Origin of the sequence: Streptomyces sp. NPDC093085, assembly GCF_040683935.1 — a bacterium.
In the GTDB taxonomy this organism is placed as follows: domain Bacteria; phylum Actinomycetota; class Actinomycetes; order Streptomycetales; family Streptomycetaceae; genus Streptomyces.
The window spans coordinates 173,015-230,171 of the sequence record NZ_JBFBFB010000012.1; the positions used below are offsets into that span (position 1 = coordinate 173,015).

Below are 57,157 nucleotides of genomic sequence, written 5' to 3' on the forward strand. Positions count from 1 at the left end.
GTGCGCAACGGCGAGGTCAAGCGGATCGGCAACCTCAGCCAGGGCTGGGCCACGGCCTCCGTCGAGGTGATGGTGCACCCCTCGGAGGACCTGGAGCGGGTCCGTACGGTGATCAACCAGGCCTCCGAGAAGTTCGCCAAGGACGACCCGTGGAACGAGCGGCTCTGGGGCCCGGTGGAGGTGCTGGGCCTGGACTCGGTGCTGCTGGACTCGGTGACCGTACGGATCTCCGCGAAGACCATGCCCGGCCAGTCGGTCGGGGTGGAGCGGGAGCTGCGCTGGCGTATCAAGCTCGCCTTCGACGAGGCGGGCATCCGGATCGTCGGCGGGGTGCCGCCGGTCGCCGCTGAGACGGCCGGGCCCGATCCGGAGGCGGGGGTGGCGGCCCCTTCGGCGCTGGCGAGCCCCACCTCCCCGCAGTCGCTGGCGACGGCACCGATCCCGCCGGGCCCGAGCCTGGCCAAGTAGGGCCGCGGGCCGGGGCCGGGCCTGGTCACGTAAGTCCGCGGGAAATCCCGGCACCCGCGCCTGCGGACAACGGGCCGCCGGCCGGGCAGACTCTGGACCATGAAGCTCGCAGTCGTGGGTGGTGGCTCGACCTACACACCCGAACTCGTCGACGGATTCGCCCGCTTGCGCGACACCCTGCCGGTGACGGAACTCGTCCTGGTGGACCCCGCGGCCGACCGGCTGGAGGTGGTCGGCGCCCTGGCCCGGCGGATCTTCGCCCGGCAGGGGCATCCCGGAAGGATCACCACCACCTCGGACGTGGACGCCGGGGTGGACGGCGCCGACGCCGTGCTGCTGCAACTGCGCGTCGGCGGGCAGGCGGCGCGGCTGAAGGACGAGACCTGGCCGCTGGAGTGCGGCTGTGTCGGGCAGGAGACCACCGGCGCCGGGGGGCTCGCCAAGGCGCTCCGTACGGTGCCGGTGGTGCTGGACATCGCCGAGCGGGTACGGCGGGCCAATCCGCGGGCCTGGATCATCGACTTCACCAACCCGGTCGGGATCGTCACCCGGTCGCTGCTGCGGGCCGGGCACCGGGCCGTGGGGCTCTGCAATGTGGCGATCGGCTTCCAGCGCAGGTTCGCGGCGCTGCTGGGTGCGGCGCCCTCGGAGATCCATCTCGACCATGTCGGGCTCAACCATCTGACCTGGGAGCGGGGGGTACGGATCGGCGGCCCGGACGGTACGGATGTCCTGCCGAAGCTGCTGGCGGACCACGGTGACGCGCTCGCGGAGCAACTGCGGCTGCCGCGCGCGCTGCTGGACCGGCTCGGGGTGGTGCCCTCGTACTATCTGCGCTACTTCTACGCGCACGACGCGGTCGTGGCCGAGCTGGGCACGAAGCCCTCGCGGGCCGCCGAGGTGGCCGCGATGGAGGAGCGGCTGCTCGCGCTGTACGCCGATCCGGCGCTGGACGAGAAGCCCGCGCTGCTGGCGCGGCGCGGCGGCGCGTTCTATTCGGAGGCGGCGGTGGACCTGGCGGCCTCGCTGCTGCGCGGCGGCGGCAGCCCGGTCCAGGTGGTCAATGTCCGCAACGACGGGACGCTGCCCTTCCTGCCGGACGACGCGGTGATCGAGACCCCGGCGCGGGTGGGCCGGGAGGGCGCGGTGCCGCTCGCGGCGGAACCGCTGGATCCGCTCTTCGCCGGGCTGGTCGCGCAGGTGACGGCGTACGAGGACCTCGCCCTGGACGCCGCGGTGCGCGGCGGCCGGGACCGGGTCTTCCGGGCGCTGCTGGCGCATCCGCTGATCGGCCAGTACGAGGCGGCCGAGGGGCTGACGGACCGGCTGCTCGCGCACAACCGGGACCACCTGGCGTGGGCGTGACCGGGGACATGCGTACGGAGGTACGGGGCGGGGCGGCGGCGCTGCTCGCCGTGGACGCCGGGAACACGAAGACCGACGTGGCGGTGGTCGGCGCCGACGGTACGGTGCTGGGCGCGTCCCGTGGGGGCGGCTTCCGGCCGCCCGCCGTGGGCGTCGGGGCGGCGGTCGACGTCCTGGAGCGGGCGGTGGCGGAGGCCGCCTGGGCGGCGGGGCTGCCCTGGCCGCCCGGGGAGCCCGGCCGGCGCGGGGAACCCGGGGCCCCGGGGCCCGTGGGGCATGTGTCGGCGTGTCTGGCCAACGCCGATCTGCCGGTCGAGGAGCGGGAGCTGGCCGAGGCGATCGGGGCGCGCGGGTGGGCCCGTACCACCGAGGTGCGCAACGACACCTTCGCGGTGCTGCGGGCCGGGCTGCCGGCCGGGGCGGAGCCGCGCGGGGTGGCGGTGGTGTGCGGCGCCGGCATCAACTGCGCGGGGCTCGCGCCGGGCGGCAGGAGCGCGCGCTTTCCCGCGCTGGGGCGGATCTCCGGTGACTGGGGCGGCGGTTCGGGGCTCGCGGAGGAGGCGCTGTGGTACGCGGCGCGGGCCGAGGACGGCCGGGGCGAGCCGACGGAGCTGGCGCGCACGGTGCCGGGCCACTTCGGTCTCGCCACGGTGTACGAGCTGATCGAGGCGGTGCACCGGGGGCGGATCCCGGCGGCGCGGCGCCACGAGTTGTCGCCGGTGCTCTTCGCGACGGCGGCGGCGGGCGACGCGGTGGCGGGGGCGCTGGTCGACCGGCTGGCCGAGGAGGTCGTGACGCTGGCGGCGGTGGCGCTGGGGCGGCTGGGGCTGCTGGGTGAGGAGGTGCCGGTGGTGCTGGGCGGCAGCGTACTGGCGGCCCGGCACCCGCGGTTGGACGCGCGGATCGCCGAGCTGCTGGCGGCGCGGGCGCCCCGGGCGGTGGTACGGGTGGTGACGGCGCCGCCGGTGCTGGGGGCGGCGCTGCTGGGGCTCGACCGGCTGGGCGCGGCACCGGACGCGTATACGAGGCTGGCGGGGCAGTACGGGGCCCCGGGCCGGGCGGATGTCCCGCCGCAGGTATGACGGGGCGCCGAGCGGGTACGGCGGGGGTGGGGATGCAGAGGATATCGGGGACATCTCAGGGTTATCAGGGGGATCAAGTGGGTTAGCTCGGGGGCGAGTCACTCGAACGCGTACGAACCACCGTGAAGGGGAACCGGCCACCGGGCTCCGGGCGTATTCATGGTGGGGAGGTCGGATCCCGGCCGGGCGCGGAGTCCACCGGACTTCATCATCAAGATCCCGGACAAGATCCAGTCAGCTCTTGCGCAGTTGTCGGTACCTGCGGCCATACTGCTCGCCGAGAGCTGTCCCCCGGCCCGCGGGGTGCGGGCCGCCGTCGTCCATGACCGAGGGGGAGGTCACGTGACATATCCGCCGAATGTGCGCACCGCGCCACCGTCGGCTCCGGAGAGCGCGCCGGCGCGGCCGCCCGCGCCGCCGGGTGCGGGGCCGGGGCCCGCGATGCCGCCCGCGCGCCGTGCCGCGTGGTGGGAGACGACGGACCGGCTGCGGGCCGCGGCGACGACCGAGCCGGGCCGGCTGAGGATCATCGGCGCGGCGCTGGCGCTGCTGGTGGTGGCGTTCGGCGCGGTCACGGCCTGGGAGGTCAGCGACCGGCACGGGGCGGCCGACGACGTGGTGAGCCGCAGTCAGCCGCTGAGCGCGGACGCGGCGGACATCTACCGCTCGCTGGCCGACGCCGACGCGGCCACGACGAGCGGCTTCCTCGCGGGCGGCCAGGAGCCGGCCAAGGTGCGGAAGCGGTACGAGGAAGACATAAAGGAGGCGTCGGAGCTGCTGATCAAGGCGGCGACGCACACGGCCGTCGACAGCGAGTCGGGCCGGCAGATACAGACGATCAACGAGGGGCTGCCCCGCTACACCGGCCTGGTCGAGCAGGCCAGGGCCAACAACCGGCAGGGGCTGCCGCTGGGCGGCGCCTATCTGCGGTACGCGAACGAGCAGATGACCCGGGAACTGCTGCCCGCCGCCGAGAAGTTGTACGCGGCGGAGACGGACCGGCTGGCGCGGGACAACGACGACGCGCGGCTCTGGCCGTATCTCTCGCTGGCGGTCGGGGTGGTGGCGCTGGGCGTGCTCGGGTGGGCACAGCGGCGCAACTACCGCCGTACCAACCGCGTCTTCAACCAGGGGCTGCTCGCGGCCACCGCGGGGGCGACGGTCCTGCTGCTCTGGCTCGCCGCCGGCCAGACCGTCGCGCGTACGGAGCTGAACAACGCCCAGACCCAGGGGCAGCGGTCGCTGAAGGTGCTCAACGACGCGCGGATCAGCTCGCTCAAGGCACGTGCGAACGAGAACCTGACCCTGGTGGCGCGCGGCGCTGTGCTCACGGCGGACGGCAAGAACGACAAGTACGAGACGGATTACGCGACGGGCATGAAGGAGCTGACCACCGCGCTCGGCGAGGCGAAGAAGCTCGCCGACAACAGCGCGGGCGGCAGACCGGTGAACGAGGCGCTGTCGGCGGTCTCCCAGTGGCGCGAGCGGCACGCGTCGGTCAGGGAGGCCGACCAGGCGGGTGATTACGGGGCGGCGGTGGAGCGGGCCATCGGTGCCAAGGGGTCGACGGGGGACTCCTTCGACCAGGTGGACCGGGCTCTGAGCGGCGCGCTGGCGCAGGAGCAGAAGGAGTTCGACGCGGCGGCCTCGGCCGGCCGGAACGCGCTGACCGGGCTGGCGGCCGGGGCGGCGGTCCTGGCGCTGGTGGCGGCGGCGGGCGCGATCCTCGGCATAGGCCGCAGGCTTTCGGAGTACCGGTGAGAGGGGGAGAGATGGAGTCCAGGGACAGGCTCGGCGTGTTCCGGGCGGCGGTCGGCCGCCGGCCGCTCGGCCGGTTCTTCGGCCGGCTGCGGGGCTGGGGCGGCGTCTCGGCGATGGCGGGTGCCTGTGTGCTGACGGCCTCGCTCACCCTGCTTCCGCTCTCCCACTCGGTCTCCCGGGCCCCGCAGGAGGCCGCGCAGCGCACGGCCACGGCGGTGCCCGCGGCGGCCGACGAGTGCCGGGAGCCGGAGCGCAGCGTGCGTGCCTCCGGCGCGGACGGCCCGTCGATCGAGAAGATCAAGGCCCGCGCCAACCGGAAGCTGGTCGTGGGGGTGGACCAGAACAGCTACCGGTGGGGGTATCTCAACCCGGACACCAAGGAGCCCCAGGGCTTCGACATCGACCTCGCCCGCGCCATAGCCAAGGACATCCTCGGGAGCGAGGACGATGTCATCTTCCGCGCCATCCCCACCAATCAGCGGATCCAGGCGCTGGAGAACGGCACGGTCGACCTGGTCGTCAGGACGATGACGATCACCTGTGACCGGGCCGAGCAGGTGGCGTTCTCGACGGCGTACTTCCAGACGGGCCAGCAGGTGCTCGCCCCGAAGGGGTCGACGATCACCGGGTTCAACCGGTCGCTCGCCGGCAAGCGGGTCTGCACGGCGGACGGTTCGACGGCGTACAAGGCGCTGGAGAAGAACTCGTTCGGGGCGATATTCAAGGACGAGCACGACGGAACCGACGAGGACGAGAACCAGCTCACGGTGGACAACCAGCTCGACTGCCTGGTCAGGCTCCAGCTCGGCCAGGCGGACGCGGTGGTGACGGACAACGCGCTGGCGGCCGGTCAGGCGGCCCAGGACCCGGCGGTGGAGCTGGTCGGCGAGCCGCTCGACCGGGAGTACTACGGGGTGGCGGCCAAGCTCGGCAACGACGACCTGGTGGCCCGGGTGAACAAGGTGCTGGACGGGTATCGCGCCGGTGGGGCGAACAGCCCCTGGATGCGCTCGTACGACATCTGGCTGAAGTCGGTGCTGCCGGGGATAACGGCGCCGCCCGAGGCCAAGTACCGGGACGGCTGAGGCGGCCGGGGCGAGGGCCGGCGCCGCGGGGGCGAAGGACGTACGGATCACGGCGGGTCACAGCGGAGCGGAGAGGTGATCGATGAGCGGTACGGGCTCCTTTCCCGACGCGGTGGAGGGGACACCGGGACCGGTGCTGGACCGGGACGAGGTGGACCGTGCCCTGGCGCGCCTCGAAGCGGAGCACGAGGCGATCGAGACCTCGCTGCTCGCCCTCCAGGACCACGCGGGGCGCCGGCTGCTCGAAGGCGCCGAGCTGACCGGGGTCACCAAGGACCGGTGGGCCACCGCCGAGGAGTCGATCACGCTGCTCTGGTCGTACTTCGACGCGTACACCGCCGCGCTCACCGGCGCCCGTGAGGCGCGCGCCCGGCGGCGCTGGCCGAACCGGGAGGACCTGCTGGAGCTGACGGAGACGCTGCGCGGCCGGGGGGTCACCGTCGCGGGGCCCGGCCGCGCGCTGCCCGGGTTCACCGGGCCCGCCCGGCTCTCCGAGCACTTCACGCTCGCCGAACTGGTGACGCGGATGAACGAGTTGTACGCGGGGTCGCTGGACATGGTGGTGGCCGCCGACGCCGTCTGGTCGGCGCTGCCCGCCCGGATCGACCTGCTCTCCGCCGAGTTGCGGCGCACCCGTTCGCTGGCGCACTCGGTGGGCGTACGGCCCGGGGAGCACCCGGCCGGGGACGACCTGGAGTCGATCACCCATGAGCTGACCGCGCTGCGCGCCCAGGTGATCTCCGATCCGCTCTCCTTCTGGCGCCCGGCGTCCGGGAGTTCGGCCCCGGGGGGCGGCCGGCCCGACACCGAGCGGTACGACCGGGCGGCCCGGGCGCTGGAGGACGTACGGGGTGAGATCGACGCGGTGCTGCGGGTGCGCCAGGACTCCGAGGAGCGGCTGATCCGGCTCCGGGACGTGCTCTCGCGGGCCGACCGCACGCTGGCCGAGGCGCGCACGGCGCGGGGCGAGGTGCTGGCGAAGATCGCGGCGTCGGAGGTGCCCGCGGTGAGCGGCCCGCCCACCGCGCTCCACGAACGCCTCTCGGCCGCCGCGGAGTACCGCAGGCACGCCCAGTGGCACCGGCTCTCGCCGCTCCTGGAGTCGCTGGAGCGGGAGGCCGAGGACGAGCTGCTGCGGGCCCGCGAGTCGCTGACCGCCGTCACGGCGCCGCTCGCGGTCCGCGCGGAGCTGCGCGGCAGGCTGGACGCGTACAAGGCGAAGGTGGCCCGGCACGGCATGGCCGAGGACCCGCTGCTGATCGAGCGGTACGACGTGGCGCGCCGGATGCTGTGGAGCGCGCCCTGCGATCTCCGCGTCGCCGAGCAGGCCGTGCTCCGCTACCAGCAGGCCGCCGCGGACACGCTCGTACCGGGCGGGCCACCGGGTCCGACCGACCGCAGGGGTGCGCCATGAGAGTCACCCGTACCACCGCCGTCGCCACCACGGGCGGCGGTTCGACGGAGCACGGAACGACAGCAGGGGAGCGGGGGGACGGATGAGCGGGAACACGGCGTGCCAGCGCCCCGGCTGTGAGGGCTCGTACGAGGACATGGGCGGCGGTGAGCTGTACTGCGACACCTGCGGGCTGGCCCCCGTCGTCTCCCCCAACGGGTCGCTGAACTCGCCGCCCACCGGGATCACCGGCGGCGGTGTGGACGGCGGCTCCGGGGGCGGCTCGGCGAAGGGGTCGGGCTCGGGGCCGGGGAGCGGGAACTCCGGGGACTCGGCCCGCGCGTCCGGGGGTTCGTCGCGCTCGTCGCGTTCATCGCGTTCGTCGACGTCAAGACGCTCGGTGTCCGGGCGGCTCTCGCGCTCGGTGTCGGGGCGGCTCTCGGCCCGCTCGGTCTCGGTGCGCAGCTCCGGCTCCGCCACCTCCTCCTCGGGGCGGGGCAGGCTCGGCGCCGGTCTGGTCGCCGTACCGGACGTGCCGCGCCCCGACCCGCGCTCCGCCGTCATGGAGCGCCCGGAGGTGCCCGAGCGGAAGCGGTACTGCTCGCGCTCGGACTGCGGTGCTCCGGTGGGCCGGGCGCGCGGCGGCCGGCCGGGGCGTACGGAGGGGTTCTGCACGAAGTGCGGCCACCCGTACTCGTTCGTGCCCAAGCTCCACCCGGGCCATGTGGTGCACGGGCAGTACGAGGTCGTGGGGTGTCTGGCCCACGGCGGGCTCGGCTGGATCTATCTGGCCGTCGACCGCGCCGTGTCGGACCGCTGGGTGGTCCTCAAGGGCCTGCTGGACACCGGGGACCAGGACGCCATGGAGGCGGCCATCTCGGAGCGGCGCTTCCTCGCCGAGATCGAGCACGCCAACATCGTCCGCATCTACAACTTCGTGGAACACCTCGACCAGCGCACGGGCTCCCTGGACGGCTACATCGTCATGGAGTACGTGGGCGGCAAGTCGCTCAAGGAGATCGCCAACGAGCGGCGTACGAGCGCCGGGAGACGCGACCCGCTCCCGGTCGAGCAGGCGTGCGCGTACGGGATCGAGGCGCTGGAGGCGCTGGGCCATCTGCACAGCAGGAACCTGCTGTACTGCGACTTCAAGGTCGACAACGCGATACAGACCGAGGACCAGCTCAAGCTGATCGACATGGGCGCGGTCCGCAGGATGGACGACGACGAGTCGGCGATCTACGGCACGGTGGGGTACCAGGCCCCCGAGGTGGCCGAGGTGGGGCCTTCGGTCGCCTCCGACCTGTACACGGTGGCGCGCACGCTGGCGGTGCTGACCTTCGACTTCCAGGGCTACACGAACGTGTTCGTGGACTCGCTGCCCGACCCGGAGAACATCGACGTCTTCCGCCGGTACGAGTCGTTCTACCGGCTGCTGGTACGGGCGACCGACCCGGATCCGGCCCAGCGGTTCTCGTCGGCGCAGGAGATGGCGGAGCAGCTCACGGGGGTGCTGCGGGAGGTGGTCGCGCTCCAGACGGGGCGTCCGCGCCCGGCGCTCTCCACCCTCTTCGGCCCCGAGCTGCGGGTCACGGACACGGAGCTGTTCGCGGAGCTGACGGAGGATGTCTCGCGGCTCGGGGCCCGTCCGGCGGCGCAGGGCGGCCTTTTCGGGCGGCGTGCGAAGGCCGGGGCCCCGGCCACGGGGTCCCTGGCCGGGGCGCTCCCTGCCGCCGGGGCGCTCCCGGGGAGTGCGCTCCCCGTCGCTCCCCCGCCCCCGGCCGCCGATCCCGCGCTTCCCGCGCTCCCTCCGCTGCCGCCGCTGCCCGCGCCCCGGAGCGGGGACGAGCCGGGGTACGGCGGGCCGGGGCCCCGGCTGGCGCCGCTCGACGCGGCGGCGACCGCGCTGGCGCTGCCCGTGCCCCGGGTCGACCCGGCGGATCCGAACGCGGGGTTCCTCGCCGCTCTGATGGCCACCGCCCCCGCCGAGCTGATCACGGCGCTGACCGCCGCCCCGGCCGACTCCGTGGAGCGCGGGCTGCGCGAGGTGCGGGCCCGGCTGGAGCTGGGCGAGGTGGCCACCGCCGTCGGGCTGCTGGACCTGCTGGAGGAGGACCGGGGCGACGAGTGGCGGGTGGTCTGGTACCGGGGGATCGTCTCGCTGGCGAGCGGCGACCACGAGAGCGCGGCGCTCTCCTTCGACGCGATCTACGACGCGTTCCCCGGCGAACCCGCCCCCAAGCTGGCGCTGGGGGTCTGCGCCGAGGTGCTGGGGCAGCTCGACAACGCCGCCGAGTACTACCGGCTGGTGTGGGCGACGGACCCGAGCCATGTCAGCGCCGCGTTCGGGCTGGCCCGGGTGCTGCTCGCCGCCGGTGACAGGGGCGGCGCGGTGGCGGCGCTGGAGTCGGTGCCCGAGGCGTCGATCCACTACACGGCGGCGCGGGTGGCGGCCGTACGGGCCCGGCTGCGCGAGCGCTCCGCCGTGCGGGGGTCAGGTCCGGGGGGTGCGGAGCCCGCGCTGATCGAGGATCTGACGGCGGCGGCGCACCAGGTCTCCGCGCTCCAGCGCTTCGATCTGGACGCGGTACGGCGGGAGCAGTTGTCGACGGAGGTTCTGGGCACCGCTCTGGACTGGGTACTCTCCGGTGGCCCGGAGGCGCGTCCGGTCGAGAGTGTGCTGCTCGGCAGCGAACTGGACGAGCGTGGTCTGCGTCTTGGACTGGAACGCTCGTACCGGGTACTCGCCCGGCTCGCTCAGGGTGGCGAGGAGAGGATCGAACTGGTGGAACGGGCCAACCGTTTCCGCCCCCGGACGTGGGTGTGATTGATGTCCCAGATGCACCGGTCGGCCGATCTGCCGACCTGCCCGAGCTGCGAGGAGCCGGTGGAGTCCGGTGACCTGTTCTGCGGCGGGTGCGGCCACGACCTGTCGGCCGCCCGGCAGCAGCCGGACGATCACCCCACGCTGGTCATGCACGGTGCGGGCCGGACCGACCCGCGCCCGCCCGCCGCCCCCGCACCGGCCGCACCGGCCGCCACGCCCGCACCGCCTCCTCCCCCGGCCGGCCAGGCCGCACCGCCCCTCCCACCGGCACCACCGGCCGCACCGGCGCGGGCGGCGGCGCCGGTGCCGCCCGCGCCGCCCGCCGCTCCCCCGGTACCGGCGGCCCCGGCGGGCGGGGTCGCATGGCCCTCGGCCTCCGGGGTGGACAGCTCGGGCACCCCGGCCCCGGTCCAGCTACCGGAGGACGTGCCGGGGCTCGACTCCCAGGGCACCCCGCTGCCGGACCACGCGGGCGACTTCCCGCTCGCCGCGCCGCACCCCGCTCCGGCTCCGGCTCCGGCCCCGGTGGCCGCCGTACCGTCGCACCAGGCCCCGGCCCAGACCCGTACCCCCGCCGCCTCCCCGGCGGCTCCGGCGGCGTCCCAGGGCGTGCCCTGTCCGCCCGAGGCGCCCGCCGCCACCGCCGACCCGCGCGCCGCCCGGGGCGGCGCCCCGGCCGCCAAGGTGAAGATCTGCGTCGCGTGCCGCGCCGGCCGGGTCGACACCGACGGCTACTGCGAGAACTGCGGGCACGCCCAGCCGCGCGAGCGCGACCACATGGAACGCGAGCTGGACACGGTGGCCGCCGTCAGCGACCGGGGGCTGCGTCATCACCGTAACGAGGACGCGTTCGCCGTCTCCTCCGCCGCCCTGCCGGACGGTTCGCCCGCCGTGGTGGCGGTGGTCTGTGACGGCGTCTCCTCGGCGACCCGCCCGGACGAGGCGTCGGCCGCCGCCTCCGCTTCGGCGAACGCCTCGCTGCTGGCCGCCCTGGAGCGCGGTACGCATCCGCAGCAAGGGATGCACGAGGCGATCGTGGCCGCCGCCGAGGCGGTCAACGCGCTGGCCACGACGGCGGCCCCGGCCCGCGACCACCACCATCACCAGGAGAACGCGCCCGCCTGCACCATCGTGAGCGCCGTCGTCGCGAACGGGCTGCTGGTCGTCGGCTGGATCGGCGACAGCAGGGCGTACTGGGTCCCGGACGACCGGGGCGCCCCGCCCGCCCGGCTCACCGAGGACGACTCGTGGGCCGCGCAGATGGTCGCGGCGGGGCTGATGAACGAGGCCGAGGCGTACGCCGACGAGCGCGCCCACGCGATCACCGGCTGGCTCGGCGCCGACGCGTACGAACTGGAGCCGCACACGGCGTCGTTCAAACCGGACCGCCCCGGCGTCGTGGTGGTCTGCACGGACGGGCTGTGGAACTACGCGGAGGGCGCCGACGAGATGGCGAGGGCGCTCCCCGCCGACGCGGCCCTGCGCCCGCTGCACGCGGCGCGGGTGCTGGTCGGGCACGCGCTCGACGGCGGGGGCCACGACAACGTAACAGTGGCCGTGGTGCCGTTCGCCCTCCCACCGCAGGGGGCAGGATCCGCGTGAGTACGAGGCCGCGCGGCCTCTACGGCGCGGGCCCTGCCCCGCCCGCGCCCTCGGCGCACCGGCCGGGCCCGCCGCTCCGCCCCGTCCCCCGCCCGTTCCCCCTCTCCCCCGTTCTTCCGACCGTTACAAGCCACCGACTCATCCCCGGGAGTTCTCCGCCGAGGGGAGCGTCAAGGAGCCGATACAGATGGCGAACTTCTCCAAGTCGAACGTGCCGCAGTTCTCCGTCGACGTGTACCAGAACGCCTACCTGCCCGAGGGCGGGCGCGATGTCAACGCGATTGTCACCGTCACCTCGACGGGGGGCGGGACGACCGGCGGGATACCGATCCTGGCGCCCACGGCGACGGCCTCCGCCGTCCCCGGGCCGAACCCGAAGGCGGCCGTGGTGATCATGGTCGACTGCTCGGGTTCGATGGACTACCCGCCGACGAAGATGCGGAACGCGCGGGACGCGACGGCCGCCGCCGTCGACACGCTCCGCGACGGGGTCGCCTTCGCGATCGTCGCCGGTACGCATGTGGCCAAGGAGGTCTACCCCGGTGACGGGCGCCTCGCGGTCGCCGACCCGCGCACCCGGGCGGCGGCCAAGGAGGCGCTGCGCGGGCTCGGCGCGGGCGGCGGTACGGCGATCGGCACCTGGCTCCGCCTCACCGACCGGCTGCTCGCCTCGGCCGATGTGGAGATCCGGCACGGCATCCTGCTCACCGACGGGCGCAACGAGCACGAGTCCCCGCAGGATCTCCGGGACACGCTGGAGAGCTGCGCGGGCCGGTTCACCTGTGACGCCCGGGGCGTCGGGACGGACTGGGAGGTGAAGGAGGTCACCTCGATCGCCTCCGCGCTGCTCGGCACCGCCGACATCGTCGCGGATCCGGCGGGGCTGGCCGCGGACTTCACCGAGATGATGGCCGAAGCGATGGGCAAGGAGGTCGCGGATGTCGCCCTGCGGCTCTGGACCCCGGTCGGGGTGGAGATCGTCTTCGTCAAGCAGGTCGCGCCGACCGTCGAGGACCTGACCGGCCGGCGTACCGAGTCGGGGCCCCGCTCCGGGGACTACCCGACGGGCTCCTGGGGCGACGAGTCGCGCGACTACCACGTGTGCGTACGGGTCCCCGAGGCGGGCATCGGCCAGGAGATGCTCGCCGCCCGGGTCTCGCTGATCCTGCCGGCGCCGGGCGGCGGCGCCCCCGAGGTGCTGTCCCAAGGGCTGGTACGGGCGGTGTGGACGGATGACATGGCGGCCTCCACCTCGATCAACCCCCAGGTCGCCCACTACACGGGCCAGGCGGAGCTGGCGCAGGTCATCCAACAGGGGCTGGACGCCCGCAAATCGGGAGATTTCGACGGCGCTACCGCCAAACTGGGACGGGCTGTTCAACTGGCCGCGTCCTCCGGGAACGCGGATACTGCGAAACTGCTTTCGAAGGTGGTCGACGTGGTCGATGCGGCGACCGGTACTGTGCGACTGAAGGCGAAAGTCGCGGATGCGGACGAGATGACCCTCGAAACGCGTTCCACGAAGACTGTTCGCGTCAAGAAGTAAGCGACATCAGCGAAGCAAGCGAGAGCGGTCCACGGACCGCTTGGAGAGCGGCCCATGGGCCGGACGAGAGGAGGAAGCGCCGACATGCCGACCTGCCCGAACGGACACCAGTCGGGTTCCGAGGACTGGTGCGAGGTCTGCGGACACCGCATGGCCGGCCCCGGTGCCCCGGCGGGCGCCGTTCCCCCGCCCCCTCCCCCGCCGCCGCCCGCGCCCGGCTACGGCTATCCGCCGGGCGGCCCGGAGCCGGCCGCCGCGCAGCCCGAGCTGTGCCCGCAGTGCCGTACGCCCCGGGAGGCGATGGCCCCGTTCTGTGAGGAGTGCCGCTGGAACTTCCTCACGAACACGGCGACCTCGTACACCCCGCTCGCGCCGCACCCGGGTCCCTCCGGTCCCGTCGGGGGGCCCGGCTCCACCGGTCCGGTGCCCGGGCTGAACCTGCCGCCCGGCTTCCAGGCGCAGCAGCAGCCGCCCCGGCCGCCGGATCCGTTCGAGTACCAGAGCTCGCGCCCCTCGCAGCTCAACCGTCCCGCCGAGGCCCTCTCCCCGGAGCAGTCGGTGCCGCCCGGCGCTCCGCACGGGGGTCCGCCGGCGCCCCCGGTGCCGGATTACTCACGGCCGGACTTCGCGCAGCCGGGGCCGCCCGCCCCGCCGCCGTACCACCAGGGCCCGCCGCCGCCCCCGCCGTACCAGCGGGAGGAGGCGCCGGTCCCGCCGCCCGCCGCCGCGTTCGCGCCCGCCGCGCCCGCTCCGGCCGTACCGAAGGCCGACGACGACTGGTCGCTGGCGCCGCCCGTGGCCGCTTCGCCGCTCTCGGCACCGGTCTCGTCCCCTGTCCCGGCGCCGCAGGGTCCGCACGGCGGTCCCGGGACCGGGACCACCGGGGCGCAGGATCCGGGGCAGTACCGGCCGCCGGGTCCGCAGCCGACCTGGACGGCGGTCATCGGGCCGGACCGTGAGTACTTCATGGCGATGATGCAGCGCAGCGGCCCGGAGGCCACCGGGCTGAACCTGCCCGCGTTCTCGCCCGAGCAGCGGCTCTCGCTGACCGGCAACCAGATCGCGATCGGCCGCCGCCGGCACTCCACGGGACAGTCGCCCGACATCGACCTGTCGGTGCCGCCGGAGGACCCGGGCGTCTCGCACCAGCACGCGGTCCTGGTCCACCAGCCGGACGGGAGCTGGTCGGTCGTCGACCAGAACTCGACCAACGGCACGACGCTCAACGGCGCCGAGGACCCCATACAGCCGTTCGTCCCCGTCCCGCTCGCGGACGGCGACCGGGTGCATGTGGGCGCCTGGACGACGATCACCATCCACCGGGACTGACATCCGGGACCGACATGCCGGGTCTGCCGGGTCCTGCCGGCACCGCTCAGAACCCGCGCAGGACCGGCACGGGACTTGCTCGGGACCCGCTCAGGGGCCGCCTCCGGACTCTCCGGACGCGGCCCCTGAGCCGTAGGACCGTACGTCCGGTCCGAGCGGCCAGACATACGGGCCCGCCGGGTCGTCCAGCCACGCCCACTCGCCCTCCTCGGTGACGGTGACGCCGTACCGCTCGCGCTCCGGGCGCCGCTCGCGCTCCCAGAGCGAGAGCGCCTCGCGCGGGTCGAGCCGGCCCGCCGTCAGGGCGAGAAGGAAGCGGAACAGCTCGTTCTCCCCCGCCCGCCGGGGCAGTCCGCCCAGTGAGCGGTACGGTACGGGGCGCCTGGCCGGGGTGCCCCTCAGCGGGACGAAGTACGCCGCGGTGTGCAGGAAGTGCCCCTCCGCGTACCGGCCGGACGGTGTCCCGGTCACCCGGAGCACGACCAGGCCGGTGGCGAGCGGCGCCAGGATCCGGGCCCCTGGGCGGCACTGCGCGATCCAGGCGTGCGGGATGGCGGGCAGGGTGCAGGTCGCGATCACCCGGTCGTACGGCGCCCGCTCGGGGACCCCGCGCGCCCCGTCCCCGGTGACGACGGTGGGCCGGTACCCGGCGGCGGCGAGATGGGTACGGGCGGACTCGGTGATCTCCGGCTCCAGGTCGATGGTGGTGACATGGGAGTCGCCGAGCCGGTGGGCGAGGAGGGCCGCGTTGTAGCCGCTGCCCGCGCCGATCTCCAGGACGTCGTCACCGTCCCGTACCTCCAGCTCCACCAGCATGCGGGCCATCAGGGAGGGCTGGCTGCTGGAGGAGATCAGCTCGCCGTCCCGGACCCGGACGGCGAGCGGGGCGTCCGCGTACGCGCCGCGCAGCCAGCGCCTCCGGCGCCCGGGGTCCGGGTCGCCGCTCCAGAGCCGGTCCCAGCCGCCGGGCCTGCTGACGAAGTAGTACGGCACGAACAGGTGGCGCGGCACCTCCTCGAACGCCGCCCGCCAGGCGGGCTCGTCCAGCGCCCCGGTCAGCGCGATCTCCCGGAGCAGACCGGCGCGCGCCGCCAGGGCGGCCGCCTCGTCGGGGCCGTACGGGCCGGCCCGGTGTGCGCCCATCTCTCCACTGTCCTGGCTGAGCGCCCGGGAAGCGAACGGACGGCAAGGAACGCGCAGCGGACGGACAGCGGACGGGCCGAACAGAAGTCCTAGGACCGGGGTCCTCCGCCGCCGCGTCTGAGACGATGGAGCGGTGAACGATATTCCGCGCGACACGCTGCCGGAGCAGACCTTCTACGAGCAGGTCGGCGGCGAGGAGACCTTCCGGCGCCTGGTCCACCGCTTCTACCAGGGGGTCGCCGAGGACCCGCTGCTCCGGCCGATGTACCCGGAGGAGGACCTGGGTCCGGCCGAGGAGCGGTTCGCGCTCTTCCTGATGCAGTACTGGGGCGGCCCGCGCACCTACAGCGAGAACCGGGGCCACCCCCGGCTGCGGATGCGGCACGCCCCGTTCCCGGTCGACCGCGCGGCGCACGACGCCTGGCTGCGGAACATGCGGGTGGCGCTGGATGGGCTGGGGCTCGCGGAGGAGCACGAGCGGCAGCTCTGGGACTACCTCACCTACGCCGCCGCCTCGATGGTGAACACGGCGGGCTGACCCGGCCCCGTACGCCCCGTACGCCCCGCCCGTACCCCCGTACCCCTTTATGCCGCTGCCCCGCTCCTGTCGCGTACGGGAGCGGGGCAGCGGCGTGGCCGGGGCTGATACCGGTCAGGCCGGGGTGACCGTCAGGCCGCCGAGCCCGGCCAGGCGGACCGCTATCGAGCCGTACGGGGTACGGAGCCGGAGCCACCCTCCGGACTCCAGCAGCGCCAGCGGCTCCGGCGTCACCGGCGCCCCGGGGGCGCCTCCGGCGGGCACCAGCGCGCGCACCGGGCGCAGGAAGCCCAGCGACTGCGCGGCGTGCACGGCGCGCAGCGGGAGCCGGGTGTCACCGAGGGTGCGGGACCAGATCTCCCGGCCGATCCGGTCGCGCGCGGCGCGGGTGCGCTCCCCCGGCGCGAGCTGTTCGTCCCGGGCGCGGAACTCCGCGACGGCCGCCGCCACCGCGCGCCGTACGGCGTCGAAGCCGGGGAGTCCGGGGACCTGGCGCCAGCCGCCGCGCGGCGGGAGCACCCCGGCCCAGGGCGGCCCGGTCACGGCGGCGGGGACGGCGGCGGTACGTGTCGTCCGCCCGGCGGGACCGGAGCCGGCGGCGGCCGGGGTGTCCAGGGAGTCGAGAAGCTGCCCCGCGGAGACCGTGACGTCCAGCGGGTCGGCGGCGGCCCCGGCCGGGTGCGGGGCGCCGAGCCGGGCCGTACGGATGGCGAGCACCTCGAAGGAGGCGGGGCGGCCGAAGACCGCCAGCGCCCCGCCCGCGTCCCCGCCGCCCGCCTGGAGACGGACGGCGGCGGCGCGGTCGTAGTGGATCAGCCGGGCGAGGAAGGCGCCGAGGTCGGCGGCCTCCCTCGGGTCGGCGAACTCCAGGGTTCTGACGGCCATGGTCATGCCGCGAGCGCGCCCTGGCCGTCGTCCAGGTACTCCTGGAGGTACGCCTTCTCCTCGGCGGTGATCCGCCGGGGCCGCCCCGCCTCCAGGTCGTACGGGACGACGACGGTCGAGGCCCGTACATACACCTGGTCGCCGTCCTTGATCTCGCAGGAGATCGTCAGGGTGGCGGCGGTGATCTTCGTCACCCAGGACTCGATGGTGACCGGCTGGTGCCGGTGGACCAGCGGGAGCTTGTAGTCGATCTCGTGCCGGGCCACGACGGACCCGCCGGAGAACGACGGCGAGCCGTCCCCCGGCGCGAGCCGGAACATGAAGTCGACCCGGGCCTCCTCCAGATAGCTGATGAAGACCGCGTTGTTGACATGCCCGAAGGCATCCATGTCCGACCAGCGCAGAGGGCAGCTGTAGGTATGACGAGCCATGTCCGTGTCAGTCCCGCGTGAGCTTCTTGTAGGTGGCGCGGTGCGGGCGGGCCGCGTCGGCGCCGAGCCGCTCGATCTTGTTCTTCTCGTACGACTCGAAGTTGCCCTCGAACCAGAACCACTTGGAGTCGCCCTCGTACGCGAGGATGTGCGTGGCGACGCGGTCCAGGAACCACCGGTCGTGGGAGACGACCACGGCCGCGCCCGGGAACTCCAGCAGCGCGTTCTCCAGCGAGGAGAGCGTCTCGACGTCGAGGTCGTTGGTGGGCTCGTCGAGGAGGAGCAGGTTGCCGCCCTGCTTGAGGGTGAGCGCCAGGTTGAGGCGGTTGCGCTCACCGCCGGAGAGGACGCCGGCGGGCTTCTGCTGGTCCGGGCCCTTGAAGCCGAAGGCGGAGACATAGGCGCGCGAGGGCATCTCGACCTGGCCGACGTTGATGTAGTCGAGCTCGTCGGAGACGACCGCCCAGAGGGTCTTCTTCGGGTCGATGTTGCCCCGGCCCTGGTCGACATAGCTGATCTTGACGGTGTCGCCGACCTTGATGGTGCCGGAGTCCGGCTCCTCCAGGCCCTGGATCATCTTGAACAGGGTGGTCTTGCCGGCGCCGTTGGGGCCGATGACCCCGACGATGCCGTTGCGCGGGAGGGAGAAGGAGAGGTCGTCGATGAGGACCTTCTCGCCGAACGCCTTGGAGAGGTTCTCCACCTCGACGACGACATTGCCGAGCCGGGGCCCCGGCGGGATCTGGATCTCCTCGAAGTCCAGCTTCCGCATCTTGTCGGCCTCGGCGGCCATCTCCTCGTAACGGGCGAGGCGGGCCTTGGACTTGGCCTGGCGGCCCTTGGCGTTGGAGCGGACCCACTCCAGCTCTTCCTTGAGCCGCTTGGCGCGCTTGGCGTCCTTCTGGCCCTCGACCTTGAGACGGGTCTGCTTGGTCTCCAGGTACGTGGAGTAGTTGCCCTCGTAGCCGATGGCGCGGCCCCGGTCGAGCTCCAGGATCCACCCGGCGACGTTGTCGAGGAAGTACCGGTCGTGGGTGACGGCGACGACGGTGCCGGCGTACTTGGCGAGGTGCTGCTCCAGCCACTGGACGGACTCGGCGTCCAGGTGGTTGGTGGGCTCGTCGAGGAGGAGCAGGTCGGGCGCTTCGAGCAGCAGCTTGCAGAGCGCGACGCGGCGGCGCTCACCACCGGAGAGGTTGGTGACGGGCCAGTCGCCGGGCGGGCAGCCGAGGGCGTCCATGGCCTGTTCGAGCTGGGTGTCCAGGTCCCAGGCGTTGGCGTGGTCCAGGTCCTCCTGGAGCTTGCCCATCTCCTCCATGAGGGCGTCGGAGTAGTCCGTCGCCATCAGCTCGGCCACCTCGTTGAAGCGGGTGAGCTTGCCCATGATCTCGGCGGCGCCGTCCTGGACGTTCTGGAGGACGGTCTTGGACTCGTCGAGCGGCGGCTCCTGGAGGAGCATGCCGACGGTGTACCCCGGGGAGAGGAACGCGTCGCCGTTGGAGGGCTGCTCAAGGCCCGCCATGATCTTCAGCACGGTGGACTTTCCGGCGCCGTTCGGACCCACCACACCGATCTTCGCGCCCGGCAGGAAGCTCAGCGTCACGTCATCGAGGATGACCTTGTCGCCGTGCGCCTTGCGCGTCTTGCGCATCGTGTAGATGTACTCAGCCAAGAGAAACCGTCCGGCAATCGAGAAGGGCCAATGTGCGGCTCCGCCGCGTGAGGGCAGATACACCCATCTTGCCTGACGGCCGCCCCCCGAAGGAAACCCGTTCCGAAAGGTGTGGCCCCCGCGACAGGGCCCCACAGTACGGAAGCGGCCCCCAGGACATCCGTCTGTCCTGGGGGCCGCTTCCGTACCGCCGGTCGCCGGGTCACCCGGCGCTCACCGGCCCTCACGCACCGGTACCCGCCCGTACGCGCCGGTGGTCACTCCCCGGCGGTGGGGCCGTTCTTCTTGCGGAGGAAGTAGACGGCGCCGCCGCCGACCACGACGAGGGCGATGGCGACGCCCGCGATCACCGGGGTGGCGCCGGAGGAGCCGGTCTCGGCGAGGTCGCCGGTGGGGACGCCCGCCGTGCCGGCGCCCGCCGAGGAGGCGGAGAAGGGCTGGGCGGAGGCCTGCTGGGTGACGGTGCCGAGGTTGCCGGTGGTGACGCAGTCCAGGACGCCTTCGAAGGTCTTGGAGAAGCCGCCGGTACCGGTGACGGTCAGGGCGTACGCCTCGTCCTCGGCGACCGGGACGACGACCGTGGTGGAGCCGCCGGGGGCGACGGAGTGCTCCTCGCCGCCCACCTCGAAGACGAACGGCTCGTCGCCCTCGTTGGCGGCGGTGATGTCGATGCCGCCCTTGTCGCAGTTCTTACGGGCGGAGACGGCCGGGATCGGGCCCTCGGTGGCCCAGGTGGCGGTCGCCGTCGCGGAGACGGTGGAGTCGCTGGAACCGGCGAGGATCTGGGTCTGGCTCTTGGTCACCCCGGCGAAGACGCGGCCCACCGGCAGGGAGGTGGTGGCCTGCACGCCGAGGGAGGCGGTGCCGTCGGTGGCGTCCTCGGGCACGTCGAAGTAGAGCTCCGTGCCGTCGGTGGCGGTGGTGACGGGGGTGCCGTTCCGGTCGGTGATCCGGACGCCGCTGGCGGCGGCGTCGGCGGGCGGCGTCACCGAGACCCCGGTGGCGTCGGTCCGTACGGTCACGGGGCCCAGCCGGTCACCGGGGCGGCCGGAGACCACACCGGGCTCCAGGGTGAGCGACGCCTTGGGCTCGGTGCTGTTCCGGGCGCTCTTCTGGAGCCAGTCGGCGAGCTTCTCGGCGGCGGGGTCGCTCGCCTCGACATCGGCGTCGTCCGAATACCGCCAGATCGCGACCTGGGTGCCGGCCGCCGCGGTCTTCTCGGTGAGCGGCCCGCTGCCCGCGCTGGCGGCGAGCGCGGAGAGGTCGTCGACCTGCGGGTAGGAGTGCTCCAGGATCCAGCGGATCCGGCCCGCGTTCGGATTGGCCCCGAGGGAGGTCTCGTCCCAGGGTGTCTCCAGGTACTTCGCCTGGTCCTGGGTGGGGTTGTGGAGGTCGACGCAGTACGTCTTGAGCTTGCCGCCGCCGTCCACGGTCATCTCGAAGAGGCCCGCGGGGACCTTCTGGTCCGTGCCGTCCGCGTGGAGCACCGCATCGCCGTACGTCTTGAGCCCATCGAGGGTGGCGGCGGCGCCGCCCTGGTGGTGGGAGCCGTCGTCGGCCACGGCGGTGCCGGCACCGGTCAGCGAGGCGAGCGCCACCAGGCCCGAAGCGAGGAAGACGGCGGCGAGGCGGGCCGCGCCCCGCCGCCGCCCGGATGACCCAGATATCGCAGAAAACACAGAATTCCCCTTCGGGCGAGGTCCTTTCGCGTGGAACACGTGGGGGGCCGCTCGCCTGAGACTCAAGTGCCCGGTGAGTACCCGGGAATCCTATGGACGCCGAGAAGCGCTCAAGGACGCCCGGCCCCTCGGGCCACCGTTCCGAATCGGAATCGTTATCCAGTGGCCGATACACACAGGGAAGGTGACCGAGAGTATCGGGAAATCTTCACAACCCCCCGTCAGGACACCGGAGTCGGCGCCTCCGGCTGACGACCGGTCAGCGCGTGCTCCCTGGCCGCCCGTCTGAACGCGGAGGTGCCCCGGCTCAGGTCATGGCCCACGGCGACCGCGTCGATCTCCGCCGAGACGCGCCACCGCCCCTCCCGCTCCTCTTCCCTGACCCGCAACCTGCCGTGCACCACCAGCGGTTCGCCCACCGCGACGGAGGCCGCCAGGTTGACTCCGAGTGTCCGCCGCGCCCACACCGTGTAGAAGCTGGTGGGCCCGTCCGTCCAGGCGCCGCGCTCCCGGTCCCAGCGGCGCGCGGTCGCCGCGAATCGGAACCGCGCGGACCCGCCCCGCTCCGACTCCCTGAATTCCACCCCTGTGGCGACATTCCCCACCACGGTTACCAGCGTGTCGTTCATAATCCGCCTCCCGTACGGCCGCATTCGACTGGTCCCATGGTGGCCCGGGCGGAAAGAATGTGCTGGCGCCTGTGGATTACCTGTCAGTTGTGTAAAACTCCGTCACCCGATCCGGGGAACCCGTACGTCACCGCCCCGGCCGCGAGACGGTGACGTACTGCTCGCGCACCTCCCGGTACCGCATCAGCTCCGCGGCGATCGGGTCGAGCACCCTGGCCCGCCCGCACCCGGCCGCCGCCTCGCGCAGCCGCCGCTCGGTGTCCTGGCCGTACCGCCGTGCCGGGCCCCGGGCCGCCGCGCCGCACGCCCACTCGACGAACGGGCCGCCGACGATCCCGGCGACCATCACCAGCACCGGCGGCAGCAGCCCCGGCGCCAGGACGCCGAGGATCTGGCCCACCAGCCAGAGCGCGCCGAAGATCTGGAGGAGCGTCATGGCCGCCTGGGCCAGGACCGCGGCGGGCCACCAGGCCGGGCGTGGCGGCCGTCCCGGCGGCGGCCCGGCGGCCACGGCGAGCTGGTCCAGCTCCTCGGGCAGCCCCTCCGCACCCCGTACGGCCGCCTCGCGCACCGACTGCGCCCAGGGGCGCGGCAGCCCGGCCGAGGCCTCCTCGACCACGGTGCGCACGGCCTGTTCGACGCGCTGGCGCGCCGTCAGCTCGTCCTCGACGACGGCCGGGGCGGCCGGGGCCTCGCCGCCGCCCGGGGTGCGGGTCCGCTCGTACCACCGCCACAGCCGCAGCCACGGCGTACCGCAGGCGCGTCCGGCGTTTCTGCGCCACTCGCGCTCCGCCGCCTCGCCGGCGGCGACGGCGCCGACCGCCCAGGCCAGCCGGTCGGTGAACTGCTCGCGGGAGCGCTCGCCGAGCCCGGCGCGCCCCTCCGCGACATAGGCGGAGCGCAGCGACCGCGCGGCGGCGTCCACATCGGCGGTGAGCCGCAGCGCGGCGGCGCCCCGGCCCCGGACGAACCGGCCGAGCAGCTCGCGCAGTTCGCCCACGCCCTGCCCGGTCAGCGCGGAGACCGCCAGGACGGTGGCGCCCGGCTCGCCGTGTTCGCCGAGGGCCATGCCGTCCTCGTCCAGGAGCCGGCGGAGATCGTCCAGGACCTGGTCGGCGGCGTCGCCGGGGAGCCGGTCGATCTGGTTGAGGACGACGAAGGTGATCTCGGCGTGCCCGGCGAGCGGCCGCAGATACCGCTCGTGGAGGGCGGCGTCCGCGTACTTCTCGGGGTCGACCACCCAGATCACGGCGTCGACCAGGGCGAGCACCCGGTCCACCTGGTCGCGGTGGCGTACGACGGCCGAGTCGTGGTCGGGGAGGTCGACGAGGACGAGGCCGTGCAGCTCCTCGTCGCCGTCGCCGCCCGCGAGCGGTCTGCGGCGCAGCCGTCCGGGGATGGCGAGCCGGTCGAGCAGCCCGGCGGCGCCGTCGGACCAGGTGCAGGCGATGGGCGCGGAGGTGGTGGGCCTGCGCAGCCCCGTCTCCGAGATCGGCACCTCGGCGAGCGCGTTGAAGAGCGTCGACTTGCCGCTGCCGGTGGCGCCCGCGATGGCGACGACGGTGTGGTGCGCGGAGAGCCGCTGGCGCGCCGCCGCCTCGTCCAGCACCCGCCCCGCCTCGGCGAGTACGCCGCCCTCGACCCGGGTACGGGAGAGCCCCACCAGCTCGCCGAGCGCGTCGAGCCGGGCCCGCAGGGAGCCCCCGTACGCCCCGCCGATCGGCTGGTGCACGTCCTCGTCGGCCTCCCCGCCCCCACCTCCGCCGAGCCCCCCGAGCCCGTCCTCACCCTCCGCCCCGGCGGCCCGACGCGCGATCAGCCCGTCGTCCCAGGAGCCGACGGGGACGGGGGTCGCGTCGCCTCCCGTACGGGCGGAATCGACGGCACCCACGGAGGCGGCGGAGCCTGCGGAGGCCCCGGTCGCGGAGGCCGCGGAGGCCGCGGAGGTCGCGGAGATCGCCGAACCGCCGGAGGTCGCGGAGATCGCCGAACCGCCGGAGGTCGCCGAACCGGCCGCTCTGGTGGCTCCGGCGGCCCCGGCGGCCCCGAGGGCCCCGAGTGCCTCCACCGCCCGCCCGGCTCGCTCGGCCCGCTCGACGGCCTCGGCCCGCTCGGTGCCCCCCGCGCCCCGTGTGCCCTCCGCGCTCCCCGCGCCCTGTGCACCCCATGCGTCCCCCGCACCCTCGGCGCCCCGTGCGCCCCATGCGTCCCCCGCGCCCTCGGAGCCCCGTGTACCCCGCGCGTCCCCCGCGCCCCCGGAGCCCCGCGTGCCCGGTGCGCCGTCCTCCCCGGCCTTCCTGGCCTCTCCGGCCTCTCCGGCCTCCGTGCCCTCGGGCACGTCCGTGTCCCGGGCGTTCGCGTCGCTCACGTGGTTCACCTTTCCTTCTGGAGTACGGACAGCGCGGCGATCAGTTCGGCCTGCGGCTCGGGGCTGATGTCGAGGGCGTCCAGGGGGGCCAGCCGGCGGTCGCGTTCGGCGTGCAGGACGCGGTCGATGTACGTCGTGACCAGCTCGCCGCCCCGGTCGCGCAGCCGCAGCGCCCCCTGGGCCCCGATCCGTTCGGCGAGCCGCTCCCCCGCGAGCCGGGCGCGCCGGCCGCCGAGCAGGGCGGCGGCGAGCAGCGCTGCGACGGTCTCGGCGTCCGGGGCCGCGGTGCGCTCGTGCTGCCGTACCTCCTCCTCGGCCAGTTCCTCCAGGACCCGGCGCCAGCGGCGTACGGCCATCCCGACCCGCTCCGCGGCCTCCCCGTCGGGTGCGGTCGAGGGGAGCGTCCTGGCGGCCGGTTCGCGGCGCCAGGCCCCGCTGACCCGCTCGTCGGCGGCGGCCACCGCGCACTGGAGGAGCGCCCCGAGGCTCTCCACGAGCGAGTCGAGCAGCTCCCGCGCGGTGGCGTCCCGGGGGTAGCCGCGCCAGCGGGTGCGGGCGTCCCCGGCGAGGACGGCGCCCTGGCCGAGCTGGCGCCGTACCCGCTCGCCCTCGGCGGCGTACGCGTCCTCCACGGCGCTCGTCAGCCGTACCGCGGCGGCGTACTGCGCGGCGACCGCCCCGGCCAGCTCAGGCATGCGGGCGTTGAGCGAGTCGATGACCCCGGCCGCCGTACGGACCAGGGCCTGCTGGCGGGCGGCGGGGTCCTGGACCCGGTGGGCGAGCCAGCCGAGGAGCGGGGCGACGGCGGAGAGGGGGAGCAGGCCGCGCCCGCCGCCGGCCGACTCGGGGAGTTCGGGGACGGTGAAGCGGGGGACTTCGCCGAGGCCGGCCCGCCGCAGGAGCGCCCCGTACTGCCGGGAGACCTCGTCGAGGACCTGGTGGGGCACCCGGTCGAGGACGGTGACGAGGCAGGCGTCGTACTCCTTGGCGGTACGGAGCAGATGCCAGGGCACGGCGTCGGCGTACCGCGAGGCGGTGGTGACCATCACCCATACATCGGCGGCGCAGATCAACTCGGCGGCGAGCAGCCGGTTCTCCACGACGAGCGAGTCGATGTCGGGGGCGTCGAGCAGGGCGAGCCCGCGCGGCAGGGTGGGGGCGGTCTCGACGCGGAGCGCCTGCGGTTCGGCGGAGTGAGGGGAGAGGGCGGAGTGAAGGGAGAGGGGGGAGTGAGGGGAATGTTTACCGGCGTCTCTGGTGCTTCTGCCGTGCCGGCCGTCCCTTGCGTCCATCGCGTCCCTCAGGTCACGGGTGGGCGCGCCGTCGGGGCCCGGGACGGGGTCGTCGTCCTGCTGGGGGAGCCAGACCCGGGGCAGGTGGGGCAGGACCCGGGCGCCCGCGAACCAGTGGTGGTCCTCGGGGTGGCAGACCAGGACGGGGGTACGGGTGGTGGGGCGGAGCACCCCGGCCTCGCTGACCCGGCGCCCCACAAGGGAGTTGACCAGCGTGGACTTCCCGGCCCCCGTGGAGCCGCCGACGACGACGAGGAGGGGCGCCTCGGGGTCCTTGAGCCGGGGCAGCAGATAGTCGTCGAGCTGGGCGAGGAGTTCGGCCCGGGTCTGCCGGGCGCGGGGTGCCCCGGGGAGGGGCAGCGGGAGACGCACGGCGGCGACACGGTCGCGCAGTGCGGAGAGTGCGTCGATCAGCTCAGGCCGTACATCCAAGGTCACCACATGCGAAGAATGCCCAATTTTGGAGCCTTTTTGAAGCGTATGGGCATCTCTGCGCGCCGACCGCACTTCGGGACAGACGGGACGAGTGGGGCGCAGGCATAACGAGTGCACAACACCCGGGGCGCCAGAGCCTAAAAGCGGTGCACGAATCCGATCTGCCTGCGATTATCGGTTCGCTTCACTGAACCTCCACAACGTGCCACGCACGTGATGCAACCGGGGCAGGGCGATCGGAGCCCTATCCTTGTCCCGGCAAGGCCACACGGAACCACCCACAGGGGGCTCCAGGTCACCGAGGCCACCACCGGCCCCCGTAGCTCAGTGGATAGAGCAGGTGCCTTCTAAGCACTTGGCCGCAGGTTCGAGTCCTGCCGGGGGCGCTTTTCTACGCGCGGTGCATGGCCCTCCCCTGAGGGAGGGCCCTCGCGTAGCGCAGACCACGCAGGTTAGCGGGGACGCTGTAGCGATGACATAAGGTCCGCCGCCGCACCACCCCCGCCCCCCTCTGTCAACCCCGTCCGCTCCGGTACGCGCGGGTGTCAGGCGCACCGGCGCGGGGCTCGTGTCGCCGACGCCCACGGCGGCACCACGGGCGGCGGTGGCGAAGGGCGAGCCGTCGGCCTCGCCACACCCCTCGGCCGGGACACCGGCCGGAGCGGATTCTTTTTGCTGAATTTTATTCACCGTTAACCCGTCGACCGACGCCCCGGCCATCCGCGCCCTTCCCTTCACTCCGCGACAGAAAGCGATTACCCTCGCGGCAAACGGGCATGGCGTGAAAATTCCGTGTCACTCCACGGGGCCGCTTCGGTCATGCCCGCCGCCCGTGCGGGCACGGCGCGGCAAATCCGGCGTAACACCAGAACATTTGCGCAAGTTGGCGGACTACCGTCGTCGGAGTGGCGCGATATTTGACATGGACCGTCGAGAACGAGCCAAGTTGCCATGCCGGGGGTCCCAAAAACCACGCTACCTACCAGTAAGAGGTAACTATCGCTAGGTACATCGGAGTGATCTTTCGCGCACCCTGATCGGGGCGCATCAGGAAGGCAACGGGCGAAATTGCACATTAAACTTCTCGGACCGATGGAAGTGACCGACGATGGGGTCCAGGTCCGTATACCCGGGGAGAAGTTACGGTCCATCATGGCGGCCCTGGCACTGTCGGTGGGCCGTTCCGTCTCCCGGAGCGAGCTGATCGACGAACTCTGGGGCGAAGAGCCCCCGAACAGTGCGGAAAACTCCCTCCACGGGCATATCGCCCGGTTACGGAGGGAGTTGGTCGCACAGGGCGGCAAGGCCTCGTTGCGGGATGCCATCAGGACCTCCCCGACCGGATATGTCCTGGAGCTGGCCGAGGAGGCCGTCGACGCCTCCCAGGTGGTCCAGTTGGTGGCCCGCGCCGACGCGGTCGCCGCGCACAACCCCCGGGGCGCCGTCGACCTGCTCAACGAGGCGGTGTCCCTCTGGCGCGGCCCCGCGCTGATCGACGCCGGCAACGGGATGATCTGCCAGGTCGCGTACACCCAGCTCGAAGAGGTACGGCTCGGCGCGTACGAGCGGCTCTTCGACATACGGCTGCGCCTCGACCACCCCCGGGCCGTCATCCCCGGGCTGGAGCAGCTCCACGCCCGCTATCCCCTGCACGAGCGGTTCTGTGAACAGCTCATCACCGCGCTCTATCTCGCGGGCCGGCAGGCCGACGCGCTCAACACGTACCACCGCACCCGTGAGTACCTGTCACAGCATCTGGGGCTCCAGCCCGGACACGGACTGCGCGACACCTTCCAGGACATCCTCCGGCAAGCGCCCCACCTCACCCGGTGACGCCCTTCCGGCGTACCTCCCGACCTACCTCTCGGCACACCTCTCGATGTATCTCTCGATGTTCCTTTCGCTGTCCCTTTCCGGTGCTGCCCGCCCAGGGCGCCGGACCGGCGCACGGGCCGGTCAGACCGACTTCGTGACCCGCAGAATCTGCCAGATGGCGCCGAGACGTGCCCGCCCGTGGAAGGCGAGATACTCGGGAAGCACCAGGTGGGGGCCCCACTTCTCCTTGTAGGCGAGCTGACTGGCGGCGGGATAGACCTTCTCCCCGTGGTCGGCGAGCAGCCGCATGATCCGGCGGGTGGCCGCGCTGGCCCCCGCCGGGTCGTGTTCGTCGGCGAGCCCGGTGAACGGGGTGAAGCCGAAGTGCAGCCAGGCGGCGCCCTCCTGACGGAAGGTCTCCACCGCCGTCAGATTGATCGCCTCCATCACACCGGGCGGCGCGTCCGGCAGCCGCCGGCTCAGGTCGTGGAGCCAGCCGGGGCGCGAGCCGTACGCGGGCGAGTAGGAGATGTACGCGATGGGCACCCCGTCGAGCCGGCCCACCAGCAGCCGGCGCGCGTGCTGCGCGGGGCCGCCCATCTCACCGACCAGGAACTCGATCTCCTTGACATGGCGGCCCTTGCTCCGCAGCCAGGCGCCGTCGATGGCGGCGATATCGGCCGCGCACTCCTCGAAGGGCGCCTCGGTCACATCGAGTCCGCTGCGGCGGGCCCGGGATATCTTGTTGCGGAGTTTCATGAAACGCGTGCCGCGCAGCGCGAAATCCGGCAGGTGCACCGAGTACGAAGAACCGACCTGATTGACCGTGAAACCACAGCGCGCGTAGAGGTCGACATCCTCGGTGAGCACCTGAATGGCCACCACTTTACGGCGCCGGGCTGCCGCATGCGCCAGAAAGGCCCGCAGCAGCGCCTCCCGCTGATCGGCCGGGCCATGGACACCGCCGAACTGGATGAGATACGAGCCCGCTTCGCGATAGGCGACGACCCCGTCGGCCGAAGGGTCGGTGAAGTAGGAGTTGCCGGAGTTCAGCGCGAGGAAGGCGCTGGGGTTGTCGGCGCTCTTGCTCAGCTTTTCCAGGACATCGAGCACTTCCGGTCCCGATACCTCTCCGCCGCGCGTGGTCATCTCACTCCCGTTGACTGATGCGTTGGCTGATGCGTTGGCTGACGCGTCGCGTTCCGGGCCGTCTGGCGCCCATCGTCGCCCGACTCTCCTCCGGCTCTCTTCCATTTCCCTGAAACGCCCGTCTCAGCGCGGTCTCAGCACCGTCTCAGCGCCGTCTCCGAGGAATGTCAGTGGGGTCTGTGAAGGTCGTTGACACCACTTGGAACTGCGAACTTTCCCGTCCCGCCGATGGGAAATGGAGAGCGGAGGGGCTGCGTGAGCAGCGATATCGCGACGCCTTCGGTGTCAGGAAAAGAAGAATCCGGGGCGCCGCTTCCGGAGATTCCCACCTACCTTTCCCTCATTGCCGGAAAGAATGTTCCGAGCGGGTCCTGGGTGTACGTGGTCGACTCGGACGCCCTGCTCGACGACGCGTTCGCCACGCTCACCCTGAAGCGGAAGCTGGAGAGCGGACGCCTCCCCGCCGAGAACCTGCCGCCGACCATCGTCGGCCGGGTGGCGCGCGCCGACCGCGCCGCCACGGACCTGGCGGTGGAGGCCGCGGCCGCGGCGGCCCCGGTCTGGGGGACGGTGGACCCGGAGACCCGGATCGAGGAGTTCGGCACCCTCCTGTACCGGAGGCTCGCCGACCAGGCCGAGAGGATCACGGAGGTCCTGGTCCAGGAGGGCCATCCGCTGGCGCTGGCCCGCTGGCAGGTCTCCGGGGCGCTGGAGGTCTTCGGCCCCGAGTCGCTGGGGTTCTACCGGAGCCAGATGCTCCAGGAGTACCGCCACGGGGAGCGGGTGATCTCCGTACGGCGCCGCCCGGACGGGGTGGTCTGCCTCAACCCGCCGCAGAACGCGCCGCTCTCCAGCGCGCTGCTCGGGGTGACCGCGATCATGGCGGGGAACGCCCTGGTCGTACGGGCGCCTCGGAGCGCTCCGCTCGGGGTGATGTACGTCCTCCAGGAGGTCGTGGCGCCGGTCCTGGCGGAGCTGGGCGCGCCCGCCGGCACGCTCGGGGTGGTCTGCGGCGACCCGGCGCCGATGCTGGACGCCTGGCTGGAGTCCCCGCTCGTCGACGACATCATGTACTTCGGCTCCAGCGAGAACGGGATGCGCTTCCAGGAGCGGTGCATCGCCGCGGGGAAGAAGCCGATCCTCGAACTCGCCGGCAACGACATCGTGCTGGTGTGGAAGGACGCCGATCTGGAGCTGGCGGCCGAGGCGATCACGGAGAGCTTCTACGGCTCCGGCCAGCTCTGCATGATTCCCAACCAGGTGGTGGCGCACCCCGAGATCGCCGACCGGCTGCTGGAGCTGCTGGCCGCGCGGGCGGCGGAGATCCGCCCCGGGCGCTCCTCGGAGGAGGGCGTCCTGCTCACCCCCGTGCTCCGGAACGAGAAGTTCTTCGCCTGCCTGCGCGACGCGGTCGAGCACGGTGCCGAGGTGGTCTGCGGCGGGCACGCGGTCCAGGCCGACGGCGTCCGGGACACGGCCGGGATCTTCCTGGAGCCGACCGTGGTGAAGGTACGGGGTCTGGCGGGCGCCCGGGAGGTGGCGGCGGTCCGGGACGAGACGTTCTTCCCGCTGCTCCCGGTGATCGTGGCCGAGCCCGGCGCCGACGACGAACTGCTGGAGCGGTTCCTCGACTTCGTCAACGGCAACGCGTACGGGCTGCGGAACTCCGCCTGGGCGCGGGACCCGGCGGTGATCGACCGGATCGTCACCCGGATCACCCAGGGCGGGCTGCTCAAGGTGAACGACTCGCACATCGGCTTCCTGCCCTATCTGCCGACGCACGGCGGGACCGGGCTCACCGGGGGCGTGTTCGGGGAGGCCAACTACCCGATCCTGCGCACCTCGCACATCCAGGGCGTGAGCGTCGCCACCGGCGCCCGCCCCTCCGAGGCGGTGTTCGGCGCCTGGCGCGCCCTGAAGGCCGCCACCGCCGGAGCCACCGCCGCCGGAGCCACCGCCGGGGACACCGCCGCCGAAGCCGCCGCCGGGGCCTGACGCCTCGGCCCGCGCCGCGCCGCCCTGCCCCGCCCCCACACGCCACCCGAATCCGAGAAGAAGGAGGATCCATGCGCTCGTTGGATGCCGCACGCGCGACGTGCGAGTCGTTCCTGCCCGGTCTGCTCGACCAGCTCGCGCTCACCCCGCTGGAGGAGCTGGAGGCCCCCCGTAACCCCGCGCTCGACCACTTCCGCAAGGCCGGCGGCCCCGGCCTCGTGATCCCGAAGACGTACGGCGGGGCCGGCGCCGACCCGCTGGAGGCGCTCGCCGTCGTACGGGCGCTCGCCTCGAAGGCGCCGTCCCTGGCCATCGCCACGACCATGCACCACTTCTCGGTGGCGACCCTGTTCACCCTCGCCGAGTCCATCCAGAGCAGCGGCATGGAGTGGGCGCTGCTCGAAGGGATCGCGGAGCAGCGGCTGCTGGTCGCCTCCGGGTTCGCCGAGGGCCGGCCCGGCCGGGGCATCCTCTCGCCGATGATGTCCGCGGCGCGGGCCGACGGCGGCTATGTGATCAACGGCGCCAAGAAGCCGTGCAGCCTGGCGCACTCGATGGATCTGCTCACCGCGAGCGTGGCGCTGCCCGCCGAGGACGGCGGGGAGCCCCGGATGGCGGTGCTGCTGATCCCCCGGGAGACCGACGGGGTCACCGTCCACCCGTTCTGGGGCAGCCGCACCCTCGCGGGCGCGGAGAGCGACGAGGTCCGGCTCACCGATGTCTTCGTCGACGAGCAGCTCATGATGCGGACCGAGCCGGGCGACGCCGGGAACCTGGACGACCTCCAGACGGTGGGGCTCATCTGGTTCGAACTCCTCATCTCCGCCTGCTATCTCGGCATCGTCAGCGGGCTGGTCGAGCGGGTCGTGGACGGCGGCAGGGGCAGCGACTCCGACCGCGCCCGGGTGCTCACCCGGCTGGAGACGGCCGCCCTGCTGCTGGAGGGCACCGCCCGGATGATCCGGGACGGCGACACCGGGAACACGGGGCTCGCCAACGCGCTCGTCGGCCGGTACGCGGCCCAGGACGCGCTGGGCGACGCGCTCAACCAGGCGGTCGAACTCCTCGGCGGTACGGCGTTCATGTCCTCCTCCGACATCTCCTATCTGGCGGGCGCCGCGCACGGGCTCTCCTTCCACCCGCCGTCCCGGGCCGCCTTCACCCGCCCGTATCTGGACCACGTGGCGGGCGCCCCGCTGCGGCTGACCTGACGGGAGCGGACACCATGGCTACGACGATCACCACCCCCGCCGTGTCCTCCTCGGCGCTGGCCCCGGCCTGCCCGCCCGGCGCGCCCGCCCTGGGCCGGGCCGAGCTGGGCCGGCTCTACCGGTCCCGGCTCAGCAAGGGCCGGGCGACGCTCGGCGAGCTCTTCGGCGGCCATGTCGAGGTGGCCTCGCAGGGCGCCTGGGTGACCACATCGGAGGGCCGGACCTTCCTCAACTGCGGGGGGTACGGCGTCTTCCTGACCGGGGCCCGCCACCCCACCGTCATCCGGCATGTGGCCGAGCAGCTCGCCACCCACCCGGTCGCCACCCGGCTCTTCCTGGAACCGCAGGTCGTGCTCGCCGCCGACGCGCTGGTCGCGGTGGCGCCGGAGGGCTTGGAGCGGGTGCACTTCGCGGGATCCGGCGCCGAGGCCGTCGAGACGGCCATCAAACTGGCCCGCACGCGGGGCCGCACCCGCCTGATCGCCACCGAGAACGGCTACCACGGCAAGACCATGGGCGCGCTCAGCCTCACCGGCAAGAGCGTCTTCCAGGACCCGTTCCGGCCGCTGCTCCCGGAGACCCGGCATGTCCCGTACGGGGACGCCGCCGCCCTGGAGCCGCTGCTCGCCGAGACCCCCGGCGAGGCGTGTGTCTTCATCGAGCCGGTGCAGGGCGAGGGCGGGGTGGTGATCCCGCCGGCCGGCTATCTGCGCGCGGTGCGCGACCTGTGCGACCGGTACGGGGCGTATCTGGTCCTGGACGAGATCCAGACCGGCCTGGGCCGGCTCGGCACCTGGTGGGGCGCGGACCGGGAGGGTGTCTCCCCCGACATCCTGCTGGTCGGCAAGGGGCTGAGCGGGGGTGTCGTGCCGGTCTCGGCGGTGGTGGCGACCCGGGAGGCGTTCCGCGCCTTCGACCAGGACCCGTATCTGCACACCTCGACGTTCTCCGGGGCGCCGCTGGCGATGGCCGCCGTACGCGGGTCGCTCGCGGCGCTGCGCGAGGACGAACTGGTGGCCCGTTCCCGGGACCTGGGCGCCGAGATCCTGCCGGAGCTGGACCGTATCGTCCGCTCGCACTACGGCGCGGCCGTACGGGAGGTGCGCGGGCAGGGGCTGCTGCTGGGCATCGAGTTCGCCGAGCCGGGGCCCGCGGGCGATCTGCTGATCGAGCTGATCATGAACGGGGTCATCGCCAACCACTCGCTCAACTCGCACCTGGTGCTGCGGTTCACCCCTCCCGCGGTGCTGACCAGGGGCGATCTGGACTACTTCTACGAGGCGGTCGACCGCGCGTGCCGCGCGCAGGGCGCCCGGTACGCACCCACCGCGGAAGGCGGCGACAACCATGCGTAATGTTCAGGTGACCATCCGGGTCCCGGGGGTCGAGGCGGCGGCGGCGTTCGAGCGGGTCGGCGCCTTCGGCCAGTACTCCGAACTCTCCTCCGTCATCCGCTCGGTGGTCTCGCGGACGACCGGCGAGGGCAGGGAGGAGAGCGACTGGGACGTCTACTTCCGCAACGGGATCCTGAGCTGGACCGAGACGGATCTCTTCGACCGGCGGAATCTGACCATCTCCTTCGAGCAGACGGACGGCGACTTCGCCGAGTTCTCCGGGGTGTGGCGGCTGACGGCGGAGGGCCCGGACTGCCTGGTCGACTTCAGCGCCGCGTTCGACTTCGGCATCCCCAGCCTCGCGGGCATCCTCGACCCGGTCGCCGAGCGGGTCTTCAAGGAGACCATCGCCCGGGTCGTCATCAGTCTCTTCGCCGGGAACGCCGAGGTGGTCGGGGACGAGGCGGTGGCGCGGGCGGTCGCCGCCGCGGACGACCCCGCCGTGTCCTCGGGGTCCGCCGTGGCGGCCGGGGCGGCCGGGGCGGGGGCCCGCTGATGGACGGGAAGAACCTCTTCGAGACGGAGACCACCTACCGGCTGATCCGGCTGGAGTACGGGCTCGGGCTGGTGATCGCCGCGGTCTTCTTCTTCCTCCACCTCGACGAGGTCCGCTGGCTGCCGGCGATCGGGCTCTTCGTCTACATCGACCTCATCGGGTACATCCCGGGGGCCATCGCGTACCACCGCTCCACGACCAAGCGGATCCACCGGGGTTACTACGTCGCGTACAACGTGATGCACAGCCTGGCCACCCAGACGCTGGTGGTGCTGGCGTGGATCTGGCTCTGGGGCCCGGAGTGGGCGCTGCTGGTCGTCCCGATCCATCTCTTCGGCGACCGGGCGCTGTTCGGCAACTTCCTGAAGCCGTTCGCGCTCGACTTCGAGCCGGTCACGCACCCGGCGTACGCCCGCTTCACCGGCCAGTTCGACACGTCGGCGCCATCGCCCGCGCCCGCGCCCGCGTCCACTGCGGCGGGTGCGCCGGCCGAGGCGGGCGACCCGGTGGGCCGCTGAGCACGCGTACCCGCGTACCACCCTCACCGCGCCGCCCGGCGCACTCCGCCACATCAGCACTCCGCCACATCAGCTCTTCGGCACATCAGCTCATCGGCGCATCAGCGCACCGACACACGGCAACCTCCGCCGGGAAGGACCCCCCTCATGGCTGACAGCTACCCGCGCCTCGTCTCCCTGCTCACCAGCACCTTCGGCCTCGACGCCGGCACCATCACCCCGGCCAGCACCCTCAGCGGCCTCGAACTCGACTCGCTCGCCCTGGTCGAGCTCTCCGTGGCCGCGCAGGAGGAGTTCGGCATTCCGATCGACGACAGCGACCTGGGCCCCGAGTCGACCGTCGGGCAGGCCGCCGAACTCATCTCCGGCAAGCTGGCCACCGTCTGATGAGCGGCCAGGACAGCGGCGGCCCGGAGCGGGCCCCGTTCGACGCCGCGATCACCGGGGTCGGCATGGTCACCGCCGCCGGGGCGGATGTGGCGCGGAGCTGGGAGCGGATCCGGGCCGGGGCCGGTACGGCGGCGACCGAGGTGCCCGCGCTCGCCGGGCTCCCCGCCGACTTCGGCTGCGCTGCCACCGACTTCGACCCGAGCGAGCTCATCGAGCGCAAGCAGATCTGGCGCCTGGACCGCAGCAGCCAGCTCGCGATGGTGGCGGCGCACGAGGCCGTCGCCGACTCCGGCCTGGACCGGGGGTCCTGGGACGCCACCCGGGTCGGGGTCGTCCTCGGCAACGGCATCGGCGGCGCCGCCACCTGGGAGAAGCAGCACAGCGTGCTGCTGGAGCGGGGGCCGCGCAAGGTCTCCCCGCTGCTCGTCCCGATGCTGTCGCCCAACATGTGCGCCGGGTACGTCTCCATGATGCTGGGCGCCCTCGGCCCCAGCCTGGTGACGGCGACGGCGTGCGCCTCCGGCACCACGGCGGTGGGTCTGGCGCGCGAACTGCTGCGCGCCGGAACCTGCGACATCGTGATCACCGGGGGTACCGAGGCGCCGCTGGTGCCCTCGCTGATCAGCGGGTTCAGCCAGATGCGGGCCCTGGCCGAGCGCCGGGACGACCTCACGGCGACCTCCCGCCCCTTCGACGCGGACCGCAGCGGCTTCGTACCGGCGGAGGGTGCGGCGGTGCTCGTCCTGGAGCGGCCCGAGCACGCCCGCGCGCGCGGCGCCGCCATCCGGGCCATGGTCAGCGGGTACGGGGCCTCCGCCGACGCGCACCACGCCACCGCCCCCGACCCGGAGGGCCGGGGCGCCGAACTCGCCGTACGCGCCGCGCTGCGGGACGCCGGGGTCGGCGCGGACGAGGTGGACCATGTCAACGCGCACGGCACCGCGACCCAGTTGAACGACGCCACCGAGGCCCGGATGATCCGGCGGGTGCTCGGGGAGCGGCCCGCCGTCACCTCCGTGAAGGGGGTGGTGGGCCACTCGCTGGCCGCCGCCGGCGCCATCGAGGCGGTGGTGACGGCGCTCACCCTCGAAACGGGTCATATACCGCCGACCGCCAACCTGGAGAGCCTCGACCCGGAGCTGGAGGTCGACATGGTCTTCAAGGCCGGACGCGATCTGCGCCCGCGGGTGGCCGTGAGCAACTCCTTCGGATTCGGCGGGCAGAACGCCGTCCTGCTGTTCACCGCCGCCTGAGAGGCACCGAAGATGGGAAGGGAAGCTTCCGCATGATCGAGAAACTGCTCAAAGGGCCACTGGAGTTGGTCGAGAACAACTTCAAACAGCCCACCGGACGCGCCGGTCGGCTGATCGGCCACGTGATGACCAAGCAGCACCGTACTCTCACTGTGTGGGCGATCGAACACATGGAGGTACGGCGGTCCCAGCGCGTGCTGGACATCGGCTGCGGCGGCGGGATGGCCGCCAAGCTGCTGGCCGAGCGGGCGACTTCGGGGTTCGTGGCGGGGGTGGACTACTCCGCGGAGATGGTGCGTCAGTCCGTACGGCGGAATGTCGACGGGGTGGCCGCGGGGCGGATGGAGTTCAAGCAGGGCGACGCGGGTGCGCTGCCGTACGAGGACGCCTCCTTCGACCAGGTCAGCGCCATCGAGACGTTCTACTTCTGGCCCGACCCGATGCGCGGGCTCGGCGAGGCGTACCGGGTGCTGAGGCCCGGCGGGCAGGTCTCCGTCACGCTGGAGATGAGCCGGGAGGCGTCCCCGAACCCCACGGTCAAGCAGCGTTATCTGGGGAAGCGGTTCACCGAGCGCTCGGAGCGGGAGGGGCTGCGCATCCTCTCCGGGGCGGACCTGGTGGAGATGCTGGGCAAGGCGGGGTTCCGGGACGCGCGGTTCGTCTCCGAGCCGACCCGCTCGTTCGGCTGGGTCTGCGCCCTGGCGCGGAAGTGAGGGGGACGGAACCCATGAAGGGGACGGAACCCGCCATGACCGCGTCACGTGACACCACGGCCTCCTCGGCCTCGGGTGCCTCGGGTGCCTCGGGTGCCTCTTCGGCATCGGGCGCGTCCGCCGACCCGTACGACCCGTCGGTCCCCGCCGCCCCCGAGGCGCGCGGACTGCCGGTGCTGGGCAGCGTGCCGGCCTTCCGCAAGGACATCCTGGAAGCCCTGCACCAGGGCTGGCGCGAGAAGGGCGACCTGGTGCGCTACCGGCTCGGCCCGGTCGTCGTGCACGGCGTCTCCAGCCCCGAACTCGCCGCCGAGGTGCTGACCGACAGCGCCACGTACGGCAAGCTCGGCCCGGACAACCCGCTCCGGCTGATCCTCGGTGAAGGCCTGCTCACCAGCGACAACCACGACAGCTGGATGCGCAACCGGCGCATGATGCAGCCGATCTACACCAAGCAGGCCATCGCCCGCATGTACGCCTCCATGGCGGAGTCGACCGCGAACCAGGTCGCGCACATGGAGACCGCGTACCGCAGCGGCGACGTGGTCGACGTGCACGCGGAGATGATGCGGGTCACCCTCGACATCGTCAGCCGGTGCATGTTCAGCACGGATGTCGAGCAGACCAGGGACGGCATCAGCCCGGAGGCCGTGGACGTCGCCATCAACTACGCCTTCGACCGGCTCCAGAACCCCTTCAGCCCGCCGACCGCCTGGCCCACGCCCCGGAACCGGCGCTTCCAGGCGGTGATGAAGGGCATCGACGACATGACGTACGGGATCATCGCGGAGCGCCGCGCGGCGTCGGCGTCGGCCTCGGCCTCGGCTTCGGCCTCGGCGTCGGCGTCGGGGGCGGGTGGGGGCTCACGCGGGGACACCCCGCCCGACCTGCTCGACATGCTGCTGGACGTACGGGACGCCGACACCGGCGAGGGCATGAGCGACCGCGAGGTGCGCGACGAGGTCATCACCACCTTCGGCGCCGGGCACGAGACCACCGCCATCACCCTGACCTGGGCGTTCTATCTGCTCTCCGGCAACAGGAAGGTGCTGCGGCGGGTCCAGGAGGAGGTGGACGAGGTCCTCGGCGACCGGATGCCCACCATGGCGGACCTCGCGGCCATGCCGTACGCCCTCCAGGTCTTCGAGGAGGCGCTGCGGCTCTACCCGTCGGCCCCCATCGTCCCCCGGCTGGCCCTCAAGGACACCGTGCTCGGCGGCCACACCGTGCCGGCCGGGTCGCGGCTGCTGGTCAACCTCTACAACATCCACCGCCACGAGCGGCACTGGAGCGACCCCGAACGCTTCGACCCGGACCGCTTCTCCGCCGAGGGGAAGAAGGGCCGGCACCGCTTCGCGCACCTGCCCTTCGGCGCCGGGCCGCATCTCTGCATCGGCAAGCACTTCGCGCTGACGGAGGCACATCTGCTGCTCGCGGCGCTGGTACGGCGGTACGAGTTCCGCCATGTGCCCGCGCACCGGGTCGTCAACCAGGCGTCGATCACCCTGCGGCCGCGTTACGGGATGTCCATGACGGCCCACTCCCGGACCACCGCCCTGGGGGCGGCGGGCGCCACGGGCGCGGGGGCGGGCGCCCGTTGAGGCGGCTCCCGTGCCACGACAGCCGCTGCCACAGCCGCAGCCGCAGCCGCAGCGCGACGGATCAGAGCACGTACCGATACACGTACCGACACCGGATGGGAATGGGAAGACGGACCCGATGAACTTCGACCCGAGCACAGCGGACGCGGAGCGCCTGAACTGGACGCAGTACCGTCCCGGCCAGGAAGCCGGCCACTACGAGAGCTTCTACCAGCGGGGCAACCACCCGACGGAGCCCCGGGCCTTCTGGATCCGGTACACGATCTTCAGCCCGGCCGGGATGCCCGACGCCGCCATCGGCGAGCTGTGGGCCATCTACTTCGACGGGACGACCGGCCGGCATGTGGTGGCCAAGGAGGAGTACCCGATCTCCGACTGCCACTTCGACCGCGAGACCTTCGGCGCCCGGGTCGACGACCGCGTGCTCGACGGGGGTTCGCTGAAGGGCGAGGCGGTCGGGACCAACGGGCGGATCGGCTGGGACCTGAGCTACGAGGGCTCCGAGCCGCCGCTCCTCCTGCTGCCGCCCAACCTCTACAGCGGCGGCTTCCCCAAGGCGAAGAGCCTGGTGGGGCTGCCGCTGGCCACGTACAGCGGGAAGCTGACGGTCGACGGCGAGACGATCGACGTCGACGGCTGGACCGGCAGCCAGAACCACAACTGGGGCAGCCGGCACACCGACCACTACGCCTTCGGCCAGGTCGCCGGGTTCGACGACGCCCCGGAGAGCTTCCTGGAGATCGTCACCGGTACGACGCGGCTGGTGGGCCCGGTGATGACGCCGAAGGTCACCTTCCTGGTGCTCCGGCACGAGGACCGCGAGTACACGCTGACCTCGCTCGGCCAGGCGCTCAGGGCCAAGGGCGACTTCGGCTACTTCTACTGGGACTTCTACAGCTCCGACGAGGCCGTCGCCATCAGGGGCCGCTTCACGGCGACCCCGGAGGACTTCGTCGGGCTCAACTACTACAACCCGCCGGGCGGCATCAAGCACTGCCTCAACACCAAGATCGGCCGGTGCGAGGTGGAGATCCTCAACAAGTCCACCCGCACCATCCGGCGGCTCAGCACGGGCAACCGGGCGCTGATGGAGATCCTGACGGACGACCGCGAGCACGGCATCCCGATCCGGGCGTGAGCCGGCGGCCCCGTACATCCCCGTACTGAAGTACGTCGCCGAAGTACGCCCCGTACATCCCGTACGCGCCCAACGCCCCCAGCAGCAGAAGGAAGAGGACGGCCCCCAGTGAGCGACCAGAGCGCCGCCGTGTCGGGCGGGCCCGGCACCCCCTCCCGGATATCCGAGTCCATCGTCATCCGGGTGGCCCCGGAGGCCGCCTACGCGGCGGTCAGCGATGTGGCGCGGATGGGCGAGTGGAGCCCCGAGTGCCGGGGGGCGTGGATCCTCGGGCGGGGCGGCCCGGCCCGGACGGGCATGCGGTTCATCGGCCGGAACCGGGCCCGCTGGCTGCCCTGGCCGACCCTCTGCCGGGTGGTCGAGGCGGAACCGGGGCGCGTCTTCGCCTTCCATGTGAGCTTCCTCGGCATCCAGGTCGCGGGGTGGACATACCGCTTCTCGCCGCTGCCCGAGGGGTGCGAGGTGGAGGAGGAGTGGCGCGACCGGCGTTCGGGGCCGTTCGGCATGGCGCTCACCGCCGTCACCCCGCTGGTGACGGGGGTGGTCCGCCGCAGGGCCCGCAACCGGTCGACCATGCGCACCACGCTCCTCGCGCTGCGCGACACCCTGGAGTCCGGGCGCTAGTGCCCCTCCCGGCACGCTCTGCCCCGGCCCAGGCGGGTCCGCACCACCGCAGCACCGCACCACCACCCCAGGACACCCGGCCCCGGACACCCCAGGACACCCCCCGGACACCCGGCCCCCGGACGCCTGGACTCCCCGGACTCCCCGGACTCCCCGGACAGGAAGGAGCCCCCTCATGCCGCATGCCATAGCCGGCACGCGTACCGGTGGCCCGGAAGCGGACCCGACGTCCTCTCCCGGTGCCGCCCTCTGCCTGGACTTCTACGCCGGCCTCGCCTCCGGCGTCGCCGTGGTCACCGCCACCTCGGCGGACGGTCCCGTGGGGACGACCGTCTCCACGGTCACCTCGCTCTCGGCCGACCCGCCGCTGCTGCTCGTCTGTCTCTCCCACACCTCCCGCACGCTCTCCGCGCTCACCCCGGGCTCCGCCTTCGCGGTGCACCTGCTGGGCGAGGAACAGAGCGACCGGGCCCGGCTCTTCGCCACGCCGAGCGCCACCGCCGCCGAGCGGTTCGCCGCCACGCCGTACGAGGAGGTGCTCGGGGTGCCCGTCCTCACCGAAGCGCACGCCTGGTCGGTCTGTGTGACCGAGGAGATACGGGCGTACGGCGACCACTGCCTGGTCGTCGGGCGGGTCGCCACCGTACGGGTGACCGAGGGCCGGCCGCTGATCTGGCACGGACGCGGCTTCCGCGCCCTGGCGGAGGGGGCGGCGGCGCGATGACCGGTTCCGTTTCCGCTCCCGGGCCCGCCGAGGGCGGCGTACGGGAGGAGCCGTGCTGGGCGCCCGAGGGCGGTCCCGGGGACGGGCGGGCCCCGGCGGCCGGCGCGCACCCCCGGGTCTCCGGCGGCCTCACCGCCGACGTGGTGGTGGTCGGGGCCGGTCTCGCCGGTCTCTCCACCGCGTACCACCTGATCGAACGCGACCCCTCGCTCGATGTCGCCGTCGTGGACGCCCGGCATCCGGCGGCCGGGGCGAGCGGCCGGGGCACCGGGCTGCTCGGCCCCCGGGTCGGCCCGTCGATCGACCGGGCGGCCCGCCGCTTCGGCCCGTCGGCGGCGCGCCGCATGTATCTGGAGTCCGTCGCCGCGGTACGGCGGGTGATCGCGCTCAGCGAGGAGCTGGGCGCCCCGTGCGGGCTGCGCACCGGGGAGCAGATCGTGGCGACACGCGACCCGGCCGGGCTCGCCTCGCTCGCGCGGCAGGCCGCGGCGTACCGGGCGCTGGGCCTGGATGTCCCGGTGCTGTCGGCCGCCGCGATCCGCGAGCGGCTGGACCTGCCGTATCACGCGGGGCTGCTCTACCGCACCGCGGCGACGCTCGACCCGGCCGCGCTGAGCGGGGCGCTGGCCGCCGCGTGCGCCGCGAAGGGCGTCCGCTTCTACGGGGAGAGCCCGCTGCGGGGGCTCCGTCCCGGCGGTGGCGGTACGGCCCCCACCGAACTGCTCTTCCCCACCGGCACCTTGCGGGCCCGGCGGACCGTGCTGGCCGTCAACGCGGCGGCCGGCCCGCTCGGGCTGCCCGTCGGCACCGTCCTCCCGCTCCAGGTGCACGCGGTCGCCACCGGACCGCTGGACGCGGAGGCGCGGGCGGCGCTGGGCGGGGAGAGCGGGGTGGCGCTGGTGAACAGCGCGTCGCTCGCCCCGTATGTGCGGCTCACCCATGACGGGCGGCTGGTGCTGGGCGGCGGCCGGGCCGTCCATCTGCCGGGGCTGAGTCCCGAGCGGGCCGCCGCGCAGCACGCCTCGGCCTGGTCATGGCTGGAGGACCGGCTGCACCGGCTCCATCCGGCGCTCGCGGAGGTGCCGGTACGGCACCGCTGGTACGGGCAGATCGGGATGACGCTGGACGACCTTCCGGTGGTCGGACGGGTCGGGGGGCACCCGGACGTCTGGTACATCGGCGGCTGCTGCGGCCACGGCCTCGCCATGTCGGTGGCCCACGGGGCCCATGTGGCGCGCTCGCTGGTGGAGGGCATCGGCTCCGGGGCGGGCTCGGGCCTGGGCTCGGGCCTGGGCTCGGGTGACCATCCGTGGCACCGCGACCGGGCGCCCCGCGCCCCGCTCACGTCCCCGCCGGTCAGGGCGGTGCTCCAGACGTATCTGAACTCCATGGACCGGCAGACCCGCCGTATCCCCTGAGCCTCATGAACGGACAAGAACACGACATGCGAGACATCTGGACCGGCCGGCTCGTCACGGCGCTCTTCCTCGTCGTGGGAGCGGTGAACCTGCTGCCCGGCTTCGTCGCGCTCGCGCCCTCGCAGATAGCGACGGCGTACGGAGTCTCGATCGCGGGGGCGCACGAGGCCGATCTGACGGTGCTGCTCCGGCACCGCGCGGTGCTGCTGGGGCTGGTCGGCATCGGGCTGCTCTGCGCGGCGTTCCTCACCTCGCTGCGGGTGCCCGCCCTCGCGGCGGGGGCGGTCAGCATGGGCTCGTTCATGCTGATCGCGTTCACCGCGCCGGAACTCAACGACGCGACGCTGCGCGTGGCGCGTATCGACATCGGCGCGTTCGTACTGCTGCTGGTGGCCGCCCTGCTGGTACGGCGTCAGAAGGTCTGACCCGCACCCCTGGTGGCTCTTCCGGGCCACCAGGGGTGCCTGGTGCGGAGAGGGCAGGATTCGAACCTGCGAAGGCTTTCACCCGATCCGAGTTGCCTCGGAACCCCGTTGGGCCGCTTCGGGTACCTCTCCTCGCGGTGTCCGGAGAAGTGTTCCTCCGTCCCGCTGTGCTTTTTATTCTGCCGCTCCCGCCTGACATTTCGCTGAGACGGATCTGAGATCGCGCCGCGTACGCCGCCGGGCGGCGATCCGGTGCTGAGGAGAGCCCCGTGCCCCTGCTTCCGAACGAGAACGACGACCATGAAGAGAACGACGAGCATGAGGCGGACGACGCGTACGAAGCGGACCAGCCCGGGTGCCTGCGGGACGGGGAGTCCGCCCGGCTGCTGCTCGGAGCGGGGTGGAACCGGCTCGTGGTGCTCGGTGACGGCAAGGCGTCCCGGCGCGTGGAGCGGGTCGACGGCTACGCCCGCGCGCCCTGGTACGACCGGGTCGCCGACGCCCTGCGCACGGTCAACCCCCGGCTGGCCTGTCTGAGTCTGCTCGCCGGGCGCGAGCAGAACGCCGCCGCCGTACGCTCCCGGCAGCTCCCCCGGGCGCTGGCGTTCGGAGGCGATCTGGCGGTGGTGCACCTGGCGGGGCATGACGTGCTCGCCCCCGCGTTCGATGTGAACGCGCTCCGGACGGAGGTGGTCCGGATCGTCGCGCCGCTCCGTGAACACGGCTGTGACGTGGTGCTGGTGGCCCCTTTCGATCTGACGCGCTCGCCCGCCGCTGCCCGGCTCGGCGAGAAGGTGCTGCGGACCCGGCAGCGCGCCCAGTCGGACGCGTGCGCCAATCTGGCGCTACGGCACGGCGCGCTCTTCGTGGACCTGGCGGCCCGCCACCCGGCGGCCGCGGGCGGCCGGTTCTGGGGCGCGGACGGCGTGGCGCCGAACGCCCGCGGCCAGGCGCTGCTGGCGGCGGCGGTGGTGCGGGCGCTCGGCGAGCACCTGCGGTGCTCCCGCACCGCCCCGGCGCCCCCGGCCGACGGCTACCTGACGCTCCCGGCCGGCTGTCTGCTCCAGGGCGCCTCGCCGGCGTAACCCCGTCGCACCTCACACCCCTCCCCGCACACCTCGCCCCTCCCCGGACGCCCCGTCAGCCCCCGTCAGCCCCCGTCCTCCCCCGCCGGTCTCCGCGTCACCGCCGGGCCGAGCAGCTCCAGCGCCTCCTCCCAGCGGAACGTCTCCGCCCCGCTCTCCAGCCGGTCGGCCGGATGGGGCCGCTGACCGCCGATCAGCACCCCCATCTCCCGCAGCCGGTCCAGGCTCTGCCGGTACGCGGGATGGGCGGCCTGGGCCGCGTTCAGATAGGGCAGCACGGCCGTGGGCACACCGAGGCCGTACGCCTCGCAGAGAATGCCCAGGGCCAGGGTGTCGGATATCCCGGCGGCCCACTTGTTGACGGTGTTGAACGTCGCCGGCGCCACCGCGATCGCGTCCGGCGGCGGCAGGGGCTTGGGCTCCCCCGGCCGCCGCCAGGCCGAGCGGATCGGATACCCGGTCCGCTCCTCGACGGCGCGCCGGTCGATGAAGCCGAGCGCCTGCGGCGTGGCGACCACCCCGACGCCCCATCCCCGCTCCCGCGCCCCGTCGATGAGCGTCCCGACCTCCCGCGCGATCCCGGACGCGCACACCACGACGTACAGGAACGGCATCTCGGCTCCCATGAGCCCCTCCCTCACCTTCTCGGCCCCCCGGACCACCAGGACTCCACGCTATCCGGCACCACTGACAGTCCCGGGCCCCGGCCGCCGGCCCGGCCCCCCGTTCCCGACCGTCCGGCCCGGTCCGATCCCTGCTCGGCAAGGGGGTCACGGGGCTACCCTGCCCGGGTGACGACACCAGCGCACCACCTCTGGGACCCGGCCGCGCCCGGCATCCTGCGGCTCCCGTCGGGGGTCCTCGTCCGGGGGCGCGGGCTGCGCCACCCGATGCCGCCGGGGCCCGAACCGACGTACGGGCTCTACCTCCTGGGGCGCAGACCGCCCACCGTGATCTGGGAGAACCGCTGGCTGCGCTGGCCCGACTTCCGGCTGCCGACCGACCGGGAGGCGACCGCCGAGGCGTTCCGCGAGGCGCTGGCCAGGGCCGGTGAGGAGCGCGTCGAGATCGCCTGCGGCGGCGGGCGGGGGCGGACCGGTACGGCGCTCGCCTGCCTCGCCGTGCTCGACGGGGTGGCGGCCGGCGAGGCGGTCGCGTATGTGCGCGAGCACTACTCCCGGCACGCCGTCGAGACGCCCTGGCAGCGCCGTTACGTGGCCACCTTCGGCTGACCTGCGGCGCACGGAGAAGTCGGTCCGCTTTTGAACCACTGGCATGCATACGCCACTCCCTGAACTGCACTTGTCACGGTGCGCAATGATGTGCGTACATGGAGTGGCGTACGGCTCCGAGGGGATGGCGGGGGGTGGTCAGCCGTGTCGGATGTTTCCTGTTCTGTACTTGTTTCCGACGCTGTGCTTGTTCCCGGTTCTGTGTTCAACCGGTCGGCGCTGCCGGCAGGCGCGATGCCGGGGGACGAGGCCGCCGGGGAAGGGGAGGGCGCGGACTCGCCGACGCACCCGCCCGGGCGCCCGATCCGGGGCGTGCGGGAGGTGACGGCCGCGCTGACCTCGCTGGTCCGTTCCGCCCGGCGGGAGTTGCTGATCTTCGACGACCCGGGGAGCTGTCTGGGCCAGTGCGTGCCGGAGGAGTTCCTCGAATTCGCGAGCGCCTGCGTCCGCGCGGCGGGTGAGCGGGAGCGGGGCCGCGCCCCGGTCGGGGTCCGCCGGATCGTGCCCCGGCACGGGCTGGTGGGGGTGGCGTACCCGTTACCGCACCAGCTCTCCGGCGAGGCGAGACAGACGGACTCCATCCCCTTCAAGATGATCATGGTGGACCGCGAGGTCGCCGCGGTCCCCCTCGATCTCGAACTCCACTACCACGGGCTGCTGCTGATCCGGGATCCGGTGGTGGTGCAGGCGCTGGTACGCACCCACGAGATCTGGTGGGAGACGGGCGAGGAGCTGCCGACGGCCGCCCGCCCGCTCCCCGGCTCCCTGCCGGGCCCGCTGCGCCCGGTGCTGGAGGCCCTGGTGGCCGGGGCGACGGACGAGGCGGCGGCGACCCGGCTGGGGATGTCGAGCCGTACGTACAGCCGCCGGGTGGGCGACCTGCTCGCCGCCCTCGGCACGACGAGCCGCTTCCGCGCGGGCGCGGAAGCGGTCCGCAAGGGGTGGATCTGACGCGGCGCCGGCCGCCGCGCCGGACCCCGGATGCGGGCGGGGGCGCCCGCCCGTGCCCGCCCGTGCCCGCCCCGGCTACGACACGATGTCCTTACGGGAGAAGTTCCGGAAGGCCAGCGCGAAGAGCACCACGGCGTAGGTGAAGGAGACCGCCGCGCCCTTCGCCATGCCGCCCCACTCCATCTGCGGCTGGAGCGCGTCGGCCCAGGCGAACTGCCAGTGCGCCGGCAGGAACTCCCGCCAGGAGCCGAGCGCGGTCACCGCGTCGAGCACATTGCCGATGATCGTCAGACCGACCGCGCCACCGACCGCGCCCAGCGGCGCGTCGGTCTTGGTGGAGAGCCAGAACGCGAGCCCCGCGGTGACCAGTTGGGAGACGAAGATGAACGCGACGATCAGCGCCAGCCTCGGCAGCGTGTCCGCCGCGTCCAGGGACCCGCCCGTCGGCAGCCGGAGGGGTCCCCAGCCGTACGCCACCGTGCCCGCCGCCAGCGCGACCAGCGGCAGCAGCACCATCGCGGCGGCGCTCATCCCGAGCGCCACGGCCAGCTTGCTCCACAGCAGCCGGGCCCGGGGCACCGGCGCCGCCAGCAGATAGCGCAGCGACGACCAGCTCGCCTCGGACGCCACGGTGTCCCCGTGGAAGAGCGCGACCGGTACGACCAGCAGAAAACCCGCCGAGACAAAGAGACAGGTCGCGGCGAAGTTGGCGCCGGACGCGGTCGCGGTGTCCATCAGGGTCACCCGGCCGTTCCGCCCGCCGTCCGGGGTCCCGCCGATCCAGAACGCCACGATCAGCACGAACGGCAGGACCCCCAGGATGACGCCCATGGCGAGGGTGCGCCGGCGCTTGAGCTGGCGCAGCGCCTCCACCCGCAGGGGCAGCGTGCGCCCGGCCCGGTAGCCGGGGGCCGCGTCGATCAGCGTGCTCATGCGGAGCCTCCCGAGATCAGGGCGAGGAACGCGTCCTCCAGGCGGCGGTGCGGCCCGACGCCGGTCACCGGGATGTCCAGCCGGACCAACTCGGTGACCAGGGTCTGCGCGGACGCGCCGTCGAGCCGTACGAGCACCCCGTCGTCCGTACGGACGGCCGAGCCGATCCCGGGCAGCGCCGCGATCTTGTCGACCACCGGTTCGGAGACCTGCTCGGCGGTGGTGACGAGCAGGGTGTCGCCCTCGCCGGTGATCTCCGCGACGGGGCCCGCCTGGACGAGCTGCCCCCGGTGCATGACCACGAGATGGGTGCAGGACTGTTCGACCTCGGAGAGGAGATGGCTGGAGACGATCACCGTACGGCCGCCGGCCGCGTACCGGATCATCACATCGCGCATCTCGCGGATCTGCGGCGGGTCGAGGCCGTTGGTCGGTTCGTCCAGGATCAGCAGATCCGGCAGGCCGAGCATGGCCTGGGCGATGGCGAGGCGCTGCCGCATGCCCTGCGAGTAGGTGCGTACGGCGCGGGCGAGCGCGTCCCCGAGCCCGGCGATCTCCAGGGCCTCCTCCATATGGGAGTCCTCGGCGGGGCGGCCGGTGGCGCGCCAGTACAGCTCCAGGTTCTCGCGGCCCGACAGATGCGGCAGGAAGCCGGCGCCCTCGACGAACGAGCCGACCCGGGAGAGCACCGGGGCGCCCGGCCGGATCGCCTGCCCGAAGACCCGGATCTCACCGGCGTCCGGGGAGATCAGCCCCATCAGCATGCGCAGGGTGGTGGTCTTGCCCGCGCCGTTCGGCCCGAGCAGGCCGAGGACCTGGCCCTTCTCGACCCGGAAGGAGAGGTCGCTGACCGCGTACCGGTCGGCGGAGTTGGCGTACCGCTTCGAGAGCCCGGTGATCTGGAGCGGCACCCCGGCCAGCTCCGGGTCCGGATCCGGCGCGCTGGCGCGGCGGCGGGCCGTGAGCAGCAGGGCGCCCGCGATCAGGACCCCGGCGAGCGGCAGGCCCCAGACCCACCACGGCATCGCGGCGACCCCGGTGGCGAGGGCGGGCACGGTCGGCACGGTCAGCGGCCCGTCCACGGCGATCTTGTACGTGGCCGGGGCGGCCGGTGAGGCGTAGCCGAGGTCGGTGGAGGCGACCACGAGGCGCATCCGGTGGCCGGCGACGAACTGGTGGTCCACGGCGGGCAGGGTCAGCTCCACCGTGCGGCCCCGGGCGGCGTCCTCGACCCGTACCGGCGCGACGAGCTGCGAGGGCAGCACCTGGCTGGTGCCGTCCGGGCCCACGTCGTACACCTTGGCGAAGAGGACGGCCTCGCCGCTGGAGGAGGTGACGGTGGCCTTGACGGTCGGGGCGCCGGTGAGCCGTACCGCGCGGGTGAGCGGCGCGGAGTCGAAGTGGGCGTACTGGCCCGGGAAGTCGAGGGCGAGGCCGACGCCGAACGAGGTGAGCTGGGAGGCCCCGGCGCCCACCCCCGGCACGGCGGAGATGGCGGGCGGGCTGGCGCCCGCCGGGTTGCTGAGGCTCTGCTCGCCGCCGGTCAGCGGAACGGAGGTGGTGGCGTTGGAGAGCCCCGGGTAGCGGTCGTCGGTCGCGCCGCGCAGCGAGACCTCGCCGTTGGTGGAGTCCACGCCTCCGGTCCGGGTGACGCGGAAGGCGGGCCCGGTGTCGGCGCCCTTGTCGTCCTTGAGGTAGCGGTCGAACCAGGCGGTGACCCGGCCCTGGACCCGGTCGGTCTCGGCGTTGCCGCCGTCGTGCCCGCCGGCGATCCAGTCGACGTCCACGGGCGCGCCGTTGGCCTTGATCCGCTGCGCCATGGCGTCGGCCTGGCCGAGCGGGAAGAGCGAGTCGGTCTGGCCCTGGGTGATCAGGGTGGGGACGTCGATCCGGTCGCCGACGGCGGAGGGGCTCCGTTCCTCCAGCGTCTTCCGGGCGGCGTCGTCCGGCTTCCCGGCGACGGCGACCCGCTCGTACATCTCGCAGAGTTCCTTCTGGAAGTGGTCGCAGCCGCCGCCGGTGGAGAAGAAGATCCCGGCCCAGAGCTTCTTGAGCACACCGTCCGGGAAGAGCGAGTCGGCGAGGTTCCAGTAGGTGATCTGGGGGGCGATCGCGTCGACGCGCGGGTCGTACCCGGCGGCGAGCAGCGAGATGGCCCCGCCGTACGAGGCGCCGGTCACCCCGACGCGGGGGTCGCCCTTGGCGTCGAGCTGGACCTCGGGGCGGGCGGCCAGCCAGTCGATCATCCGGGAGACGTCCTTGACCTCGTACGCGGGGTCGTTGAGCCCGATGTCGCCGGTGGACCTGCCGAAGCCGCGCGCCGACCAGGTCAGCACGGCGTAGCCGTCGCCGGCGAGCCGCTCGGCCTGGGCGCGTACGTCGTCCTTGCTGCCGCCGAAGCCGTGCGCCAGGAGCACGGCGGGTCTCCGTCCGCTGCCCGCGGTGAAGTACGAGGTGTCGATGCGGGCGCCCGGCATCTCCAGCACCTGGTCCTCGCGGTGCACGGACGGGGCGCCGTCCGAGGCGACGGCGGTCCAGGTGCCGGCGCCGACGAGCACCGCGGCGGCGGCGAGCCCCGCGAGCCAGCGGGCACGCGGCCGGGGCCGGCGGGGGGTTCGGGTCTCCATTCTTGAACCCTAAACGGCCGGGCCGCCGCGCCGGGCAGCCGACGGTCGGAACTGGTCGGCCTCCCCCGGGATGACAGGCGGGCGGCGGTGTACCGCGATCGCGGTACACGGCACCCTGACAGAGCTTCACAGAACTTCACAGAACAGGACGAGTGGACGGGCGTTCAGATGTCCGGGGTCCGGCGGGGCGGACCGTGGGGGAGGTTCAGGCGTCGGGGAGCTGGGCCAGCGTGGTGAGCGGCGCCGAGGCGGAGGCGAAGAGCAGGGCCACCGCCAGGGCGCCCGGGTCCGGAACGCCCCGCGCGTGGTCGCCGGTGTAGCTGGCGCGCCCCCGGCGGGCGCGCAGGGCGCTCGTGGCGCGGGCGCCCCGGTGGGCGGCGACCGCCGCGCCGTGGAGCGCGCGGAGCGGATCGATTACGGGGCCCTCGCCCCCGGGGTGGGCGAGGAGCGCCCGGGCGAGGGCGTCGGCGGCCGGGACGAGCGCGTCGACCATCGTCTTGTCCCCCACCTCCGCCTCGCCGACGCGCTGGACGGCGGCGGCGCCGGCCGCCGTGCCCGCCGCCAGTTCGGCCGGTCCCGCCATGCCGCCCCCGGCGGCCACGGCGGCGGCCAGCTCCTGGAAGAGCAGGCCGAAGAGCGGGCCGCTGGTGCCGCCGACGTGGTCGAGGAAGACCCGGGCCGCCGTGGCCAGCGGGGCGGCGGGGGTACGGGGCCCGCTCGCCGGGGCGTCGAGGGCGCTCCGTACCCCCTCCGTACCGGAGACCAGGTTGGCGCCGAAGTCGCCGTCCCCGGCCCGCTGGTCCAGCTCAGTCAGCTCGCCCTCGACGGCGCGGGCGGCGTCGGCGAAGCGTCTGAGCCAGTCGGCGGTGTCCTCGTAGGTGAGTCCCTGGGGGGCGGGCGCGGAGGGGGCGGCGGCGGGGGTCAGGTTCTGGGATGACATGACGGTGGGGGCTCCTGCTGCTGGTGGGGTGGGAGGTGCGGAAGGGGGCTGCGGGTAAGGGAAAGCCGTGGTCAGAGCGGCCAGGAGGGGGTACGGGCCGGGGCGTCCCAGAGCCGCAGGGTCTCGTCGTCGGTCGCGAGCAGGGTGAGGGAGAAGCCGCGCATGTCGAGCGCGCTGACGAAGGTGCCGGTCAGCGAGCGGTCCAGGGTCACCCCGTGGCGCTTCAGCGCGCCGCCGAGCGCATGCCGTACCCCGTACAACTCCAGGGACGTGACCCCGCCCAACCCGTTGACCAGGGCGAGTACCCGGCGGCGGCCGGGGGCCCGGCGGGAGGTGCCCGGGGGCCCGGGGTGCGGCAGGGCGGCCAGCAGCCGGCCGGTCATGGTGGCGACGAGTTCGGTGAGCGGCGGGTGGGGGGCGGTGGAGCCGGCCCGTTCGCCGTGGATGCCGACGCCGAACTCCATGACGTCCCGGGGCAGTTCGAAGGCGGGCGCGCCGGAGGCCGGCGCGGTGTGCGCGGCGGTGGCGACGGCGAGGCTGCGGGTACGGGCGGCGAGTCCGGCGCCCAGGGCGGCCAGCGCTTCGAGCCCGCGCCCCTCGTCGGCGGCGGCGCCGAGGATCTTCTCGACCAGCAGGGTGGCGCCGGTGCCGCGCCGTCCGACGGCGATCTCCGTGGAGTCGGTGGCGAGGTCGTCGTCGACCAGGACGCGGGCGCAGGGGATGTGCTCGTGGGCGAGGCGTTCGGCGGCGATGCCGAAGTTGATCCGGTCGCCGGTGTAGTTCTTGACGATGTGCAGTACGCCGTCGGGGCCCGCGACGGCGCGGCTGGCCTCGTAGATCTGCCGGTTGTGCGGGGAGGCGAAGATCTGCCCCGGGCAGACGGCGTCGAGGAGCCCGGCGCCGAGGAACCCGGCGTGCAGCGGTTCGTGGCCGGTGCCGCCGCCGGAGACCAGGCCGACCCGGCGGGCGCGGGCGGCGGGTCCTGCGGTGGTGGGGGTCGGGGTGGCGGTGCGGCGGGTGCGGAAGTAGCCGTGCTCGGGGTGGTGTTCGACCAGGTCGGCGTGGGCGGCGGCGAACCCCTTGAGCGCGTCGGGGACGAGCGACTCCGGGGAGTCGGCGAAGTAGCGGGGCATGTGAGGTCCTGGGTCCTGAGGTCTCCGAGATCCCTGAGATCTCCGGGTGAGCCGGTACAGCACCCCTTTCTACCGCTTCACCCCTTTTCTCCCCTGTAGTGAGACGCCTGCCCGGCAGTGAGGCGCCGCTGGCAGTGAGGCGCCGCTGGCGGTGGGGCGTCCCTGGCGATGAGGCGCCACCGGCGGTGCGGCGCCCCTGGCGATGAGGCGCCACCGGCGGTGCGGCGCCACCGGCGATGAGGCGCCACCGGCGGTGCGGCGCCACCGGCGATGAGGCGCCACCGGCGGTGCGGCGTCCCGACGGTGCGGCGCCGCTCAGGAGAGGGTGATCTCCGGGCGGTAGAGGTCCAGCCAGAGCGCCAGATCCAGGGTCCGTTCGAGACCGCGCCGACCCGCCGTCGTGACCTGCGGAGTCTTCCGCTCCGCCGCCTTCCGTACGCGCGCGATGTCGACCAGGTCGAAGACCCGGTGGGTCGGGTCGGCGAGGAGTTCCCTGGCCTGGTTCTGGAGGGCCACGGCGTACCGGGGGTCCTGGGTGGAGGGGTACGGGGACTTCTCCCGGTCGTAGACCGACCTGGGGAGCAGGTCGGCGGTGGCCTCGCGGAGCAGGCTCTTCTCGCGGCCGTCGAAGGACTTGAGGGACCAGGGCGTGTTGTAGACGTACTCGACGAGCCGGTGGTCGCAGTAGGGCACCCGGACCTCCAGGCCGACCGCCATGCTGGCCCGGTCCTTGCGGTCGAGCAGGATCTGCACGAAGCGCGTCAGGTGCAGGTAGCAGATCTTCCGCATCCGGTACTCGAAGTCGCTCTCGCCGGCGGCGCGTTCGATCCCGGCGACGGCGGTGGCGTAGCTGTCGCGGGCGAACGACGGCAGCCCGAGCGCCGTGTCGATCTCGGGGCGGAGCACCCCGGTGTCCTCCCCGAAGTGTTCGCCGAGGCGGACCAGCCAGGGGAACATGTCCGTCGTACGGGCCTTCTCGTCGAAGAACTGGGGGTAGCCGCCGAAGACCTCGTCGGCGGACTCCCCGGAGAGCGCGACCGTCGAGCGCTCCCGGATCGCCTTGAAGAGCAGGTAGAGGGAGGAGTCCATGTCGCCGAAGCCCATGGGGAGGTCCCTGGCCCGGATCATATGGGCCCGTACGGCGGGGTCGGCGAGGGTGCGCGAGTCGAGCACGATGTCCTGGTGGACGGTGCCGGCGGCGCGGACGGCGTCGTGGACGAACGGCGTGTCGGGCGTGGCGCGGAAGGCGTCGGCGACGAAGTGTTCCGTACGGCCGACGAAGTCGACGGCGAAGCTGCGGACGGTCTCGCCGTCCGCGGCGAGACGGCGGGCGGCGATCGCGGTCATGGCGGAGGAGTCGAGTCCGCCGGAGAGCAGGGTGCAGAGGGGGACGTCGGCGACGAGCTGACGCCGCACCGTGTCGTCGAGGAGGGCGCGTACGCGGGCGATCGCGGTGGCCCGGTCGTCGGTGTGCGGGCGGGTCTCCAGGGACCAGTAGCGGTGGTGGCCCACTCCGCTCGCGTCCACGGTGACCAGGGTGCCCGGCTCGACCTCGTACATCCCGTCCCATACGGCGTGGCCGGGGGTCTTGACGAAGGCGAAGAGCTCCCGGAGCCCGTCGAGGCGGACGCGGGGGCGGGCGAGCGGGTGGGCGAGGATCGCCTTGGGCTCGGAGCCGAAGAGCACGCCGTCGGGGGTGGGGGCGTAGTAGAGGGGCTTGATGCCCATGCGGTCGCGGACCAGGACGAGGGTGCGCCGGGGGCCGTCCCAGATCGCGAAGGCGTACATGCCGTTGAGGCGGGCGGCCATCCCCTCGCCCCACTCCTGGTAGGCGTGGAGGACGACCTCGGTGTCGGAGTCGGTGGTGAAGCGGTGGCCCCGGGCGGTCAGCTCCGCGCGGAGTTCGGTGAAGTTGTACGTCTCGCCGGAGTAGACGAGGGCGAGGGTGCCCCGGTCGGTGGTGAGCGTCATCGGCTGGCGTCCGCCGGGGAGGTCGATGACGGCGAGCCGGCGGTGGCCGAGCGCGGCGGGGCCCTCGATCCAGGTGCCCCGGGCGTCGGGGCCCCGGCAGGCCATCGTCTCCGTCATCGCGTCGAGGGCGGCGGAGACGGCGGACGGGGGGCCCGGATCACCCGGATCGACTGGATCGGGGGCGTCCCGGCCGTCTCGGTCGAAGGAGATCCAGCCGGTGATGCCGCACACGTGTCCTCCTGCTCCGCGCACCGTGGAAGGGCGACTGGGGAAAGCGAGCGCGGCCCGTACGGCGGGGAACGCCGTACGGGCCGCGGTCATCCGAGTCGTCCAACGAAGCGTGCGCGGGCGGGTTACGGGCCCGGTCAGTGATTCCGGGGGAAGCCCAGGTCCACTCCGGAAGGGGCGTCGGCCGGGTCGGGCCAGCGGGTGGTGACCACCTTGCCGCGCGTGTAGAAGTGCACGCCGTCGTTGCCGTAGATGTGGTGGTCGCCGAAGAGCGAGTCCTTCCAGCCGCCGAAGGAGTGGTAGCCGACGGGGACCGGGATCGGCACGTTCACCCCGACCATGCCGGCCTGGACCTCCAGTTGGAAGCGGCGGGCGGCGCCGCCGTCCCGGGTGAAGATCGCCGTGCCGTTGCCGAACGGCGAGGCGTTGATGAGGGCGAGGCCCTCCTCGTACGTCTCGGCGCGGAGCACGACGAGGACGGGGCCGAAGATCTCGTCCCGGTACGCGTCGGAGTCGGTGGCGACCTTGTCGAGCAGGGAGAGGCCGATCCAGTGCCCGTCCTCGTACCCCTCCACGGTGAATCCGGTGCCGTCGAGGACGACTTCGGCGCCCTGGGCCGCCGCGCCGGTGACATAGGAGGCCACCTTGTCGCGGTGGGCCCGGGTGATCAGCGGGCCCATCTCGGAGGCGGGGTCGGTGCCGGGGCCGATGGTGATCTTCTCGGCGCGCTCGCGGATCTTGTCGACGAGCGCGTCGCCGGTCGCGCCGACGGCGACCACCGCCGAGATGGCCATGCACCGCTCGCCCGCCGAGCCGTAGGCGGCGGAGACGGCCGCGTCGGCGGCGGCGTCCAGATCGGCGTCGGGGAGGACCAGCATGTGGTTCTTGGCGCCGCCGAGTGCCTGGACGCGCTTGCCGTGGGCGGAGGCGGTGGCGTGGATATGGCGGGCGATCGGGGTGGAGCCGACGAAGGAGACGGCGGCGATGTCCGGGTGGGCGAGGAGCGCGTCCACGGCGGCCTTGTCCCCGTGCACGACATTGAGCACCCCGTCCGGAAGCCCTGCCTCCGAGGCGAGTTCGGCGAGGAGCACGGCGGCCGACGGGTCCTTCTCGCTGGGCTTGAGGACGAAGGTGTTACCGCAGGCGATGGCGAGCGGGAACATCCACATCGGCACCATGGCCGGGAAGTTGAACGGGGTGATGCCCGCGACGACCCCGAGCGGCTGGCGGATGGCGGCGACATCGACCCGGCTGGAGACCTGGGTGGAGAGCTCGCCCTTGAGCTGGGTGGTGATCCCGCAGGCCAGCTCGACGATCTCCAGTCCGCGCGCCACCTCGCCGAGCGCGTCGGAGTGCACCTTGCCGTGCTCGGCGGTGATCAGCGCGGCGAGGTCGTCGCGGCGGGCGTCGAGGAGCGCGCGGTAGCGGAAGAGGATCGCGGTGCGCTGCGCGAGGGAGGAGGTCCCCCAGGTGGCGTACGCGGCCTTCGCGGCGGCGACGGCGCTGTCGACCTCCTCGGCGGAGGCGAGCGCGACCTGGGTGGTGACGGCACCGGTCGCCGGGTCGGTGACCGGGCCCCAGGCGCCCGAAGCGCCCTCGACGCTCTTGCCGCCGATCCAGTGGCTGACTGTCTTCATGGGGTCCCCTTCACATATGCGGTCACGGCAGGCGGGACCATCCCACCATGCCGGGCCCCGGGGCCCGGCCCGTCCCGTCGGGCGACCGCGAACCTCCGGCACGGGGGCCGTGACGGACGGGGAACGTCGCCCGCGCCCCGCTCCTGCCAAAGCGGGTCGGGCCTCCGCACCGGAGGCGGTCACAGCAAGGTCTAACGGTCCCTCCCGGGCGCTGTCAATGTTTTGTCATTACATTCGGACCAAGGTCTTGACACTCCTTCCTCACGAGCTGAAAGCTGACCCGCATGACCGCCTCCGTACCCACGTTGAGCCGCATCCGAGTGGGGTCCGCCCCCGACTCCTGGGGGGTCTGGTTTCCCGACGACCCCCAGCAGGTGCCCTGGCAGCGCTTCCTCGACGAAGTGGCCGAAGCCGGCTACGAGTGGATCGAGCTGGGCCCGTACGGTTATCTGCCCTCCGACCCCGGCCGGCTGACCGAGGAGACCGCCCGGCGCGGTCTGAAGGTCTCGGCCGGGACCGTCTTCACCGGGCTGCACCACGGCCCGGCCGTCTGGGAGAAGACCTGGGCGCATGTCGCCGACATCGCCGCGCTCACCCGGGCGATGGGGGCGGACCACCTCGTGGTCATCCCGTCGTTCTGGCGGGACGACAAGACGGGCGAGACGCTGGAGGACAGCACGCTCACCGCCGGGCAGTGGCGGGATCTGACGGCCCAGACCGAGCGGCTGGGGCGCGAGGTCCAGGACCGCTACGGCCTGAAGATCGTCGTCCACCCGCACGCCGACACCCATATCGACACCGAGGAGAACGTCGCCCGCTTCCTCGACGCGACCGATCCGGCCCTGGTCTCGCTCTGTCTGGACACCGGGCACTACGCGTACTGCGGCGGTGACAGCGTCAAGCTGATCGAGACGTACGGCGAGCGGATCGGCTACCTCCATCTCAAGCAGGTGGACCCGGAGATCCTCGCGGGCGTCGTCGCCGAGGAGGTGCCGTTCGGACCGGCCGTCGGGCGCGGTGTGATGTGCGAGCCGCCCCACGGGGTGCCCGCGCTGGAGCCGGTCCTGGCTGCGGCCCAGAGGCTGGACGTGGACCTGTTCGCCATCGTCGAGCAGGACATGTACCCGTGCCCGCCCGACAAGCCCCTGCCGATCGCCACCCGCACCCGCCGCTTCCTCCGGAGCTGCGGCGCCTGACCCCGGACGCCGGACAGGCCCCCCCGACCTGTCCGGCAGCCCCGGTGATACGGGGCCACACCGCCCCGCGTACGGCAGGAGTCGGCCTCGCCGTACCCGCGTACCCGCGTACGGCGAGAGGTCGGCCCGCGCGTATCCGTGTACGGCGAGGGGCCGGCCCGCGTACGGACGGAGCGGCGCGGGCCGGCCCCTCTGGCCGTGTCCTCAGACCCCCGCCGTGTCCCGGTCGCGGACGGGCGGCGCCGGTGGCTCCTCGACGGCCGGCCTGGACTCGCCGCCCTCGCTCACCCCGAACCGGTCGTGGAAGCGGCGCAGCGGGCCGGGGGCCCACCAGGTGGCCTTCCCCGTCAGCTTCATCACCGCGGGCACCAGCAGACTGCGGACCACCATCGCGTCCATCAGGACGGCGAGCGCGAGGCCGAGCCCCAGCATCTTGGTGTTGGTGACCCGCGAGGTGCCTATCGCCACCATCACCACCGCGAGGATCACGGCGGCGGCGGTGATCAGCCCGCCGGTCCTGCGCAGCCCGAAGGAGACCGCGTGCTCGTGGTCGCCCGTCCGGTCGTACTCCTCCTTGATCCGGGAGAGCAGGAAGACCCCGTAGTCCATGGAGAGCCCGAAGGCGACGCAGAACATGATGACCGGCAGGCTCGTCTCGATGTCCCCGGTCGAGGTGAAGCGGAGCAGCCCGGAGAGGTGCCCGTCCTGGAATATCCAGACCGTCGCCCCGAACATCGCCGTGAGGCTGAGCCCGTTGAGCACGACCGCCTGGACCGGCACCAGCACGCTCCCGGTGAGCAGGAAGACCAGGACCAGGGTCACCACCACGA

General features: G+C 73.3%; 47 protein-coding genes and 2 tRNA genes (2 of these 49 cut by a window edge). 31 read left to right on the forward strand and 18 right to left on the reverse strand.

The features are described 5' to 3' along the window. The 10 genes from AB0O07_RS27760 to AB0O07_RS27805 all read left to right on the forward strand — a co-directional run. On the forward strand, positions 1–468 hold the 3' portion of the coding sequence (locus tag AB0O07_RS27760; RefSeq protein WP_365638266.1) for a mechanosensitive ion channel family protein. Its footprint begins 615 nt before the window's first position; only the last 468 of its 1,083 coding nucleotides appear in the window; its start codon lies beyond the left edge, outside the window; the stop codon is at positions 466–468. A 99-nt stretch (positions 469–567) separates the two neighbouring features. Beyond that, positions 568–1,833, forward strand: coding sequence for a 6-phospho-beta-glucosidase (locus AB0O07_RS27765; protein WP_365638128.1), 1,266 nt, complete (start codon positions 568–570; stop codon positions 1,831–1,833). Between the two features lie 8 nt (positions 1,834–1,841). Further along, positions 1,842–2,915 (forward strand): BadF/BadG/BcrA/BcrD ATPase family protein, encoded by a 1,074-nt coding sequence (locus AB0O07_RS27770; RefSeq protein ID WP_365638268.1) that lies wholly within the window; start codon positions 1,842–1,844, stop codon positions 2,913–2,915. Between the two features lie 441 nt (positions 2,916–3,356). After that, entirely contained in the window at positions 3,357–4,676 is a 1,320-nt protein-coding gene (locus AB0O07_RS27775; RefSeq protein ID WP_365638271.1) for a hypothetical protein, read from the forward strand. Positions 4,677–4,789: 113 nt separating this feature from the next. Continuing rightward, positions 4,790–5,761 (forward strand): glutamate ABC transporter substrate-binding protein, encoded by a 972-nt coding sequence (locus tag AB0O07_RS27780; protein ID WP_365638273.1) that lies wholly within the window; start codon positions 4,790–4,792, stop codon positions 5,759–5,761. Between the two features lie 82 nt (positions 5,762–5,843). Beyond that, on the forward strand, positions 5,844–7,175 hold the full coding sequence (locus tag AB0O07_RS27785; RefSeq protein WP_365638130.1) for a hypothetical protein: 1,332 nt from the start codon (positions 5,844–5,846) through the stop codon (positions 7,173–7,175). An 82-nt stretch (positions 7,176–7,257) separates the two neighbouring features. Continuing rightward, on the forward strand, positions 7,258–9,981 hold the full coding sequence (locus AB0O07_RS27790) for a tetratricopeptide repeat protein (protein WP_365638133.1): 2,724 nt from the start codon (positions 7,258–7,260) through the stop codon (positions 9,979–9,981). A 3-nt stretch (positions 9,982–9,984) separates the two neighbouring features. After that, positions 9,985–11,583 carry a protein phosphatase 2C domain-containing protein gene (locus AB0O07_RS27795; protein ID WP_365638135.1) on the forward strand — a complete coding sequence of 533 codons (1,599 nt, stop codon included), beginning with the start codon at positions 9,985–9,987 and terminating at the stop codon, positions 11,581–11,583. Between the two features lie 187 nt (positions 11,584–11,770). Beyond that, positions 11,771–13,129 (forward strand): VWA domain-containing protein, encoded by a 1,359-nt coding sequence (locus AB0O07_RS27800; protein WP_365638138.1) that lies wholly within the window; start codon positions 11,771–11,773, stop codon positions 13,127–13,129. Positions 13,130–13,213: 84 nt separating this feature from the next. Continuing rightward, the gene (locus AB0O07_RS27805; protein WP_365638139.1) at positions 13,214–14,458 is read left to right on the forward strand and encodes an FHA domain-containing protein; all 1,245 of its coding nucleotides are present in this window, start codon (positions 13,214–13,216) and stop codon (positions 14,456–14,458) included. A gap of 90 nt (positions 14,459–14,548) precedes the next feature. On the opposite strand, the gene AB0O07_RS27810 is transcribed toward AB0O07_RS27805, so the two are convergent. Beyond that, on the reverse strand, positions 14,549–15,601 hold the full coding sequence (locus AB0O07_RS27810; protein WP_365638141.1) for a methyltransferase domain-containing protein: 1,053 nt from the start codon (positions 15,599–15,601) through the stop codon (positions 14,549–14,551). Positions 15,602–15,734: 133 nt separating this feature from the next. Here AB0O07_RS27810 and AB0O07_RS27815 point away from each other — a divergent pair, with 133 nt between their 5' ends. Next, positions 15,735–16,139: a globin gene (locus tag AB0O07_RS27815; protein WP_365638143.1), complete on the forward strand. Its 405-nt coding sequence runs from the start codon at positions 15,735–15,737 to the stop codon at positions 16,137–16,139. 114 nt (positions 16,140–16,253) lie between these two features. Here AB0O07_RS27815 and AB0O07_RS27820 read toward each other — a convergent pair whose 3' ends face one another. From AB0O07_RS27820 to AB0O07_RS27850, 7 genes are all read right to left on the reverse strand, one after another. Beyond that, positions 16,254–17,030, reverse strand: coding sequence for a hypothetical protein (locus AB0O07_RS27820; protein WP_365638146.1), 777 nt, complete (start codon positions 17,028–17,030; stop codon positions 16,254–16,256). Then, complete coding sequence (locus tag AB0O07_RS27825; protein ID WP_365638148.1) at positions 17,027–17,455, reverse strand: thioesterase family protein; 429 nt, start codon at positions 17,453–17,455, stop codon at positions 17,027–17,029. Before AB0O07_RS27825 ends, AB0O07_RS27820 begins: the two co-directional genes overlap by 4 nt. 7 nt (positions 17,456–17,462) lie before the next feature. Next, entirely contained in the window at positions 17,463–19,127 is a 1,665-nt protein-coding gene (ettA, locus tag AB0O07_RS27830) for an energy-dependent translational throttle protein EttA (RefSeq protein ID WP_365638150.1), read from the reverse strand. A 257-nt stretch (positions 19,128–19,384) separates the two neighbouring features. Continuing rightward, the gene (locus tag AB0O07_RS27835) at positions 19,385–20,806 is read right to left on the reverse strand and encodes a Cys-Gln thioester bond-forming surface protein (protein ID WP_365638153.1); all 1,422 of its coding nucleotides are present in this window, start codon (positions 20,804–20,806) and stop codon (positions 19,385–19,387) included. A gap of 221 nt (positions 20,807–21,027) precedes the next feature. After that, positions 21,028–21,435 (reverse strand): single-stranded DNA-binding protein, encoded by a 408-nt coding sequence (locus AB0O07_RS27840; protein WP_365638156.1) that lies wholly within the window; start codon positions 21,433–21,435, stop codon positions 21,028–21,030. Positions 21,436–21,562: 127 nt separating this feature from the next. After that, complete coding sequence (locus AB0O07_RS27845) at positions 21,563–23,254, reverse strand: GTPase (protein ID WP_365638275.1); 1,692 nt, start codon at positions 23,252–23,254, stop codon at positions 21,563–21,565. A gap of 554 nt (positions 23,255–23,808) precedes the next feature. Beyond that, positions 23,809–25,527: a dynamin family protein gene (locus tag AB0O07_RS27850; protein ID WP_365638277.1), complete on the reverse strand. Its 1,719-nt coding sequence runs from the start codon at positions 25,525–25,527 to the stop codon at positions 23,809–23,811. Positions 25,528–25,843: 316 nt separating this feature from the next. On the opposite strand from AB0O07_RS27850, the gene AB0O07_RS27855 reads away from it, so the two are divergent. Together AB0O07_RS27855 and AB0O07_RS27860 are read left to right on the forward strand one after the other, a co-directional pair. After that, positions 25,844–25,916, forward strand: a tRNA-Arg gene (locus AB0O07_RS27855). A 706-nt stretch (positions 25,917–26,622) separates the two neighbouring features. After that, positions 26,623–27,363: an AfsR/SARP family transcriptional regulator gene (locus AB0O07_RS27860; RefSeq protein ID WP_365638158.1), complete on the forward strand. Its 741-nt coding sequence runs from the start codon at positions 26,623–26,625 to the stop codon at positions 27,361–27,363. Between the two features lie 123 nt (positions 27,364–27,486). Here the strand turns inward: AB0O07_RS27860 and AB0O07_RS27865 are convergent, their stop codons facing one another. Further along, entirely contained in the window at positions 27,487–28,458 is a 972-nt protein-coding gene (locus tag AB0O07_RS27865; protein ID WP_365638280.1) for a DUF2156 domain-containing protein, read from the reverse strand. A gap of 411 nt (positions 28,459–28,869) precedes the next feature. On the opposite strand from AB0O07_RS27865, the gene AB0O07_RS27870 reads away from it, so the two are divergent. From AB0O07_RS27870 to AB0O07_RS27935, 14 genes are all read left to right on the forward strand, one after another. Next, entirely contained in the window at positions 28,870–30,489 is a 1,620-nt protein-coding gene (locus tag AB0O07_RS27870; RefSeq protein WP_365638160.1) for an aldehyde dehydrogenase, read from the forward strand. 71 nt (positions 30,490–30,560) lie between these two features. Then, positions 30,561–31,700, forward strand: a complete 1,140-nt coding sequence (locus AB0O07_RS27875) for an acyl-CoA dehydrogenase family protein (protein WP_365638162.1) — start codon at positions 30,561–30,563, stop codon at positions 31,698–31,700. A 14-nt stretch (positions 31,701–31,714) separates the two neighbouring features. Further along, positions 31,715–33,055 carry an aminotransferase class III-fold pyridoxal phosphate-dependent enzyme gene (locus tag AB0O07_RS27880; protein WP_365638164.1) on the forward strand — a complete coding sequence of 447 codons (1,341 nt, stop codon included), beginning with the start codon at positions 31,715–31,717 and terminating at the stop codon, positions 33,053–33,055. Further along, a complete protein-coding gene (locus AB0O07_RS27885; protein ID WP_365638166.1) occupies positions 33,048–33,590 on the forward strand; it encodes an SRPBCC family protein in 543 nt (180 codons plus the stop codon). Before AB0O07_RS27880 ends, AB0O07_RS27885 begins: the two co-directional genes overlap by 8 nt. Then, the gene (locus tag AB0O07_RS27890; RefSeq protein ID WP_365638168.1) at positions 33,590–34,108 is read left to right on the forward strand and encodes a hypothetical protein; all 519 of its coding nucleotides are present in this window, start codon (positions 33,590–33,592) and stop codon (positions 34,106–34,108) included. Before AB0O07_RS27885 ends, AB0O07_RS27890 begins: the two co-directional genes overlap by 1 nt. Before the next feature lie 147 nt (positions 34,109–34,255). Next, the gene (locus tag AB0O07_RS27895) at positions 34,256–34,495 is read left to right on the forward strand and encodes an acyl carrier protein (RefSeq protein WP_365638170.1); all 240 of its coding nucleotides are present in this window, start codon (positions 34,256–34,258) and stop codon (positions 34,493–34,495) included. Next, a complete protein-coding gene (locus AB0O07_RS27900) occupies positions 34,495–35,751 on the forward strand; it encodes a beta-ketoacyl-[acyl-carrier-protein] synthase family protein (RefSeq protein WP_365638173.1) in 1,257 nt (418 codons plus the stop codon). Before AB0O07_RS27895 ends, AB0O07_RS27900 begins: the two co-directional genes overlap by 1 nt. A gap of 32 nt (positions 35,752–35,783) precedes the next feature. Further along, a complete protein-coding gene (locus AB0O07_RS27905; RefSeq protein ID WP_365638175.1) occupies positions 35,784–36,464 on the forward strand; it encodes a methyltransferase domain-containing protein in 681 nt (226 codons plus the stop codon). Between the two features lie 35 nt (positions 36,465–36,499). After that, positions 36,500–38,065 (forward strand): cytochrome P450, encoded by a 1,566-nt coding sequence (locus AB0O07_RS27910; protein ID WP_365638176.1) that lies wholly within the window; start codon positions 36,500–36,502, stop codon positions 38,063–38,065. A 118-nt stretch (positions 38,066–38,183) separates the two neighbouring features. Then, entirely contained in the window at positions 38,184–39,203 is a 1,020-nt protein-coding gene (locus tag AB0O07_RS27915; RefSeq protein ID WP_365638178.1) for a hypothetical protein, read from the forward strand. A 108-nt stretch (positions 39,204–39,311) separates the two neighbouring features. After that, the gene (locus tag AB0O07_RS27920) at positions 39,312–39,827 is read left to right on the forward strand and encodes an SRPBCC family protein (protein WP_365638180.1); all 516 of its coding nucleotides are present in this window, start codon (positions 39,312–39,314) and stop codon (positions 39,825–39,827) included. Between the two features lie 175 nt (positions 39,828–40,002). Continuing rightward, on the forward strand, positions 40,003–40,551 hold the full coding sequence (locus tag AB0O07_RS27925; protein ID WP_365638181.1) for a flavin reductase family protein: 549 nt from the start codon (positions 40,003–40,005) through the stop codon (positions 40,549–40,551). Next, positions 40,548–41,969 carry an FAD-binding oxidoreductase gene (locus AB0O07_RS27930; protein ID WP_365638182.1) on the forward strand — a complete coding sequence of 474 codons (1,422 nt, stop codon included), beginning with the start codon at positions 40,548–40,550 and terminating at the stop codon, positions 41,967–41,969. The genes AB0O07_RS27925 and AB0O07_RS27930 overlap by 4 nt, the downstream gene beginning before the upstream one ends. A gap of 26 nt (positions 41,970–41,995) precedes the next feature. Continuing rightward, a complete protein-coding gene (locus AB0O07_RS27935) occupies positions 41,996–42,394 on the forward strand; it encodes a hypothetical protein (RefSeq protein WP_365638184.1) in 399 nt (132 codons plus the stop codon). A 45-nt stretch (positions 42,395–42,439) separates the two neighbouring features. Here AB0O07_RS27935 and AB0O07_RS27940 read toward each other — a convergent pair. Next, positions 42,440–42,526 (reverse strand) — tRNA-OTHER (locus tag AB0O07_RS27940). A gap of 137 nt (positions 42,527–42,663) precedes the next feature. On the opposite strand from AB0O07_RS27940, the gene AB0O07_RS27945 reads away from it, so the two are divergent. Continuing rightward, complete coding sequence (locus AB0O07_RS27945; RefSeq protein WP_365638186.1) at positions 42,664–43,479, forward strand: GDSL-type esterase/lipase family protein; 816 nt, start codon at positions 42,664–42,666, stop codon at positions 43,477–43,479. A gap of 65 nt (positions 43,480–43,544) precedes the next feature. Here AB0O07_RS27945 and AB0O07_RS27950 read toward each other — a convergent pair whose 3' ends face one another. Next, a complete protein-coding gene (locus AB0O07_RS27950) occupies positions 43,545–44,105 on the reverse strand; it encodes a flavoprotein (protein ID WP_365638187.1) in 561 nt (186 codons plus the stop codon). A 165-nt stretch (positions 44,106–44,270) separates the two neighbouring features. On the opposite strand from AB0O07_RS27950, the gene AB0O07_RS27955 reads away from it, so the two are divergent. Continuing rightward, entirely contained in the window at positions 44,271–44,711 is a 441-nt protein-coding gene (locus AB0O07_RS27955; protein ID WP_365638189.1) for a protein-tyrosine phosphatase family protein, read from the forward strand. Positions 44,712–45,023: 312 nt separating this feature from the next. Further along, complete coding sequence (locus AB0O07_RS27960; RefSeq protein ID WP_365638191.1) at positions 45,024–45,662, forward strand: DNA-binding response regulator; 639 nt, start codon at positions 45,024–45,026, stop codon at positions 45,660–45,662. A gap of 75 nt (positions 45,663–45,737) precedes the next feature. Here the strand turns inward: AB0O07_RS27960 and AB0O07_RS27965 are convergent, their stop codons facing one another. From AB0O07_RS27965 to AB0O07_RS27990, 6 genes are all read right to left on the reverse strand, one after another. After that, positions 45,738–46,595: an ABC transporter permease gene (locus AB0O07_RS27965; protein WP_365638194.1), complete on the reverse strand. Its 858-nt coding sequence runs from the start codon at positions 46,593–46,595 to the stop codon at positions 45,738–45,740. After that, complete coding sequence (locus tag AB0O07_RS27970; protein WP_365638197.1) at positions 46,592–49,222, reverse strand: alpha/beta fold hydrolase; 2,631 nt, start codon at positions 49,220–49,222, stop codon at positions 46,592–46,594. The genes AB0O07_RS27965 and AB0O07_RS27970 overlap by 4 nt, the downstream gene beginning before the upstream one ends. A gap of 205 nt (positions 49,223–49,427) precedes the next feature. Then, a complete protein-coding gene (dhaL, locus tag AB0O07_RS27975; protein WP_365638200.1) occupies positions 49,428–50,162 on the reverse strand; it encodes a dihydroxyacetone kinase subunit DhaL in 735 nt (244 codons plus the stop codon). 71 nt (positions 50,163–50,233) lie between these two features. Next, positions 50,234–51,295 (reverse strand): dihydroxyacetone kinase subunit DhaK, encoded by a 1,062-nt coding sequence (locus AB0O07_RS27980; RefSeq protein WP_365638203.1) that lies wholly within the window; start codon positions 51,293–51,295, stop codon positions 50,234–50,236. A gap of 315 nt (positions 51,296–51,610) precedes the next feature. Then, positions 51,611–53,497 (reverse strand): asparagine synthase (glutamine-hydrolyzing), encoded by a 1,887-nt coding sequence (gene asnB / locus AB0O07_RS27985; RefSeq protein ID WP_365638204.1) that lies wholly within the window; start codon positions 53,495–53,497, stop codon positions 51,611–51,613. Positions 53,498–53,631: 134 nt separating this feature from the next. Beyond that, complete coding sequence (locus AB0O07_RS27990; protein ID WP_365638207.1) at positions 53,632–55,131, reverse strand: CoA-acylating methylmalonate-semialdehyde dehydrogenase; 1,500 nt, start codon at positions 55,129–55,131, stop codon at positions 53,632–53,634. A gap of 284 nt (positions 55,132–55,415) precedes the next feature. On the opposite strand from AB0O07_RS27990, the gene AB0O07_RS27995 reads away from it, so the two are divergent. Then, positions 55,416–56,327: a sugar phosphate isomerase/epimerase gene (locus AB0O07_RS27995; protein WP_365638209.1), complete on the forward strand. Its 912-nt coding sequence runs from the start codon at positions 55,416–55,418 to the stop codon at positions 56,325–56,327. A gap of 204 nt (positions 56,328–56,531) precedes the next feature. Here AB0O07_RS27995 and AB0O07_RS28000 read toward each other — a convergent pair whose 3' ends face one another. Next, positions 56,532–57,157, reverse strand: the 3' end of a protein-coding gene (locus AB0O07_RS28000) for an MMPL family transporter (protein ID WP_365638211.1). The gene runs 1,627 nt beyond the window's last position; the window shows 626 of its 2,253 coding nt (coding positions 1,628–2,253); its start codon lies beyond the right edge, outside the window — the gene reads right to left on this strand; it ends in the stop codon at positions 56,532–56,534.

What these genes read in the sequence shown, in the direction of transcription:
- AB0O07_RS27765 (WP_365638128.1), top strand. Translation starts at nt 568, where the DNA reads ATGAAGCTCGCAGTCGTGGGTGGTGGCTCGACCTACACACCCGAACTC.
- AB0O07_RS27770 (WP_365638268.1), top strand. Translation starts at nt 1,842, where the DNA reads ATGCGTACGGAGGTACGGGGCGGGGCGGCGGCGCTGCTCGCCGTGGAC.
- AB0O07_RS27775 (WP_365638271.1), top strand. Translation starts at nt 3,357, where the DNA reads ATGCCGCCCGCGCGCCGTGCCGCGTGGTGGGAGACGACGGACCGGCTG.
- AB0O07_RS27780 (WP_365638273.1), top strand. Translation starts at nt 4,790, where the DNA reads ATGGCGGGTGCCTGTGTGCTGACGGCCTCGCTCACCCTGCTTCCGCTC.
- AB0O07_RS27785 (WP_365638130.1), top strand. Translation starts at nt 5,844, where the DNA reads ATGAGCGGTACGGGCTCCTTTCCCGACGCGGTGGAGGGGACACCGGGA.
- AB0O07_RS27790 (WP_365638133.1), top strand. Translation starts at nt 7,258, where the DNA reads ATGAGCGGGAACACGGCGTGCCAGCGCCCCGGCTGTGAGGGCTCGTAC.
- AB0O07_RS27795 (WP_365638135.1), top strand. Translation starts at nt 9,985, where the DNA reads ATGTCCCAGATGCACCGGTCGGCCGATCTGCCGACCTGCCCGAGCTGC.
- AB0O07_RS27800 (WP_365638138.1), top strand. Translation starts at nt 11,771, where the DNA reads ATGGCGAACTTCTCCAAGTCGAACGTGCCGCAGTTCTCCGTCGACGTG.
- AB0O07_RS27805 (WP_365638139.1), top strand. Translation starts at nt 13,214, where the DNA reads ATGCCGACCTGCCCGAACGGACACCAGTCGGGTTCCGAGGACTGGTGC.
- AB0O07_RS27810 (WP_365638141.1), bottom strand. Translation starts at nt 15,601, where the DNA reads ATGGGCGCACACCGGGCCGGCCCGTACGGCCCCGACGAGGCGGCCGCC.
- AB0O07_RS27820 (WP_365638146.1), bottom strand. Translation starts at nt 17,030, where the DNA reads ATGACCATGGCCGTCAGAACCCTGGAGTTCGCCGACCCGAGGGAGGCC.
- AB0O07_RS27825 (WP_365638148.1), bottom strand. Translation starts at nt 17,455, where the DNA reads ATGGCTCGTCATACCTACAGCTGCCCTCTGCGCTGGTCGGACATGGAT.
- AB0O07_RS27840 (WP_365638156.1), bottom strand. Translation starts at nt 21,435, where the DNA reads ATGAACGACACGCTGGTAACCGTGGTGGGGAATGTCGCCACAGGGGTG.
- AB0O07_RS27860 (WP_365638158.1), top strand. Translation starts at nt 26,623, where the DNA reads ATGGAAGTGACCGACGATGGGGTCCAGGTCCGTATACCCGGGGAGAAG.
- AB0O07_RS27875 (WP_365638162.1), top strand. Translation starts at nt 30,561, where the DNA reads ATGCGCTCGTTGGATGCCGCACGCGCGACGTGCGAGTCGTTCCTGCCC.
- AB0O07_RS27880 (WP_365638164.1), top strand. Translation starts at nt 31,715, where the DNA reads ATGGCTACGACGATCACCACCCCCGCCGTGTCCTCCTCGGCGCTGGCC.
- AB0O07_RS27885 (WP_365638166.1), top strand. Translation starts at nt 33,048, where the DNA reads ATGCGTAATGTTCAGGTGACCATCCGGGTCCCGGGGGTCGAGGCGGCG.
- AB0O07_RS27890 (WP_365638168.1), top strand. Translation starts at nt 33,590, where the DNA reads ATGGACGGGAAGAACCTCTTCGAGACGGAGACCACCTACCGGCTGATC.
- AB0O07_RS27895 (WP_365638170.1), top strand. Translation starts at nt 34,256, where the DNA reads ATGGCTGACAGCTACCCGCGCCTCGTCTCCCTGCTCACCAGCACCTTC.
- AB0O07_RS27900 (WP_365638173.1), top strand. Translation starts at nt 34,495, where the DNA reads ATGAGCGGCCAGGACAGCGGCGGCCCGGAGCGGGCCCCGTTCGACGCC.
- AB0O07_RS27905 (WP_365638175.1), top strand. Translation starts at nt 35,784, where the DNA reads ATGATCGAGAAACTGCTCAAAGGGCCACTGGAGTTGGTCGAGAACAAC.
- AB0O07_RS27910 (WP_365638176.1), top strand. Translation starts at nt 36,500, where the DNA reads ATGACCGCGTCACGTGACACCACGGCCTCCTCGGCCTCGGGTGCCTCG.
- AB0O07_RS27915 (WP_365638178.1), top strand. Translation starts at nt 38,184, where the DNA reads ATGAACTTCGACCCGAGCACAGCGGACGCGGAGCGCCTGAACTGGACG.
- AB0O07_RS27925 (WP_365638181.1), top strand. Translation starts at nt 40,003, where the DNA reads ATGCCGCATGCCATAGCCGGCACGCGTACCGGTGGCCCGGAAGCGGAC.
- AB0O07_RS27930 (WP_365638182.1), top strand. Translation starts at nt 40,548, where the DNA reads ATGACCGGTTCCGTTTCCGCTCCCGGGCCCGCCGAGGGCGGCGTACGG.
- AB0O07_RS27935 (WP_365638184.1), top strand. Translation starts at nt 41,996, where the DNA reads ATGCGAGACATCTGGACCGGCCGGCTCGTCACGGCGCTCTTCCTCGTC.
- AB0O07_RS27950 (WP_365638187.1), bottom strand. Translation starts at nt 44,105, where the DNA reads ATGGGAGCCGAGATGCCGTTCCTGTACGTCGTGGTGTGCGCGTCCGGG.
- AB0O07_RS27965 (WP_365638194.1), bottom strand. Translation starts at nt 46,595, where the DNA reads ATGAGCACGCTGATCGACGCGGCCCCCGGCTACCGGGCCGGGCGCACG.
- AB0O07_RS27970 (WP_365638197.1), bottom strand. Translation starts at nt 49,222, where the DNA reads ATGGAGACCCGAACCCCCCGCCGGCCCCGGCCGCGTGCCCGCTGGCTC.
- dhaL (WP_365638200.1), bottom strand. Translation starts at nt 50,162, where the DNA reads ATGTCATCCCAGAACCTGACCCCCGCCGCCGCCCCCTCCGCGCCCGCC.
- AB0O07_RS27980 (WP_365638203.1), bottom strand. Translation starts at nt 51,295, where the DNA reads ATGCCCCGCTACTTCGCCGACTCCCCGGAGTCGCTCGTCCCCGACGCG.
- AB0O07_RS27990 (WP_365638207.1), bottom strand. Translation starts at nt 55,131, where the DNA reads ATGAAGACAGTCAGCCACTGGATCGGCGGCAAGAGCGTCGAGGGCGCT.
- AB0O07_RS27995 (WP_365638209.1), top strand. Translation starts at nt 55,416, where the DNA reads ATGACCGCCTCCGTACCCACGTTGAGCCGCATCCGAGTGGGGTCCGCC.